At 56.7% G+C, this 49569-nt stretch carries 39 protein-coding genes; 24 read left to right on the top strand and 15 right to left on the bottom strand.

All coding sequences use genetic code 11. The annotated features are described in order from the left end of the window. Positions 1-813: 813 nt before the first annotated feature. The 3 genes from MPRO_RS08020 to MPRO_RS08010 all read right to left on the bottom strand — a co-directional run bounded on the left by MPRO_RS08020 (position 814) and on the right by MPRO_RS08010 (position 3338). Entirely contained in the window at positions 814-1350 is a 537-nt protein-coding gene (locus tag MPRO_RS08020; protein WP_067290079.1) for a universal stress protein, read from the bottom strand. Positions 1351-1425: 75 nt separating this feature from the next. Next, positions 1426-2769 (bottom strand): TRAP transporter large permease, encoded by a 1344-nt coding sequence (locus MPRO_RS08015; protein WP_067290065.1) that lies wholly within the window; start codon positions 2767-2769, stop codon positions 1426-1428. A gap of 14 nt (positions 2770-2783) precedes the next feature. Beyond that, entirely contained in the window at positions 2784-3338 is a 555-nt protein-coding gene (locus tag MPRO_RS08010) for a TRAP transporter small permease (protein WP_067290062.1), read from the bottom strand. 51 nt (positions 3339-3389) lie between these two features. Between MPRO_RS08010 and MPRO_RS26485 the strand changes: the two genes are divergently transcribed. Then, a complete protein-coding gene (locus tag MPRO_RS26485) occupies positions 3390-3524 on the top strand; it encodes a hypothetical protein (RefSeq protein WP_281177154.1) in 135 nt (44 codons plus the stop codon). A gap of 7 nt (positions 3525-3531) precedes the next feature. On the opposite strand, the gene MPRO_RS08005 is transcribed toward MPRO_RS26485, so the two are convergent. Continuing rightward, entirely contained in the window at positions 3532-4548 is a 1017-nt protein-coding gene (locus MPRO_RS08005; RefSeq protein WP_067290058.1) for a TRAP transporter substrate-binding protein, read from the bottom strand. Positions 4549-4925: 377 nt separating this feature from the next. Between MPRO_RS08005 and MPRO_RS25045 the strand changes: the two genes are divergently transcribed. Further along, entirely contained in the window at positions 4926-5075 is a 150-nt protein-coding gene (locus tag MPRO_RS25045; protein WP_158651774.1) for a LuxR C-terminal-related transcriptional regulator, read from the top strand. Between the two features lie 13 nt (positions 5076-5088). Here the strand turns inward: MPRO_RS25045 and MPRO_RS08000 are convergent, their stop codons facing one another. The 3 genes from MPRO_RS08000 to MPRO_RS07990 all read right to left on the bottom strand — a co-directional run bounded on the left by MPRO_RS08000 (position 5089) and on the right by MPRO_RS07990 (position 9804). Next, positions 5089-6903 carry a cobaltochelatase CobT-related protein gene (locus MPRO_RS08000; protein WP_082708561.1) on the bottom strand — a complete coding sequence of 605 codons (1815 nt, stop codon included), beginning with the start codon at positions 6901-6903 and terminating at the stop codon, positions 5089-5091. A 7-nt stretch (positions 6904-6910) separates the two neighbouring features. Beyond that, positions 6911-7891 carry an AAA family ATPase gene (locus MPRO_RS07995; protein ID WP_067290054.1) on the bottom strand — a complete coding sequence of 327 codons (981 nt, stop codon included), beginning with the start codon at positions 7889-7891 and terminating at the stop codon, positions 6911-6913. A gap of 146 nt (positions 7892-8037) precedes the next feature. Continuing rightward, on the bottom strand, positions 8038-9804 hold the full coding sequence (locus MPRO_RS07990; RefSeq protein ID WP_067290051.1) for a SulP family inorganic anion transporter: 1767 nt from the start codon (positions 9802-9804) through the stop codon (positions 8038-8040). Between the two features lie 598 nt (positions 9805-10402). Between MPRO_RS07990 and MPRO_RS07985 the strand changes: the two genes are divergently transcribed. The 5 genes from MPRO_RS07985 to MPRO_RS07965 all read left to right on the top strand — a co-directional run bounded on the left by MPRO_RS07985 (position 10403) and on the right by MPRO_RS07965 (position 17468). After that, positions 10403-13351: a molybdopterin oxidoreductase family protein gene (locus MPRO_RS07985; protein WP_082708559.1), complete on the top strand. Its 2949-nt coding sequence runs from the start codon at positions 10403-10405 to the stop codon at positions 13349-13351. Positions 13352-13486: 135 nt separating this feature from the next. Continuing rightward, positions 13487-14179 (top strand): 4Fe-4S dicluster domain-containing protein, encoded by a 693-nt coding sequence (locus tag MPRO_RS07980; RefSeq protein WP_067290048.1) that lies wholly within the window; start codon positions 13487-13489, stop codon positions 14177-14179. A gap of 56 nt (positions 14180-14235) precedes the next feature. Further along, positions 14236-15165: a dimethyl sulfoxide reductase anchor subunit family protein gene (locus tag MPRO_RS07975; protein ID WP_067290043.1), complete on the top strand. Its 930-nt coding sequence runs from the start codon at positions 14236-14238 to the stop codon at positions 15163-15165. Between the two features lie 118 nt (positions 15166-15283). Beyond that, positions 15284-16651, top strand: a complete 1368-nt coding sequence (locus MPRO_RS07970; RefSeq protein WP_067290040.1) for an NAD-dependent succinate-semialdehyde dehydrogenase — start codon at positions 15284-15286, stop codon at positions 16649-16651. A gap of 58 nt (positions 16652-16709) precedes the next feature. Continuing rightward, the gene (locus MPRO_RS07965) at positions 16710-17468 is read left to right on the top strand and encodes a TSUP family transporter (protein WP_067290037.1); all 759 of its coding nucleotides are present in this window, start codon (positions 16710-16712) and stop codon (positions 17466-17468) included. 27 nt (positions 17469-17495) lie between these two features. Here the strand turns inward: MPRO_RS07965 and MPRO_RS07960 are convergent, their stop codons facing one another. From MPRO_RS07960 to MPRO_RS07945, 4 genes are all read right to left on the bottom strand, one after another. Further along, a complete protein-coding gene (locus MPRO_RS07960) occupies positions 17496-19421 on the bottom strand; it encodes an ABC transporter substrate-binding protein (RefSeq protein WP_082708557.1) in 1926 nt (641 codons plus the stop codon). A 198-nt stretch (positions 19422-19619) separates the two neighbouring features. Beyond that, on the bottom strand, positions 19620-20450 hold the full coding sequence (locus MPRO_RS07955) for an amidohydrolase family protein (protein WP_067290033.1): 831 nt from the start codon (positions 20448-20450) through the stop codon (positions 19620-19622). Next, the gene (locus tag MPRO_RS07950) at positions 20447-20878 is read right to left on the bottom strand and encodes an RbsD/FucU family protein (protein WP_067290031.1); all 432 of its coding nucleotides are present in this window, start codon (positions 20876-20878) and stop codon (positions 20447-20449) included. Before MPRO_RS07950 ends, MPRO_RS07955 begins: the two co-directional genes overlap by 4 nt. Before the next feature lie 113 nt (positions 20879-20991). Next, positions 20992-21687, bottom strand: a complete 696-nt coding sequence (locus MPRO_RS07945; RefSeq protein ID WP_067290027.1) for a GntR family transcriptional regulator — start codon at positions 21685-21687, stop codon at positions 20992-20994. Between the two features lie 82 nt (positions 21688-21769). Between MPRO_RS07945 and MPRO_RS07940 the strand changes: the two genes are divergently transcribed. The 7 genes from MPRO_RS07940 (at position 21770) to MPRO_RS07910 (ending at position 29973) form a co-directional block, all read left to right on the top strand. After that, complete coding sequence (locus tag MPRO_RS07940) at positions 21770-23320, top strand: UxaA family hydrolase (RefSeq protein WP_245635051.1); 1551 nt, start codon at positions 21770-21772, stop codon at positions 23318-23320. 29 nt (positions 23321-23349) lie between these two features. Further along, positions 23350-24099 carry an SDR family oxidoreductase gene (locus tag MPRO_RS07935; protein ID WP_067290020.1) on the top strand — a complete coding sequence of 250 codons (750 nt, stop codon included), beginning with the start codon at positions 23350-23352 and terminating at the stop codon, positions 24097-24099. Positions 24100-24152: 53 nt separating this feature from the next. Continuing rightward, positions 24153-25676, top strand: coding sequence for a sugar ABC transporter ATP-binding protein (locus tag MPRO_RS07930; protein WP_067290016.1), 1524 nt, complete (start codon positions 24153-24155; stop codon positions 25674-25676). After that, complete coding sequence (locus MPRO_RS07925) at positions 25676-26701, top strand: ABC transporter permease (protein WP_067290013.1); 1026 nt, start codon at positions 25676-25678, stop codon at positions 26699-26701. Before MPRO_RS07930 ends, MPRO_RS07925 begins: the two co-directional genes overlap by 1 nt. A gap of 101 nt (positions 26702-26802) precedes the next feature. After that, positions 26803-27750 (top strand): ABC transporter substrate-binding protein, encoded by a 948-nt coding sequence (locus MPRO_RS07920; protein ID WP_067290011.1) that lies wholly within the window; start codon positions 26803-26805, stop codon positions 27748-27750. Between the two features lie 82 nt (positions 27751-27832). Beyond that, entirely contained in the window at positions 27833-28693 is an 861-nt protein-coding gene (locus MPRO_RS07915; RefSeq protein ID WP_067290007.1) for a fumarylacetoacetate hydrolase family protein, read from the top strand. Between the two features lie 275 nt (positions 28694-28968). Continuing rightward, positions 28969-29973 carry an aldo/keto reductase gene (locus MPRO_RS07910; protein WP_245635050.1) on the top strand — a complete coding sequence of 335 codons (1005 nt, stop codon included), beginning with the start codon at positions 28969-28971 and terminating at the stop codon, positions 29971-29973. Between the two features lie 38 nt (positions 29974-30011). Here the strand turns inward: MPRO_RS07910 and MPRO_RS07905 are convergent, their stop codons facing one another. Then, entirely contained in the window at positions 30012-30353 is a 342-nt protein-coding gene (locus MPRO_RS07905) for a DUF3461 family protein (RefSeq protein WP_067290000.1), read from the bottom strand. A 304-nt stretch (positions 30354-30657) separates the two neighbouring features. Between MPRO_RS07905 and MPRO_RS07900 the strand changes: the two genes are divergently transcribed. Further along, positions 30658-30921 (top strand): hypothetical protein, encoded by a 264-nt coding sequence (locus tag MPRO_RS07900; protein WP_067289997.1) that lies wholly within the window; start codon positions 30658-30660, stop codon positions 30919-30921. Between the two features lie 84 nt (positions 30922-31005). Here the strand turns inward: MPRO_RS07900 and MPRO_RS07895 are convergent, their stop codons facing one another. Both MPRO_RS07895 and MPRO_RS07890 read right to left on the bottom strand, forming a co-directional pair. Then, positions 31006-31401: a DUF3461 family protein gene (locus MPRO_RS07895; RefSeq protein WP_067289994.1), complete on the bottom strand. Its 396-nt coding sequence runs from the start codon at positions 31399-31401 to the stop codon at positions 31006-31008. Positions 31402-31602: 201 nt separating this feature from the next. After that, a complete protein-coding gene (locus MPRO_RS07890) occupies positions 31603-31968 on the bottom strand; it encodes a glutathione S-transferase N-terminal domain-containing protein (protein WP_067289982.1) in 366 nt (121 codons plus the stop codon). 223 nt (positions 31969-32191) lie between these two features. Between MPRO_RS07890 and MPRO_RS07885 the strand changes: the two genes are divergently transcribed. From MPRO_RS07885 to MPRO_RS07870, 4 genes are all read left to right on the top strand, one after another. Next, positions 32192-33526: a vWA domain-containing protein gene (locus tag MPRO_RS07885; RefSeq protein WP_067289979.1), complete on the top strand. Its 1335-nt coding sequence runs from the start codon at positions 32192-32194 to the stop codon at positions 33524-33526. A gap of 24 nt (positions 33527-33550) precedes the next feature. Next, positions 33551-35260: a sensor histidine kinase gene (locus MPRO_RS07880; RefSeq protein WP_067289976.1), complete on the top strand. Its 1710-nt coding sequence runs from the start codon at positions 33551-33553 to the stop codon at positions 35258-35260. Further along, positions 35257-35943 carry a response regulator transcription factor gene (locus tag MPRO_RS07875; RefSeq protein WP_067289973.1) on the top strand — a complete coding sequence of 229 codons (687 nt, stop codon included), beginning with the start codon at positions 35257-35259 and terminating at the stop codon, positions 35941-35943. Before MPRO_RS07880 ends, MPRO_RS07875 begins: the two co-directional genes overlap by 4 nt. 87 nt (positions 35944-36030) lie before the next feature. Beyond that, positions 36031-39447: an adenylate/guanylate cyclase domain-containing protein gene (locus MPRO_RS07870; RefSeq protein ID WP_067289970.1), complete on the top strand. Its 3417-nt coding sequence runs from the start codon at positions 36031-36033 to the stop codon at positions 39445-39447. 75 nt (positions 39448-39522) lie between these two features. Here the strand turns inward: MPRO_RS07870 and MPRO_RS07865 are convergent, their stop codons facing one another. Beyond that, complete coding sequence (locus MPRO_RS07865; RefSeq protein WP_067289967.1) at positions 39523-40404, bottom strand: helix-turn-helix transcriptional regulator; 882 nt, start codon at positions 40402-40404, stop codon at positions 39523-39525. A gap of 193 nt (positions 40405-40597) precedes the next feature. Here MPRO_RS07865 and MPRO_RS07860 point away from each other — a divergent pair, with 193 nt between their 5' ends. From MPRO_RS07860 to MPRO_RS07845, 5 genes are all read left to right on the top strand, one after another. Further along, positions 40598-42871, top strand: coding sequence for a copper amine oxidase (locus tag MPRO_RS07860; protein ID WP_067289964.1), 2274 nt, complete (start codon positions 40598-40600; stop codon positions 42869-42871). A 598-nt stretch (positions 42872-43469) separates the two neighbouring features. Then, positions 43470-44498: a LacI family DNA-binding transcriptional regulator gene (locus MPRO_RS25040; RefSeq protein WP_082708553.1), complete on the top strand. Its 1029-nt coding sequence runs from the start codon at positions 43470-43472 to the stop codon at positions 44496-44498. A gap of 620 nt (positions 44499-45118) precedes the next feature. Then, positions 45119-47542: a GcvT family protein gene (locus MPRO_RS07855; RefSeq protein ID WP_067289961.1), complete on the top strand. Its 2424-nt coding sequence runs from the start codon at positions 45119-45121 to the stop codon at positions 47540-47542. A 185-nt stretch (positions 47543-47727) separates the two neighbouring features. Continuing rightward, positions 47728-48480: an electron transfer flavoprotein subunit beta/FixA family protein gene (locus MPRO_RS07850; RefSeq protein ID WP_067289959.1), complete on the top strand. Its 753-nt coding sequence runs from the start codon at positions 47728-47730 to the stop codon at positions 48478-48480. Positions 48481-48491: 11 nt separating this feature from the next. Beyond that, a complete protein-coding gene (locus tag MPRO_RS07845; protein ID WP_067289957.1) occupies positions 48492-49421 on the top strand; it encodes an electron transfer flavoprotein subunit alpha/FixB family protein in 930 nt (309 codons plus the stop codon). Positions 49422-49569 lie beyond the last annotated feature (148 nt).

Raw genomic sequence — 49569 nt, 5'->3', positions numbered from 1 at the left:
ACGGTAGACAGCGCCGCTCGCGGCCGCCCTGCCATGTGATAGTAGGGTCAAAACGGGACTTGTCGAAGCGCAGCTTTGACCCGGTTTGACGACCGCAGCATACTTGCCTGCGGGACGGGCCATCGCCAAGCATACCATCCGTTTAGCGCGGTGCCGGCCGAACGCATTCACTGCGAGGGCGCAGTTCCTACGGAGAAGTCTCCATCGTAGCACCTGATCCCATCCGCTCTTTATCCGCCGCGGCGCCCAGGTTGAGTATTGTTCCGCTTTTCAGATCCTGCAACAGGATATTAAAGCGTAATAATTATGGTAGGTTGGAATGAGCTTGCGAATTCCGACAACCATCACGAAGCGATGGCGCTCGTCGCATGATATCCGCGTCACAGTGGTGGTGGCTTTGTCTTGATCCGGTATGACCGCAATGGTCTATGTGCCCGCAGCGCGGGTCCCGTGGGGGCGCCAAGCGGTTATTTAACTAATCCCATCCGCGTTTTATCCGCCGCGGCGCTCTGTCTAGGGGGTAGGTCGTCAGTAACCGCCAACCGTCGGTGAATTCATCTTGAGCCAGGTGCGGTGACCGCCCAATAGTGTCGACTTACTTTTTCGGCGGACACTATCTCTGACTCGCCCAGGTGTTACGGACGTTTCAAATAAGCGTCGTTGTTGCACCTCCGGGTTCAAAGCTGTGATTGTCGAAGGCGATTAAGGAGGGTTGTTACTGAGGGATATCGAGAATAGATATTGAGAAGGGAGTTGCGGGTAAAAGGGTACCCCCGGAGCTGTAAGCCCCGGGGAGAATTGAGCTTCTGACTATCAGGAACGCTTTCTGGCGGCGGCCTTTTCCTTGGCTGCTTCTTCCTTGTCCGGTAGTGGCACGACCAGGGTGGGAATTTTGGAATGACGCAGTACGCTTTTGGCTACACTGCCGAGGAAGGTATGCATGATGCGGCCTTTCTCATGGGCACCGATTACGATGAGGTCGCACTGCAGTTCCCGCGACTTCTTGAGAATGTTTTCCGCCGGAGTGTTTTCAACAATGTCGACGGAGACTATTTTTGAGCGAAATGCCTTCTCCTCTGGCGCCAGCACATCCCAGAAATAATCCTGGCGTTCATTCAGCCGCTCGCGGGCGTGCTGGATGCGGTGATGCAAAAAGTCATCCCGGCTCTTGTCATTGAGCACGTAGGTTTGAAGCGCGAAGTGGGCATCGTCCGACAGCTTTTCAATCACATGAAGCACGTGAATATCGGCGCCGGTGGATTTGGCGAGATAAACCGCGTACTTGAATGCAAAGGAGGCGTTCTTCGACAGGTCGGTACAATAAAGTATTTTTTTGAATTCTGGCAGCATGGTATTTACCTCAGATTCTTCAATATGCCGCATAAGGGGCCCGCGCCCGTTATGGCGCGAGCTTTGTCCTGATAACTAATATCCCAGCAGCCTTGGCAGGAAGAGCGTCAGATCCGGGAAGAAGGCGATGATGAATACGCCAACAATGGATGCAAACGCAAAGGGCAGAGCCCGCAGGGAAATCTCTTCGATCGAGGTGCCGGAGATGCCGGAGGCAATAAACAGGTTTTCACCCAGCGGCGGCGTCTGAAAGCCGATTCCCAGACTGCAGACCACGACAATACCGAAGTGAACCGGGTCTATTCCCAGGCTGTAGGCGATGGGCAGTAGTACCGGCGTCAGTATCATGATGGCGGCCAGGGTTTCCATGAACATGCCGACAAATAGCAGGAAGGCGATGATCATGGTCCAGATCAGATACAGATTATCGGTAACACTGAGCATGGACTCGGCCACGATGGCGGGAATCTGGTTTTCAACCAGCAGGCGGCCAAATACAGTGGCGGTGAACAGAATCAGCAGCACGCGTCCGCTCAGCCAGGTGGTGGTTTCCAGAGAATGGAAAATGCTTTCGAGCTTGAGCTCCTTGTGAATGAACACGCCCACGAACAGGGTATAGAAAATGGCGACAATGGCGGATTCAGTCGGGGTAAAGAAGCCGGTATAGATCCCCCCCAGAATAACCAGAGGCGCCAGTATCGACCAGAAACCCTCTTTGAATGCCTTGGTGATTTGGTTGAATGACCAGCCATCACTGGTACCATGGTAACCGCGTTTTTTGCAGCTCACGTAGTTCATGATCAGCAAGGTAGTAGCGATAATCAGCCCCGGTGCAAAGCCTGCAATAAAGAGCTTGGGAATTGATACTGTCTGAAACTCGCCAAACTTGGCGATGGCCTCAGGTGGCGCGACCATGCCGATCGCTGAAATACCGAAGATCACCATGGGAATCGACGGCGGAATAATAATCCCCAGGCTACCGGCCGATGCCGTAATCGCCGATGCATAGCCTTTGTCGTAACCGCGCTTGATCATGGCCGGAATCATCAGCATCCCTACCGCTGCGGTGGTTGCGGGGCCGGAACCGGAGATGGCACCAAAGAACATGCACGCCAGTACAGCAGCGGCTGAAATACCACCGGTCACGGGGCCAGCAAAGCTTTCCGCCAGATGCACCAGGCGGCGCGAAATACCGGCGGCTTCCATCAGGGCGCCAGCGAGAATAAAGGCAGGCAGTGCCATGAGCGGGAAAGAGCCTACGGAGGTAAAGGCAATCTGAACAAACTTGATTGGGTTCTCGTCCAGATAAAGAAATGACACCAGGGCCGATACGCCCAGGGCGACGGTAATAGGTGCGCCCATCAGCAGCAGGCCGATGAAGCTGCCAAACAGAATTAATACGATGGATGATTCAACCATTACAAACTCCTGACCTAGACGGACTTGCTATTCTGTTTGTCTGAGTCCATCAGCTTTTCGACTTCGAGTGACTCGGGATCTCGAATATCAATGCCTTTGATCAGCTTGTAATAATTAACCTGCAGAATGCGAATAGTCATAAGGGAAAATGCGATAGGCAGAATCAGGTAAATATATTTCATGGGTACGCCGAGCGTCTGAGATTTCCAGAACAGGTTCATCTTGTGGAAAACAAAGTCGTAGCTCAGGTACACGAAATAGCAGTTGAAGCAGACCCAGATAAGGTCGGAGATAGCTTCCATGACGACCCCGACCTTGGGAGGCAGGAGTTTGAACTGGAAAGTCACACGGTTGTGGGCCGACAGTTTGGCTGCATAACTGGCGCCAAAGAATACGAACCAGACAAACATGTAAGTCGAAAGCTCTTCAGTCCATGAAAGGGAATGCTGGAACAACTCCCGTGAAATGATCTGCAGGAAAAGCAGTATGACGAAGACGGAGAGGAGAGTTCGGCAGATGTAACTCTCGATATTACCGAGAATCCTGAATAGAACCGTGGCTTTTGCCATAGTGAGTTCTCCTGGAAATGCGGACTGACCTGCCCGACGGGCAGCAGCGCCATGCATTCTAACGTGCTGATAGAAAACCAGAAGGCTGCAGGAATAGGGGTGGTCAACGTGCTTGGACCCGCCTATCCAGACAGCCTTCTGGTGGAAACCGATGCATTGCGCGGCCACCGCAAGGGCGGCCGCTAACAAGGGATCAGATTTCGTCGCGGCCCAGCGATTTCAGCACGTTGTTCAGGACGTCCTTGCCGCCGATGCTGTCGATATACTTCGGCCAGACCTTGCTTGTGGCGAGGTCGATCCACTCTTTCTCGTTATCGGCCGGATCAGCAATGACCATGCCTTTCTCGGTCAGTTCTGCCTTGATTTTGCTTTCCTGATCACGCAGGAACTGAGCGCTGTGGGCCGTGGCAGCCTTGCCAGCTTCCAGAATGGCAGCCTGGTCTTCGGCGGACTGATCCTGGAACACTGATTCGCTGACGATCAGGGGTTCAATGGAGAACAGGTAGCGCAGATTGGTAACGTACTTCTGTACTTCATCAAACTTCATCGCATATACGGTGATGTACGGGTTGTCCTGGCCATCGACAACGCCCTGCTGCAGTGCAGTGAAGGTTTCGGACCAGGCCATAGGCGTGGCGTTGATACCCCAAGCCTTGTAAGTGTCGATCATGATTTCGTTTTTGGGCACGCGAACTACAACGTCTTTCAGTTCTGCCGGGGTGGTGACCGGATGCTTGGAGTTGGTCAGCACGCGAAAGCCGGAGTAGGCCCAGCCGATAATCCGTACGCCGGCATCTCGCAGGGTGTTCTCGACCAGCTGCTCACCTACAGGGCCCTGGGTCAGGGTGATGGCATCGTCCAGGCTCTGGATCATGTAGGGCAGGGTGAGGGCGCCAACGGTGGGGGAGAAGGGGGTCACGTTGTTAATAGCCAGGATGGAGAAATCCAGGGTGCCGATTGCAGCGTCGTTCACGGTGTCCTGTTCGCTGCCGAGCTGGCCATTCATGAACAGTTTGGCGTCATGCTTGCCGCCGGTTTTTTCCATCAGTACTTCATTGAATTTCTTGCCGAGCTCATGCTGGGTGCCGCCTGCGGCATCACCGACTGCAACTTTGAAGGTTTTGGCCTGGGCCATTGTGCTCACGACTGCGGAAACAGCGAGGCAGAGTGACAGGGATAGAACTTTCGTAGCCTTACTTGGAAATTTCATTTGTAGCTCCGATTCTGGGTCCATCAACGAGTTCTGGGTTGTTATTATTCTAGTTGGCTCTGCCGGATATGAGATCTGGCAACTCCGTTCAGGGCATCAGTCCGCGCCCCGAGCGCTCACCCTGCAAGGGTAGGCGGTCGTTTTATATTCAACTTTGCCAGTGTGAATGTTTAGGGCCACTTCATATGCATGGCTGGGGCCAAGAGAAAAGGCGGCTAATTGACCAGTGTTAAAGCAGAGGATCTATGGGGGGAACAGCCCTGTACAGGCTGTTTTTCAGATGGAGACGGAGGCAATTAAAACATGCCATAAAAGGGCAGGTGCCAGCCCTTTTATGAGGGGTTTGTAGCGCAAGCATCAGGCCGCCTGCGCTGCAGGTGGCGCGGGGGCTCAGTCACAAGGAAGTGGCCCGGGCGCTGGGGATAGCGCCTGCCACGGCACGTAATCATATCCAGGCCATCCATGAACGTCTGCGGGTACGCAACAGCGCCGAGCTGGTGGAGCAGCTGCAGCTGGCCGGTTACTGAATCAGCTCGCTGTTCAGCGACGCCTTCCCCGCGCAAGCAGCTGCAAGACTTCCTCGAACACGGCGTTGTCGAGCCGATGCTCCATGTCCAGCGCCAGGTTATGGCGATAGTAGGGACTCAGATCCAGCCCGACACCCAGGGCATAGAGTTCCATGTCGCCGCGGGCTTCAATCTGACTTACCACCTGGCGCAGATGCACATCCAGCAGGTCGTCGCTGTTGGAGTGCAGGGTGGCACTGTCCATCGGGCAGCCGTCGGAAATCACTATAATGATGCGCCTTTCCTCGCGCCTTGCCTGCATGCGGCTTAAAGTCCAGAGCAGAGCCTCGCCATCGACGCCTTCGCGAAACAGATCCGGCTTTAGCAGTGCCGCCATGGATGCCCGGGCGCGCCGCCAGGGCGTGTCCGCATCCTTGTAAACGATATGGTTCAACTCGTTCAGACGGCCGGGGTTGGGCGGTTTTCCACGGCCAAGCCACTGCTTCATGGGCCGGCCACCGTTCCAGTGTCCGGTGGTGAAGCCCAGTACCTCAGTACTGGCGCCGGCCTGCTCCAAAGCCCTTGAAAACACATCGACCAGCATGGCGATGGATTCGATATGGGCCTTCATGGAGCCGGAGTTGTCGATCAGGAAACTGACCAGACAGTTGCTGTGGGGCTGATGGCGCTCCTGGCGAAACAGCTGTCGGTAACCTGGAGACGTGACCAGGCGGGACAGGCGGCGGGCATCGAGGCGACCTTCCTCCAGGCCGAACTCCCAGCCGTCGCGCTCAGGCGCCGACAGAATGCGCGCCAGCTTGCGGGCCAGGCGCGGCACATTCAGCCCCTGGGCGCGGATACGAGTATCCAGCTTCTCGCGCAGGTCCGTTAGCTGTTCGGCCCGCACCAGCTTGGCCGCAGGCAGCACACGATCGTACTGGGTGGTGAAAACGCGATAGCTATCGGCCTCGTCGGCATGCTCGCGCTCGCTGGCGGCGGCAGACTGGCCACCCAGCTCACCGTCATCGCCTTCAAGTTCCAGCAGCAGGCTGAAGTTCTGGTGGCTGTTCTCGCTGATTTCGGAGGCATCGCGCTCTTCGTTCAGCGCCATTTCCTGATTCAGTTCATCTATCATGTCCTGAATCACCGCGGCGATGGCCAGGGCATGTTCGGCAAAGGCCTGCTGGTCCTGGCGGGTGCGGCGCAACAGGCCAAAGTGCGCACCTATCTGGCGGCCCAGGGAGACGCGGGGCATTTCGATCAGCATTTCGGACTCTTCGCTCACCGGGTTGCCGCTGAGCAGTGCCCAACTCATCTGGGTGAGGGTGTAGAGCATAAGGCCGATATGGTTTTCGGTCTGCCCGGAGGCGTGGAATTGCGCGCTCCAGGCACTGAACCTGTGGGTCAGATTGGCGTGCACACCGGGATGATGGTCCTCGACCAGGGATTCGACCCGCAGCTGCTCCAGCATTTCGAATATCAGCCGGGCAATGGGCGCGGTGGGCTTGAGTTTGTCATGCAGGCGGCGGTCGTTGTGCCGCAGGCGCAGGGCTATGCCATCGGCGGCGCCGCGAAAGGAGCGAAAGTCGTCCCGCTCCAGATCGGTGAGCAGATGGGGCACGCGCACCGGATAAGCGCGGCCGTCAATTTCCAGCCGCCGGCCGCGAAAACGCAGGTTGCGGATGCCTGTTTCCGCGCGCATGGCGGCGCCGCTCAGTTCTTCGATCTGCTGCTGCTTGCGCTCAAGCCTGGGGGCGTCGCTGCTCTTCTCCGCAGCCTGGGGCGCGAGCTGCGGTGCCTGCTCTGGATCCCAGGCGGTGAGCGGTTTGTTGAAGCCGCTTTGAGTCATGGCTACCTCAGCTGGATGCGTGCAGCAGATAGGATTCCGTCAGTTCCTGATTGAAGCAGCGCTGGAAGTACTCGGCGACAATCGGCCGCTCGGCTTCATCGCACTTGTTCAGGAACGACAGCCGGAACGAGCGGGCCAGGTCATGGAAAATATCGTTGTTTTCGGCCCAGGAAATAACGGTACGGGGCGACATCAGGGTCGATACATCGCCGCTGGCAAAGCCCTGGCGGGTCAGCTCGGCTACGGCCACCATGGCGGCAACCTGTTTGTGACCCTCTGCTGTGGCGAAGGAAGGCACCCGGGCCTGTACGATGGCGATTTCGTCTTCGCGGGGCAGGTAATTGAGGGTGGCGACAATGTTCCAGCGGTCGATCTGGGCCTGGTTGAGCACCTGGGTGCCATGGTACAGGCCATTGAGATTGCCAAGACCCACGGTATTGGCGGTGGCGAACAGGCGGAAATAGGGGTGCGGATGTATAACTTCGTTCTGATCCAGCAGGGTGAACTTGCCATCGCGCTCCAGGATGCGCTGGATTACGAACATCACATCCGGTCGGCCGGCGTCGAATTCGTCAAAAATCAGTGCCACGGGGCGGCGCAGTGCCCAGGGAACTATGCCTTCCTGAAACTCTGTTACCTGCTTGCCATCGCGCAGGCTGATGGTGTCTTTGCCTACCAGATCAAGGCGGCTGATGTGACCGTCCAGGTTGACCCTTATGCAGGGCCAGTTCAGGCGTGCCGCCACCTGCTCGATATGGGTGGATTTACCGGTGCCATGCAGCCCCTGAATCATGACGCGCCTGTCCTGGGTAAAGCCCGCAAGGATGGCAAGTGTCACGTCTTCGTTGAATTTGTAGGCTGGGTCGATTTCCGGCACATGGTCGTCACGCTCGGTGAAGGCGGGCACGCGCAGGTCTGAGTTGATACCAAAGCGTTCCCGCACGGAAATCATAGTGTCGGGTTGTTCAATGAGCATCGTCTCGGTCATCAGTTCTGCCTCAGGTTAAACACTGCAAAGCCCCGGCGCTGCGATGCCGCAGGCGGGCGCTGGATAAAAGCAGTGTAAAGGAGGCCGCGCAGGCACGGAGGAACCAGATAGTACCTGCCTATGTGGCCAATGCTGCAGGCGCAGGGCTATTGCGCCGGGGGACTGTCGCGGCGGCACTCACTGAAAATGCGTGTAGTGCAGTTGTCGCAGGTGGGGCGGTCGAGACGCTCGTAGATGCGTGCGATGGCGATGCCCTTGCTGATGAAAATATTTTCTGCCCCCAGTTCCTCAATATGGCCGTTCTTTTCGAGGTAATGGGACACCCGGTCTTTCAGGTTGCTCAGATAAAGCGTGCTTCCGGCGGCACGGCGGCGCCGGGCCTCGTGCACCAGTAGCTCGGCACCGGCGATATCGATAAAGTTCATGCCGTTGCCGACGATCAGCAGGTTATCCTGCGGCAGGTCCTGCAGGTATTCCTTGACGTAGTTCACCGCGCCGAAAAACAGCGAACCTTCGATGCGGATAATGCGCAGCTGCGGGCATTCGGGCAGATCGCGACCTTCGTTGCTGACGAAGAAGGGCGTGGGGGAGGTCGGGTCCGGCAGCACCTGGACGATTTTCGGCTTGGAGGTGGTCTTGAGGTAGAACACCAGTGACAACATGACGCCGATATAGATGGCGAACTCCATGGCCATGATCAGGGTGGCGAGGAAGGTGATGATCAGCACCGAGGCTTCCGAGCGCCCGGCTTTGAGAATGGCGCCTATATGGTGAAAGTCGATCAGGTTCCAGGACACCACCAGCAGAATGCCCGCCATGCTGGGGATGGGCACATAGGCGGTGAGATCCGACAGCAGCAACACTATGATGGCCAGGGAGATAGCCGCGAAGACGGCTGCCAGGGGGGTACGCGCTCCAGAGGCGTAGTTAACCCCGGTGCGGGTGAAGGAGCCGGAGGAGGCATAACAGGAGAAAAAGGAACCGACAATATTCGACAGCGCCTGGCCCATAAACTCCTGATTACCGCTGATAGTCTGATGCGAGCGACTGGCCACCGAACGGGCTATGGATACGGCTTCAACGAGGCCGAGCAGGCCGATGGCAAGCGCTCCCGAGCCCAGCTGGTGCAGCAGTGCCGGCGAAAAGTCCGGCAGACTCAGGGGTGGCAGTGTCGCAGGGATCGAGCCCACCAGGGCAATGTTGTGCTCGGCGGCGCCGAGCAGTGCCGCCAGGAGGCTGCCAATAATCATGGCCAGCAGCATGTTGGGCCATTTGGGTAACAGCTTCTTGATAATCAGGCAGCTGAACAGGGTGCTCAGGGCCACAGCCAGGGAATACAGATTGGTATCGGGCAGGCGCTCCAGTAGACCGATCCAGGTGGAAATAAAGGTGCCATCGCTCTGCACGCTGACCCCCAGCAGGTTTTTCATCTGGCTGGAGGCGATGACCACCGCCGCGCCTGCGGTAAAACCGATGACCACCGAATGAGAGACAAAATTCACCAGTACGCCCATGCGCGCCAGCGCCAGCCCAAGCTGGAAGAGTCCGGCCATGAGGGTCAGCGTCAGAGCCAGTTGAATGAAGGCGGCGGAACCGGGCTCGGCCAGCGGGCTTATGGTGGTAAAGACGACGATGGAGAGTGCCGCTGTGGGGCCCGAGATCAAGTGGAAGGACGAGCCAAAGAGCGCCGCAATAATGGCCGGTACTATGGCAGCATAAAGGCCGTACTGGGGCGGCATGCCGGCGATAAGGGCGTAGGCCACGCCCTGGGGCAGCACTATGACTGCATTGGTAAGGCCGGCAAAAAAATCACAGCGCAGGCTTTCGCGATTAAGCAGGCGGCCCCAGAGTAAAAACGGGAACAGCCGTGTCCAGAGTGTCTGTTTGGGTCGGGTTTTTAATGCACGTGCCATGAAAGCCCCTGTGTCGGTGCGGCGGCTGGGATCCTATCGCAGAGCAGCCAGCGGTTACGCTCAAGCTTAGTGACTTCCAAGGTTAGCCCATAGTGCCAGATAAACGGGGTCTGTCATGCCATGGATCCTGGGACCGCAGGGGTACAGTGCCGCTGCTTTTTGGGGCTGCAGCTTTCTGAGTGCTTGGCTGGCCCCATCAATCCATGCTGGTTGGCGTTTGTCGCCTGGTCGCGCAATCTTCTACACTGCTTATATAGCCAGTTAACTTCAGCATATTCTTTTAAGTTATATGTTGGCGTCATGGCTGTTATGCCTGCTAGTAGCCTGTCGGACTTGGCCGATCGTAGCGAGGGAAAGTCCGTTTTGAGGCAGTTTTTGAGCTCTTTTGAGGCAAATAGTGGTTCTATTTAACGAAAAAGAGGACGAAAAATGACCAAAATCGGCTTTTCCGCAGTAGATCAGTGGTAAGTCCGACAGGCTGCTAGCTGCAGTGCCCGATTTTTGATCAGCACTGTGAAGGATAATCATGGTGTGGTCGCCTGCTTTTCGATCGCGGAGACTCCAGGTTGCGGCACCGGTATCGGGTTGGTAAATAATAATGAATTCAGTAAAAGCTGATGTGCCCTGCAGCCTTGATCCGCAATTGCTGATCGATTCCGTTGAATTGCCTGAGTTCGAGGCGCACGAAAAGCAGCAGACCAAATACACCACCTGTTACATGTGTGCCTGCCGCTGCGGCATCAAGGTAACGGTGGAAGACAACCAGGTTCGCTTTATTCAGGGCAACCCCAACCACCCGATCAACAAGGGTGTGCTCTGTGCCAAGGGAAACTCTGGCATCATGAAGCAGAATTCCCCGGCCAAACTCAGCGCCCCCATGTTGCGCAAACCCGGTACCGAGCGTGGCGCTGGCGAGTTTGAAGTCATTTCCTGGACCCGGGCACTGGATATCCTTGAAAAGCGCCTCTCCCACATCCGCGCCACAGATCCAAAAAAACTCGCTTATTTTACCGGCCGTGATCAGATGCAGGCCCTTACCGGCATGTGGGCGAGCCAGTTTGGCACCCTCAACTGGGCGGCCCACGGCGGCTTCTGCTCGGTCAATATGGCGGCCGGCGGTCTCTACACCATGGGCCATGCCTTCTGGGAGTTCGGCGATCCGGACTGGGACAACACCAAGTACTTCATGATGTGGGGTGTGGCGGAAGATCACAGTTCCAACCCCATCAAGATTGGTCTGAAGAAGCTCAAGGAACGCGGCGCCAAGTTTGTCTCCATCAACCCGGTACGTACCGGCTACCAGGCCATCGCTGACGAGTGGATCTCCATTCGGCCAGGCACCGATGGTTTGCTGGCGCTATCGATGGTGCATGTGCTGCTCAAGCACCAGCTGGTGGATGAAGAGTTCCTTATTCGCTACACCAACTCGCCGCAACTGGTGGTGAATACCCCGGGCGTGAAAGGCGATGGACTGTTCTACCGCAGCGCCGGCGAAATCCAAATCTGGGATCAGACGACCGACAGCTTCGCTGACGCCAGGCGTACCGATGTGGCGCCGGCCCTGTTTGGCGAGTTCAAGGCGCCGGATGGCACGCCGCTGCGCACTGCCATGAGCATTCTGCTGCACAAGTATCTTGACGACCAATATGCCCCCGAAAATGCGGCCAAAGAGTGTGGCGTGGATGCCGAGACCATCGAGCGTCTGGCACTGGAGATGGCCCATGTGGCGTTCAGGGAAACCATCACTATCGATGTTGAGTGGACCGACTGGGCGGGCCGCAAGCAGGACAAGTTCATCGGCCGCCCTGTGTCGATGCATGCGATGCGCGGTATTTCCGCTCACTCCAATGGCTTCCAAACCTGCCGTGCCATCCATCTGCTGCAGATTCTGCTCGGCACCATCGACTGCCCCGGTGGTCATCTGGCCAAGCCGCCGTTTCCCAAGCATGTGCCACCGGGCATCAAGCCTGCGAAGGAGTGCGCGCCCAATACGCCGCTGAAATCACCACCGCTGGGTTTCCCGACCTGCCCGGAAGACCTGGTCATCGATGCCGACGGCAATCCGCTGCGCATCGACAAGGCCTACAGCTGGGACGCGCCCATCTCCTGCCACGGCCTGATGCATATGGTGATCAGCAACGCGGTCAAGGGCGATCCCTACAAGATCGATACCCTGATGCTGTTCATGGCCAACATGGCCTGGAATTCCAGCATGAATACCGCCCAGACGCTGGATATGCTCTGTGCCAAGGAAGACGACGGCGAGTACAAAATTCCCTTTATCGTCTGCTCCGATGCCTTCCATTCCGAGATGGTGGCCTACTCAGACCTGATACTGCCGGATACCACCTATCTGGAGCGCTACGATACTATTTCGATGCTTGACCGGCCTATCTCCGAGACCCATGCCGCCTGCGACTCGGTGCGCATTCCGGTGATTCAGCCCGACCGCGATGTGCTGTCGTGGCAGGAAGTGATGATCGAGATGGCGGGCCGACTGAAGTTCCCGGCCTTTACCACCCCCGAAGGTGAGCGTCGCTACGAAGGCTACAAGGATTTCATCGTCAACTTCCAGAAGGAACCCGGTATCGGTTTCCTGGCGGGCTACCGTGGCGTGGATGGCAGCAAGTCGCTGCGTGGAGAGCCGAATCCGCGCCAGTGGGAAGCCTATGAAGAAAATGAGGGTTTCTTTGAATTCGAGCTGGGGTTGAATCAGCGCTATATGCGCCACGCCAACCGCGATTACATGGAGCTGGCGAAGGAGGCCGGCTGGGTGGGTTCTACCGATCAGATCCTGATTGAGCTGTATTCGGAAAAACTTCAGACTTTCCGCCTGGCGGGCCAGGGCCTTTACGACGGTCCCATGCCCACTGAAGAGCACCACAGGGAGCGGCTGGTCAAATATTTCGACCCACTGCCGTTCTTCTATATGCCACTGGAAGAGCAGCGTATCGATCGTGATGAGTATCCGTTCCATGCGGTGAATCAGCGGCCCATGTTTATGTACCACAGCTGGGACAGTCAGAATGCCTGGCTGCGCCAGATCATGTCGCAGAACTATCTGTTTATGAACCGGGTAGCGGGCGAGAAAGCCGGCATCAAGGATCTGTCCTGGGTCTGGGTCGAGTCGCACAACGGCAAGATCCGGGCCCAGGTGAAACTGATGGAAGGCTGCAACGAGAACACCGTCTGGACCTGGAACGCCATTGCCAAAAAGGGCGGCGCCTGGGGCCTGTCGAAGGACTCAAACGAGGCGACCGATGCCTTCCTGATGAACCATTTGATTTCTGAACTGCTGCCCGCGAAGGGCGACAAGCAAGACGGAGTGACCAACTCGGATCCGGTTACGGGGCAGGCCGCCTGGTACGACTTGCGCGTCAAGATCACGCCGGCGGCAGAAGGTGAAACCGGAAGCTGGCCGCTGTTCTCGTCCCATGAGCCGCTGCCGGGGGCCAAGGAATCGCCGCAGATGCTCAGCTACAGCAGTCACAAGAACGTCAACCTCAAGCGTCCGATGCTCGATATTCTGACGCGTGGCGAGAAGTAGGAGAGGACAACATGAAATGTAGCCTCTTTATTGCCTGGTTCGGAATATCACCCGATCTGCAGGACCCTAAATCTCCAGCGTCCGATGCTCAGCATAGCGCTGACGCCTGGCGAGAAATAACGGGAGAATAAGAATATGAAACTCGGACTCGTCGTCGATCTCGATACCTGCGTTGGCTGCCATGGCTGCGCGACTGCATGCAAGCAATGGAATACCTCCGGCACCATAGGCCCACTGTCGGATAAGGACCCATACGGCCGTGATCCGTCGGGCACCTGGCTTAACCGGGTACGCACCTACGAAGTGGGGGATACGCCCAACAGCAAGACCGTCCACATGCCGATGTCCTGCATGCACTGCGAAGACGCTGCCTGCGTCACCGTCTGCCCGACGGGCGCCTCTTATAAGCGCAAGGAAGACGGCATAGTGCTGGTGGATCAGGACAAGTGCATGGGCTGCAACCTCTGCTCCTGGGCTTGCCCGTACGGCGCCCGCGAGCTGGATCCGCAGGAAGGCACTATGAAGAAATGTACTCTCTGTGTGGACCGCATCTACGATGAAAAACTGCCGGAAGCTGAACGCCAGCCCGCCTGCGTGCTGACCTGCCCGACCAGCTCGCGGGTGTTCGGTGATTTCGATGATCCGAACTCCGAAGTCAGCCGCCTGACGCGCGAGCGCAGCGGTCAGCAGCTGATGCCGGAACTGGGTTACAACCCGGTGAATACCTACCTGCCACCGCGCAACAAGAAGGTGGTTGAAAGCTACCAGTTCAAGCCGTCTCTGGGGGCGACCGTGAAGCAGTGGGTTAACAAGGTCATCACGCGCTAACGGTTAGCTATATATCGCAACTGGCCCGCTAGCGGGCCCGGACTGGAGTTGTTGCCATGCATCCGGCATTTTCTGTACTGATCTTTACCGTTACCTCCGGGGCCGGCTATGGCCTGTTCGCCCTGATGGTACTGGCACAGCTGGCGGGGCTGAATGCGCTGCAGGACAGCACCCTGCTGCTGTCCGGGGGTGTGCTGGCGCTGCTGATGATCACCATCGGCCTGCTGTCGTCCACGCTGCACCTGGCGAATCCGAAGAACGCCTGGCGCTCCTTTGCGCGCTTTCGCACCTCCTGGCTGTCCCGCGAGGCGGTGTTCGCCGTGCTCTTCTATCCGGTGGCGCTGCTGTATCTGTTTGGTATCTACGTTCAGGGCAGTGAATTGAGCGCCCTTTACAGCGCCTGCGGTGTGGTGGCGGCGATGCTGGCCATGGTCACGCTGTTCTGCACCAGCATGATCTATGCGAGCCTGAAAACCATTCGTCAGTGGTGCACGGCGCTGACGCCGCTGAACTATCTGTCCATGGGACTGATGTCTGGTGCGCTCTGCCTGGCCACGCTGCAGGCGTTGCTGCAGGATGGCCTGTCGCCGGCGCTGCGCAGCGCAGGTCTGGGTCTGATTGCCCTGGGTGCGGTGGCCAAACTGATCTACCTGTTCTGGATCGGCAAGCCCGCCGGTGCCACCATCAAGACCGCCACCGGCTTTACCCAGGCCAGCGTGCGGCTGCTGGATGCAGGCCACAGTGCCGGTACCTTCCTGACCAATGAGTTTGGCTATACAGTGGCGGCCAACAAGTTGCTGCGCCTGAGATTTGCCATGGTGGCACTGGCCTTTGTCGTGCCCTTTCTGCTGCTGCTGCAGGGTCATGCTGTGGCTACCTTGCTGGCGGCGCTGCTAGCGCTGGCGGGGTTGCTGGTGGAGCGCTGGCTGTTTTTCGCCGAAGCCCGGCATGTTGTGCGCCTGTATCACGGCGACCAGCGCACCTGAGACAGTAGGACTTTTTCGTTAATTCTGAGCCGCCGTGCCGGGTACCGGTGCTGCTGCTTTTGCGGGTAAAGGCTTTGCGAAGCGCCCGTCTCAACCTGATACACAAGGATGCTTTGAAATGATGTTTGAATCCCGCAATCCGGCCACCGCCGAACTGATTGAAGTCTTTGACCTGCTCAGCGGTGCCCAGCTCGAGGCGCGCCTGGAGAAGGCCCAGGCGGCGAGCCTGGAGTGGCGTGCCACTGACAACGACCAGAGGGGCGCACTGCTGCGCCGGATCGCGGCGGTACTGAGGGCCCAGCGCGAGTCTTTGGCGCGGACTATTTCGCTGGAAATGGGCAAGCTGCTACCCGAAGCCCTGGGGGAAGTAGACAAGTGTGCCCAGTGCTGTGAGCACTACGCCGAGCACGCCGCGGCCATGCTGCAGGATGAACTGATCCCGACCCATGCGCGCCGCTCCCTGGTGAGCTTCGAGCCGCTGGGCACCATTTTGGCCGTGATGCCGTGGAACTTCCCCTTGTGGCAAGTGTTCCGTTTCCTGGCGCCAACGCTGATGGCCGGCAATACCGCGCTGCTCAAACACGCGCCAAATGTGTCCCGCTGTGCGCTGCTGATCGAAGACATACTGCGTGAAGCCGAGGCGCCTGAAGGTCTGTTCAGCACTCTGCTGATTTCCGTCGAGCAGACCGCCGCGGTTATCGCCGATGGCCGTGTGCACGGCGTCGCCTTTACTGGCAGCGAAGCTACCGGGCGCAAGATCGCCGCCATGGCGGGGCAGAATCTGAAAAAAGTGGTACTGGAACTGGGGGGCTCCGATCCCTTTATCGTGCTGGAGGATGCCGATCTCGACAAGGCGGTGGAGTTCGCCATGAAACTGCGCTTTGGCAATGCCGGCCAGATCTGCATCGCCGCCAAGCGCTTTATCCTCACGCCCACCATAGCCGATGAGTTTGTCGAGCGCATGTTGGCCCGTGTGGCGCAGTTGCAGACCGGCGACCCGTTGCAGGCGAGTACGACGCTGGCGCCCATGGCGCGGGAAGATCTGCGCAGCGGATTGCAGCTGCAGGTGGATGCGGCCCTTGCCGGTGGCGCCCAGCTGCTCACCGGTGGCGCTGTGCAGGATGGCCCCGGCTGGTTCTATCAGCCCTCGGTGCTGGACAAGGTGAAGCCCGGCAACATGGCGTTCGATGAAGAGCTGTTTGGGCCTGTAGCATCCATTGTGCGGGCGGCGGATGCGGAAGATGCCATTCGTCTGGCCAACGCCACCCGCTTTGGCCTGGGGGCCAGCATCTGGACCGCCGATATCGAACGCGGTGAAGCCATTGCCCGGCGTCTCGAAGCCGGTGCCTGCTTCGTCAATGCGCCTGTGGCCAGCGATGTGCGCATGCCGTTCGGCGGCACCAAGGCGTCGGGTCTTGGGCGTGAGCTGGCGAGTTACGGCATTCGCGAGTTCTGCAATATCAAGTCGCTGTGGATCGCGGACTGAACGGTGCGGGCCGCCTGATGGCTTTATTCGCCCCCAGGAGTAACGACGAGGATGTTGCATGATCGTCATTGGTGGCTCTGAGCTGCTGTTGCTGCTTTGCCTGGCGCTGGCCAGTTATATTCAGGCCACAACCGGCTTTGCCTTTGGTCTGATAGTGATGGCCACAGTTACGGCGCTGGGGCTGGCCCCCATCGATGTGACGGCGCTACTGGTCGGTGCACTGACGCTGGTCAATGCAGCGGCGACGCTGCGAGGAGGCCTCTGGCGGGACACTAACTGGCGGGCGCTGGGGCTGATATTGGCAACCTGCCTGCCGGTCACCTTTGTTGGTTTGGAATTACTCTCTTACACCAGTGAGGGGCAACTGGGACTGCTCCAGGGTACCCTGGGGCTTTGTCTGGTCGGCAGCAGCTTGCTGATGATGTACCGGGTAAAACAGCTGGAGCAACCCTCCTCGATCCCGGCCTTTGCCTTCTGCGGCGTGCTGGCCGGTCTTATGGGTGGACTCTTTGCAGTCTTTGGTCCACCCGCCACCTTTATGATGTATCGGCAGCCAGATCGTATAGCCGCTATTCGTGCGACTCTGATTTGCCTGTTCAGCGTGATGTCAGCATTGCGTCTGGTTGTCGTACTCTGGACGGAGCCGGTGGGCGAGAGCTTTGTCGGCCTGGCGCTGCTGGGGGCACCAGTGGTGATGTTCGCGGCCGTGGCTGCGCGGCGCTTCCCGCCGCCTCTGTCCAATCAGGCCCTGCGGCGCTTTGCCTTCGGCCTGCTGCTGTTGTCCGGCGTCGGCCTGACAGTTAAAGGCTTCTTCTGAGGTGCTGATGTTTAGAGCTGGTGGACATCAGAGCCCGAGCCACTCGGGGCGGCGCGGAATATCCACAGAAAAGACGCGCTCCATGCGGATGATGCCCCGGGCGACCAGTTCGGCGACATCCGCCTCGGTCGGGCCCTTGATATGGCTGCGATAGATCAGCACCCGGGTTACGCCGCGATGATCTTCGGGGGTCCAGGTTGCCGGTGAACAGACTCCCTCGAGTCCCACGGGCACCCAGTCCCTGTGCTGGTAAATGCCCTGGCGGATATTTGCGCCGCTGATACCGCCGTTTCTGTCGGCCCACTCCATGGCTTCCTTGATAAAAAACATCGAACAGACCCCGCGGATGTAGTGCACCGGACGGTACGTCTGGCCGGTAGGGTCCGACATTTTGGAAACTTCCTGCACTGTGTACATGCCCGGGACATCGTCGCCCCACTTGGCGGCGCCCATGACCCAGACCACACCATCGGCCGCGTTACCTGCCGCCTTCATTACATTTTCATCAAAGCCCCAGATATTCACCATGAACTGCGTTTGAACCTGGAGCGCCTTGCAGGTGCTTAGCAGACCGGAAACTGAGGCAGTGGTATTGGCGAGATAGGCGTAATCAGCCCCCTGGGAATTGAGCCGTTCGCACTGGGTGCTGTTATCGCCCGGCGTCATGGGCATGGCAATAACCGGCAGTACCTCGAAGCCGAGTTCCGTGGCGTAGGCCTGACAGGCTTTTTTCGGCGCATTGGGGTAGGGATGGTTTTCACCCATATGGACGAATTTTGGGGTGCTGGTTTTGCCGCGGGCTTTCCAGTCTTCACGGGCCCATTGCACCAGGCCGCGACAGGCGTCCGAGTAGGATGGGCCATAGAAAAAATTATAGGGGGCGGCCCGGCCCTCGACACCACGGCCGGTAGGATCCGTCAGGGAGGCGGCGTAGGAGGCCGAGAAATAGGGTATTTCATCCTCGGCGACAGCGCTGACCAGAGCTTCGGTGGAGGGTGTGCTCCAGCCATGAATGGCCAGTACATTCTGGGTTTTCCACTTGCGGTAACCCTCCAGCGCCCTGGGAACCAGGTAGGAGGTATCGACGGTATCCAAGTCGATCATGCGGCCATTAATACCGCCATTGGCGTTAATCCAGTTGCTTGAATCAATCATAGCCTGGCCGTAGATGCGCCCGCTCCCCGACGCGATACCGCTTTGATCCACGAGCTGCCCCACCAGGAGGTAGGGGCCGGGTTGGGCCATGGAGTCAGCAGGTTTGCTGGCCGGCGCAGCAGATGGCGCGGCGACGTCCTGCTGTGGCGCCGAGGGGGCAGAAGATAGCCAGACCGCGAGACCGCCCAGCGTCAGACCCAGGGCCAGTGCGGCGGCCGCGAACTGCCATCCTGCGCCAGCTGGCGCTTTGTGCGCAGGCAGAGGCATGTCGCTGGCGCGCACCCGGTAGACATTGACCGGCTTGGCTATGTTCTTGACGCGCTGTTCGCCGAGAAAGTCGTAGCCGAAGTGCACCTTGCCTTCAACGGCATCGTAGACTGAACTGGATATACAGATACCGCCAGGCTCGGCCAGTGCTTCCATGCGGGCGGCAATATTGACACCATCGCCGAAGATGATGTCGCTCTCGTCTTCGATAACATCGCCGAGGTTGACGCCGATGCGAAACTCCATGCGTCTGTCGGTCGGCAGCTCCAGGTTACGCCCTTCCAGCACTTTCTGTATTTCGACGGCACCGTTAACGGCTTCCACGGCACTGGGAAATTCGGCCAGGATATTGTCGCCGGGCGCATCGACAATGCGCCCCTTATGACGTTCGATGACCCGGCCAATGGCCTGCTGATATTCCTTCAGGGTGTCGACGGTGGCCTGCTCGTTTTCGCCCATCAATCGCGAGTAACCGACGACATCGGCACTGAGAATGGCGGTAAGTTTGCGCTGACCCTGGGACTGGCTCATGGAACTGTCTCACTGCAAGGAGTGTATAGGCGCTGTGTACAGGCCGAGGTACCGCCGATTGCCGCATACCGCTGCAATGCGCGGGGTACCCTTAAGTGTAGACGGCTGCGGTGTTGAGGATGGTACGGAGCCTGAGTCTCGTGCCGGGCGCCTGTGGCAGATCTCAGAAGTTAAAGGCCAGCGGTCAGAGAGCAAAGATCAGTCAGGGATGCGGTAGGCATGGACAGCGTTGAGTCCGAAAATCGCTGCGCGGTCAGTCTCGCTGAGGCCCCCCAGCAGGGTCTCGGTTACCGACAGCCACTGCTGATAGCCCCCGCCAAGCTTGCAAACAGGCCAGTCGCTGCCCCAAATCAGGCGTCTGGGGCCAAAGGTTTGCAGCAGGTGATCGACGTAGGGTTTCAGGTCCTCCGCCGTCCAGTTTTCCGCCGCTTCGGTCACCAGACCTGATAGCTTGCAGAAGGCGCTGGTCCCTTTCGCCAGCGCCGCCATATCACAGGCCCACGCATCAAAAGCGCCCTGGCGTATCTGTGGCTTCGAGCCGTGGTTGATGACGACCCGCATATCAGGGTAGTGATCGAGCAGTTGCTGCAGATTGCTGAGGTGTAGCGGGAGGGTCAAGGCATCTAATGTCAGGTCATTGGCGATCAATGCGTCAAATGCGGGCTTCAGCTCCGGGCGCAGCATCCAGTGAGGGTCGGGGATATCCTGGATCATGGGCCTAAAGCCCACCAGAACCGGATGGGCTGCCAGTCGCTCTATCTCGCCGGTTACTGTCTTGCTTTCAAAATCCACCCAGCCGACGACGCCCTTGATAAAGGCATGTTGCTCGGCGAGTGACAGTAAAAACTCGGTTTCCTGGATTGTCGGGGCGGCCTGCACCAGCACAGTGCCGTCTATCCCGGTTGTCTCCAGCATGGGGCTCAGGTCATCAGGCAGAAAATCGTGATACAGCATGCTCAGCTCGGGTGTGAGCCAGCCGTAATCCGCTCTGTCGAGTTGCCAGAAATGCTGATGAGCATCGATTTTCATGGTTGGATAACACCTTTTTTCAGGATGATATTGCCATAAAGCCGTCGCTCGCCGGTCTGAACGATCGCGAAGGCGGATTTTGCGCGTTCGTAAAAAGCAAAGCGTTCCAGGCTGCCAATCTTCGCCGGGTGATCGGCCGTTGTATCGATGATGCATTGGAAATTTGCCACAATCTCCGGAATGGCGTCGGCGTCGTCTACAACCTGCATGGTTAATACCGGGACAGGCTCGAAGCTGTCGAGCGGCATGACTTCGAGGATCGCCCGCAGGACATCGGTCGCCAAAATTCCATCCAGCCTGATGCATTTGGGGCTGGAGCTTTCTGCCGGAAAATTTGCGTCCGCTATGACGATTTCGTCGCCATGGCCCATGGCACGCAGTGCGTGCAGAAGGTCCGGTGATAGCACCGGCGGAATATTACGCAGCATGGGGAGTCTCCATCGGTTGCAGCGCTGCGGTGCGCTTATTGCGAAAATTTGTATCAGCCACTTTCAGGACCAGTGCTTTCTGGCGCGGTACTCGTGTAGCTGGGTATGGCGTCTTAGCGTGTGCGAAAGAAGGTTGGATGCTGACCTTCCAGTGGTTCGAGCTGTGTGATGAGTCGCCCCAGGTGCAGCTTCATTGCAGATTGGGCGGCGACAGGATCACTCAAGCGAATGGCGTCCAGGACTGCTTTATGTTCCTTGACGGCTTCTGCCGGCCGGCCTTCTTCGGGCAGCAACAGCATGCGGGCACGTTTCAGTTGCAAGGACACAGTCGATGCAACCGAGGAGGCTCCAGGGAAGCCGGTGAACTCCATCAGCAATGCATGAAACTCTTCGTCCGTCTTGTAGAAGCCCGCAAAATCCCTGTCTTCCACCAATAGCTCCTGCAGTCGCAGGTTCCTGGTTAATTGCGTCAACTGCTCGTCGCTGCGCTGTTCGGCAACTCTTGCAACTGCCGCCAATTCCAGCGCCTCGCGCAGGAAACTCGCTTCGCGAATCTCATCCATCGAAAAGCAGGAAACCCGCGTTGCCGACTGGGGGATGACATCCACCAACCCCTCTGCAGACAGTCGAGCTATGGCTTCTGATACCGGTGAGCGCGAAACGCCGAGCTGTTCGCAAATGGCGCCTTTTCTCAGAATCGTACCCGGCGGGTAGGCCATCGAGAGGATGGCTTCGCGCAGGGACTGGTAGACCCGCTGGGCAAGGGAACCACTCAGGTCTTCTATGTCGGTGAGGGTGACTGCATTCATTTCCATTACCTGAATACTAACATGTTAGTTGACGACAGATGTGTCGAGTGCTAGTTTGAGGATACAACAAGGCACATGAAATGTGAATTTCGGAACAAGGGGGCTCAGCGTGAGTAAGGCTACAGAGACAATTCGCCTGCATCCAAACGACAACGTCGTGGTTGCTCTTTGCGATCTCACCGCTGGGCATGCACTGCAAGGTGCCAATGTTTGCCTGCAGCAAGCGGTAGCGCGTGGACACAAGGTTGCAGTTTGCCCAATCAAGGCGGGGCAAGATCTGATTCGATATGGCCAGATCATTGGTCAGGCCACGGCAGATATTGCAGCGGGTGCACATGTGCATACGCACAACCTGGGGATGGGAGAGCACTTGCAGGACTATGCTTTCGCGAGCCAAAGTGTCGCGCTGCCCGTTGCGAGCGATGAAAGAACCTTCATGGGGTATGCCAGAGCAGACGGCAAGACAGGCACTCGAAATTACATCGGAATTTTAACCTCGGTTAACTGTGCAGGCTCGGTCGCCCGCTTCATCGCCGAGGCTGCGGAAAAATCCGGGCTGCTCGATGAATTTCCCAATATCGACGGCATAGTGCCTATCGTTCACAGCTCGGGCTGCGGTATGTCTGGCAAGGACGAAGGTTACGACACCCTGTTTCGCACTCTTTCTGGATATGCGCGACACCCCAATTTCGGCGGAATTCTGCTGGTGGGTCTCGGCTGCGAGGTGATGCAGGTTGATGCTCTGGTCGGCGGGCGTTCGATTCGGGCAGATGGCGCCCTGCACTATATGACTATCCAGGCAGAGGGCGGGACGCGCAAAACCATTGAAAAAGGGCTTGAGGAGCTGCGCGCCATTGCTGCAATCGCCAATAGTGCCGAGCGCAGTCCCGCCCCGGTTTCGGCTATCACTGTGGGGATGCAGTGTGGTGGCTCGGACGGTTATTCCGGCATCACGGCCAACCCTGCACTGGGCTATGCCTCGGACCTGCTGGTACGCCACGGCGGCACCACGATTTTGTCTGAGACCTCGGAGATCTATGGCGCTGAACATTTGCTTACCCGCCGCGCTGTGTCTCAAGAGGTGGCAGAAAAGCTGATTGCACGGGTGCGCTGGTGGGAAAATTACTGCGCGCGTAATGGCGGGGAGATGGACAACAATCCCAGCCCTGGCAACAAGCGCGGCGGCTTGACCACTATCCTCGAAAAGTCACTCGGCGCGGTCGCCAAGAGTGGTACAGCTCCTCTGAGTGATGTTTACCTCTTCGCTGAACCGATCGACACCAAGGGCTTTGTCTTTATGGACAGTCCGGGTTACGACCCCTGCTCGGTAACCGGTCAGGTCGCCTCCGGGGCAAATCTGATTGTCTTTACGACAGGCCGTGGTTCTGTCTCCGGCTACAAGCCAACGCCCTGCATCAAACTTGCCACTAATACAGAGATGTATACACGCATGTCTGACGACATGGATTTGAATTGCGGAGACATTGTTTCCAGCGGCGTGAGTATTAAAGACAAGGGACATGAGCTGTTCGAACTCATTATTCGTGTCGCCTCCGGCGAGCAGACAAAAAGTGAAGAGCTGGGATTTGGCGGGGCAGAGTTTGTGCCTTGGCAGATCGGCGCAGTCATGTGATTTGAAAAACTAAAACAGGAGAATCAAGCATGCGGCTTGAAGGCAAAACAATTCTAATTACTGCTGCCGGACAAGGCATTGGTCGAGCCAGTGTACAGGCCTGCGTCGCTCAGGGTGCGCGGGTTATTGCTACCGATATCAATCTGGATGCGCTCGAAAGTTTGCAGCGCGAGTCAGACTTAATCGAGACCCGCTTTCTGGATGTGACCGATGCCGAGGCTGTCAACGCGCTCGCCGCAGAGTTGCCAGGGCTGGACGGACTCTTTAACTGCGCCGGTTTTGTGCATCACGGCACCATACTCGAGCTTTCAGATGAAGACTGGGACTTCAGTGTCAGTCTGAACGTAACCTCCATGATCCGCATGTGCCGCGCTTTTTTACCTGGCATGTTGCAGCGCGCGCAGCAAACCGGGAGTGTTTCGATCCTGAACATGGCGTCTATGGCATCCTCTATTAAGGGTTTTCCTGCCCGTACCGCCTATGGCACAACCAAGGCTGCGGTCATTGGGCTGACCAAGGCGATTGCCGCTGATTATGTAAAGCAGGGCCTGCGTTGCAATGCGCTTTGCCCTGGCACAGTTGATACGCCATCCCTGCGCGGACGCATTGCGGCTGCGGCTGATCCGGTTCAGGCCGAGAAAGATTTTATCGCCCGCCAGCCCATGGGGCGTTTGGCTCAAGCATCCGACATTGCGCATATGGTCGCTTATCTGCTTTCAGATGAAAGCCAGCTTGTGACAGGACAGGCGATGCTGGTTGACGGCGGAGTCACCATCTGACGAGAAACCTCACCATCTAATAATTATTAAAATAGGTTTTGGAGGGTTGCGGGATGACACTACTTGTCAAAATGCACGGGATCGAAAAGTGGTTTCCAGGGGTGCATTCGCTGAAGAGTGTGCAGTTTGATCTGGCTGAGGGAGAAGTCCACGCGCTGATGGGGGAAAACGGTGCCGGCAAGTCGACTCTGATGAAGGTCCTGTCGGGCATATACAAGCGCGATGGCGGTGACGTCTGGGTTCGGGGTGAGCTGGCTGAACCGGCTGGACCACGTGAGGCGCAGGAGTTGGGTATCGGAATAATCCATCAGGAACTCAGCCTGATGAACGATCTGACGGTTGCGCAGAATGTATTTATCGGACGTGAGCCCAGAGGTTTTTTGGGGCGTTTGGATGAGCGTGCCCTGAACCAGCAGACGGCGGAAATTTTCGCCACGATGAACCTGAAACTTGATCCCAAGGCCATTGTCGGGACTCTGACGATTGCCAAACAGCAGATGATCGAGATCGCCAAGGCGCTGTCATTCCGCTCTCGTGTGCTCATCATGGATGAACCTACGGCGGCACTGAATGATGCGGAAATCGCTGAACTCTTTGGCATCATTCGCCAGCTCAAGGCTGAGGGCGTGGGCATCATCTATATCAGCCACAAGATGGACGAGATAAAGCAGATTGCAGATCGGGTAACCGTTATGCGCGATGGCGAATACGTCGACACTGTGCAGGCGAGCGAGACGCCGCTGAGCCGAATTATCTCGATGATGGTCGGCCGTGAGGTGCAGGAAAACCCGCTGGTAGTGCCGGACACCTCTGGCAACGAAGTCGCGCTTGAAGTCAGGCAGCTCAATCGAGGCGCAGAAATACGCGACGTCAGCTTTTCTGTAAAAAAGGGCGAGATACTCGGATTTGCCGGTCTCATGGGCGCCGGCCGTACCGAAGTGGCCCGTGCAATCTTTGGCGCCGATCCGCTGGAGAGCGGCGAGATCAGGGTTCACGGCAAGGTTCGCAGCATCAAGTCTCCCAACGACGCTGTCTTTGCCGGAATTGGTTATCTGTCGGAGGATCGCAAGCACTTTGGCCTAGCCACGGGCATGGATGTGCGCGCAAATATATCCCTGGCAAGCCTGAATACCTTTACCAGCCGGGCGGGCGTGCTGGATGAAAAGGCGATGAAGGATGTCGCTGTCGGTTATATCAGCCAGTTGGGTATTCGTACGCCGTCTGACCGGCAGGAGGTTCGGTTTCTTTCCGGGGGTAATCAGCAAAAAGTGGTTATCGCCAAATGGCTGCTGCGGGACTGCGATATTCTGATTTTCGACGAACCCACCCGTGGTATCGATATAGGCGCCAAGTCTGAAATCTACAAGCTACTTGAGGAACTGGCGGGCCAGGGTCGCGCGATCATAGTGATTTCGTCCGAGCTGCCCGAGGTCATGCGCCTCAGTCACCGCATTGCCGTTATGTGTGAAGGGCGCCTGACCGGCATTCTGCCAGGTGGTGCGGGTACAACCCAGGAAGCAATCATGCAATTGGCCACGCAGCGTGAAGCTAGCGTATCGCTGGCAGGAGAAAAATAATGAGTGCCGTAAACCCGACTATAACCACAGTGCCCCCCGAAAAACCCAAAAGCCTGTTGTCCCGGCTGATTGAAATGGGGACCCATCAGCGGCTGCTGGCCTTTGCCAGCCTTATAGTGCTGCTGATCGCTTTCTCCCTGGTCTCACCCAATTTTATGCAGACCTCCAACATGATCGCCATCCTGCAGGCGACCTCGGTTAATGGCGTGCTGGCGATAGCCGCAACCCTGGTGATTATCACCGGCGGCATCGACCTGTCCGTCGGCACCCTGATGACGTTCACGGCGGTGATGGCCGGTGTCGTATTGACCTACGCGGGTATGCCGTTGCCCCTGGGCGTGGTGGCTGCCATTGCGACCGGTGCACTCTGTGGTCTTTGTTCCGGCACCTTTGTGGCCAAGATGAAGATCCCGCCCTTTATCGCCACACTGGGCATGATGCTGATTCTCAAGGGACTGTCGCTGGTAATTTCGGGCACCCGTCCGATTTATTTCAATGACACGCCCGGTTTTGACCTGATTTCCCGTGGATCCCTGATTGGTGAAATCATTCCGGCGCTGCCCATTCCCAACGGTGTGCTCATCCTCTTCCTGGTCGCCGCGGCTGCCAGTTATATCCTCGGCCGCACCGTGCTTGGGCGCTATGCCTTTGCACTGGGCTCCAACGAAGAGGCGGTGCGTCTGTCCGGCGTCAATACGGATGGCTGGAAGATGGCGATCTACGCCCTGGCCGGCGGTATTTGCGGCATCGGCGGGCTGCTGATCGCTTCGCGTCTTAATTCTGCGCAGCCGGCCCTGGGTTTGGGGTACGAACTTGAGGCCATTGCCGCTGTTGTTATAGGTGGAACCTCACTGTCCGGCGGGCGGGGCACTATCCTCGGTACCCTGATCGGGGCCCTGATCATGGCGGTGTTGACCAACGGTTTGCGGGTTCTCTCGGTCGCCCAGGAATGGCAAACCGTGGTGACCGGAGCAATTATCATTTTGGCCGTTTATGCCGACATGATGCGTCGCAAGAAAGCCTGATATCGAATTACCAACCGAAACAGTTTTTAACCCTGTGAGGGGGCGATCCAGAGTCCCCGCACAACCTCGACCCAAAAAAAACAGAAACTGAGGAAATCAACATGTTGACACGTCGCACGCTACTTGGCGTTATTGGTGCAATCACTCTGAGCGTTACCGCTCCTGCTGCTATGGCCCAGGAAGAAATTTATATCCCGCTGATTTCAAAAGGATTTCAGCATCAATTCTGGCAGGCTGTGAAATTAGGTGCTGATCAGGCGGCTGCAGAATTTGATGTGCGGGTCACTTTTGAAGGTCCTGACAGTGAAACTATGGTGGATCGTCAGATCGACATGCTTGCCGCGGCGCTGGCCAACAAGCCCAGCGCCATTGGCTTTGCCGCCCTCGATAGTCAGGCTGCCATCCCGCTGCTGCGCAAGGCTGCCGAGGCGGGTATCTCGGTCGTCGCCTTTGATAGCGGTGTGGAGAGCGATATCCCGGTAACCACCGCCACGACTGACAATGTCGCGGCGGCGGCGCTGGCCGCAGACAAGATGGCGGAATTCATTGGCGGGGCAGGGAAAGTGGCAGTGGTCGCCCATGACCAGACCAGCCGTACTGGCATCGACCGTCGCGACGGTTTCCTCAACCGCATTGCAGAGGCCTATCCGGATGTTGAAGTGGTCTCGGTGCAGTATGGCCAGGGTGACCAGCTGCAATCGACTGAAGTGGCCAAGGCCATTTTGATTGCGAACCCGGGCCTTTCTGGCATGTTTGGCACCAACGAAGGTTCTGCCATTGGTATTGTGAATGCCGTGCGCGAGATGAGCGCGACCGATCTTGTCATCATTGGCTACGACTCTGGCAAAGCCCAGACCAATGCGATTCGTGAAGGGGTGATGGCCGGTGCTATCACGCAGAACCCTGTCGGCATTGGCTATGAAACCGTCAAGGCCGCCCTGAGTGCCTATCGTGGCGAGAAGCTCCCCGAGATCATAGATACCGGCTTTTACTATTATGATGCGTCGAACATTGACGAGCCCAAGATTGCCGCTGTGCTCTACGATTAATCGTTTTCAGGGGCATGATCCGGCTTAAATTACCGGGTCATGCCTTTATCCCTCAACACGGATTCAACAACAGGAAATCTACATGAAGCTTCTACGCTACGGGTTGGCAGGCCAGGAAAAACCAGGTGTTCTGGATGAGAACGGCCAGGTCCGCGATCTCTCTGCGATAGTGCCAGATATCGCCGGAGCTGCGCTTGGCCGCGACAGTATCGCGCGCTTGCAAGGGCTGGATATCAGCACGCTGCCGATCGTTGCAGGCACGCCGCAGCAAGACCTGCGCCTGGGTGCCTGTGTTGGCGCTGTGGGCAAGTTTATCTGTATCGGCTTGAACTATGCCGATCACGCTGAGGAATCCGGTATGCCGGTGCCTCCTGAGCCTGTGATGTTCAGTAAATGGACTTCGGCTATTGTTGGGCCTAACGATGATATTCAAATCCCCCGCGGCTCCCAGAAAACGGATTGGGAAGTTGAACTGGGTGTGGTGATAGGTACAGGCGGCTCCTATATCGATGAAGCGGATGCCATGAAGCATGTGGCTGGTTTCTGCGTTATCAATGATATTTCGGAGCGAGAGTACCAGCTCGAGCGCTCGGGCACCTGGGACAAGGGCAAGGGGTGTGACACTTTCGGCCCTACAGGACCCTGGCTGGTTACGCCCGACGAGGTAGGTAACCCAGATGAACTGGGCCTTTGGCTCGAGGTTGACGGAAATCGCTACCAGAATGGCACTACGGCGACCATGGTGTACAAGGTGCCTTTCCTTATCGCCTATTGCAGTCAGTTCATGAGCCTGCAACCCGGTGACATTATTTCGACTGGAACCCCGCCGGGCGTGGGTCTGGGCATGAATCCACCGAAATATCTCAAAGGCGGTGAAGTGATGCGTTTGGGCATCGATAGACTGGGCGAGCAACGCCAGCTCGTGCGTGCCTTTGATCTGTAAGCAGCTTGTCGTTTGAAAATGTATACAGACAGCGCTGATCCCGTTTTTTATCTGACCGCTGCCTGCACAACTGAGCCCGGTGGAATTTTGCTCATCCTGCGACAGAGTATTAATCCGCAAGAATCAAAGCAGCAACTTGCCTGCCGAGTATTCAGCCGGACGTGACGGACAAATCGGGAGGGAATCTGTTTGTCCACCGGGTTAGAAGTATTTAAATAAAGTTTATGGACTGGCCTTCCCCTAAATACCCATAAAAATTGACGTGGACTTTAATCATGAAAACCAGGGTTATGGACAGGAGCGGTACGCCGATAACTGAGTTGGGCTTCGGTGCCGCAGGAATTGGTAATTTATTTCGCAGTATTACCAACACTGAAGCCCAAGCGGCGGTGAATGCGGCCTGGGGTCAGGGTGTACGCTATTACGATACCGCCCCCCACTATGGCGCTGGTCTTTCCGAGCGCCGCCTGGGGCTGGCGTTGCATGAAAAGCCACGGGATGAAATATTTCTCTCCACCAAGGTAGGGCGTTTGCTGCATCCGCTGCAGAAAAACGCACCCATGGAAGAAGCCGGTTTTGTCGGTGCGGCGCCCTTCAAACGTCATTATGACTACACCTATGATGGGGTCATGCGTGCCTTTGAGGATTCGCTGCAACGCCTGGGCGTGGCTGAAATTGATATGCTGCTGATGCATGATCTGGATGTGTTTACCCAGGGGGAAAAGCTGCCAGAGCTATTCCGTATTGCCATGGATAGTGGCTTCAGGGCGATGTCTGAGCTGCGCGATCAGGGGGCCGTCAAGGCCATCGGCCTGGGCGTTAATGAGTGGCAGGCATGTGATTCGGCGCTGGATCAGGCCGATTTTGACTGTTTTATGGTGGCTAACTGCTTCACGCTGCTTGAAAATGAAATTACTGAAAGCTTTACCGCCAGATGCAGCCAGAAAGAGGTTTCACTTATTGCGGCCGCGCCCTTTAACTCGGGCATCCTCGCCAAGGGATCAGCCGGCGCAGGGCACTATTTTTATGATGCAGCGCCGTCTGAGGTCATCGACAAGGTCATTGGGCTGGAAAAAGTATGCAGTGAATATGGGGTTCCCTTGCCCGCCGCCGCAATTCAGTTCCCCCTGCTATATCCCTGCGTCAAATCGGTTGTTATTGGCATGACCAGCGCTGCCAGAATACAGCAGAATCTTGACTGGTATGAACACTCGATTCCAGCTGAATTCTGGCAGGCACTTATGGACAGAAACTACATAGCTCCTGTCACCATCGGTTAACACTGGGGTCTCGGTGCTGTTATTTCAGTACTCTGATGTCAGTGCCACTGTTTCAGGTTGAAACGCATCTCCGCGATCTTGGCGCTGACGACCTTTTCGAGGTGGCTCAGCTCGCTCAGCAGCTGCTCCCGTGTGGCTGCGGGTTGGCCCTGGCGGGTCAGTTGCTGCAATTCGCCCAGAGCGCCGAGCAACTCGGCGGCGGAGGTATTTTTGGCCGCGTGGGGGAAATCGAATTTCATGCTGTGAGGCAGGCTACTGCCGTCAGTGCTGTGGAAGTAGATCTTGAGTTCGTCGCTGTGGCTGCCTTCCTTGAGCGCATAGCGCGCAATGGACTCAACCTCGGTAATTCCCATGGCAGAGAGTGTCGGGTACTTGTGCATGAGATCTCCAGCTTGTCGGCAAAGGGTGGCGGCAGTTGGGCTGAGCGGCAGTCCTGTCCTTGTATATAGGGGGAGAGCCATGATGGTCCGTCTGACAGGGTAGGGGCTTTGGCGGCATTGCTCTAGCGCCAGTCGCCACTGAACGATGATGCCAGTCAGGCAGACGGGAAAGGCGCGCTTGGTTCCACCCAGGCAGCAAGGCTGGATCTAGCCACAGCGGGCCTTGCTGGTCATGATGCAATCATGCGCCCTGAATGGCGCCTCTGTTTATAAAACACTGCTATAAAAAAACGAAGGTGACGATATGGCTGCAGCAAGCGTGGAAATCAAACTCAGCGAACAGGCGGCAAAGCTTTTTGCGGACTACGAGCGTTATACCAATGTAACGGCTGAGGTTTACATCAACGAGCTGGTGGACAAAACCCTGCCCACACTGCAGGCCATGGTGTCGGCATTTGAAGAGTGCCAGGACAACCCGGATGCGGTGATGGAAGTCTTCGGTCGCAAGATGGGTGAGATGATGCTGGAGCAAAAGCAGGCACAGCAGGCGGCCAGCGAGTCGCACTAAGTTGCATCAGGTTTCGCAGGTGCCTTGATATGTTTCAGTAAGAGCAGCAGGCAGTGGCTATAGAGCCACCGCCGGCAAAGCGCCTTACTTCATGCTTTCGATCTGACGACGCAGTTCGTCGATTTTAGAGTTCACCACGGTTTCGAGGTGATTCAGATCTTCCAGAAAACGGGCTTTCAGGTCTTCTGGCGGCAGGGCGGCAGGCTGGGTAGTCAGCTTGTTCAGCTCAATCACGGCGTTCTGCAGCGTTGGGCTGCTGTCGGTGAGGCTGTCCCATTTTTCACCGCTGCGGAACTGCATCGGGATGGACTTGCGCGGACGTGCAAAAGTGAATTTCTTGCTGCGTGACAGCAGCGACGCCTTGGGGCGCTTGTAGTAAATTTTCAGCACGTCCACATCGCTTTCGCGGCGCAGGCTGTACTTGGTGATGTCTTCGAAGGAGCTAATGCCCATCTCTTCGAGCGTAGGGTAATCTGACATGAGTTCGGTCTCGCCAATAACAATGGATAAAGGGTCGTCTGGCTATAGCAGGATAACCGCAAAAGCCAGTATCAGCACATTTGGATATATGTGCCGTCTGTAATCGAGATTGTTGTTATTGTCGAAGCGGGCAGATTATAGAGCCTGCAATCTGTCCGCATAGATCCAGCGCTAGCTCCCGTTGGTGCCAGCCGGGCTTACTTAAACCGCCGCGACCGAGTCCAGGTAGCGCACTATATCCGACGATTCATACATCCACTGTACATCGCCGTTTTCGCTTTCGATGCGCAGGCACGGCACTTTCAGCTGTCCACCCTGTTGCAGCAGTTCCTGGCGGTAGTTCGCCTGCTTTTTCGCATCCCTTGTTTCAATCTTCAGCGACTGACGACGCATGGCGCGACGTACTTTGACGCAAAACGGGCAGGCGGCGTACTGGTACAGTGACAGGCGCGAGGTCTGCGTATCTAGCACGGCCTGTTGCTCGGGTGTACGCTTGATGCCCCTTGGGCGGGTCAGAAAGTCGAGTAGCAGAATGATTCGTCCAAGAATCCAGCGGATGATCGCCATCGTGTAATACCTTTGAAAAGCTGATTCTGTAAGAGCGCCGCTTTATATCACAGATACCGGTGTGCGGTCGAATTTTGATCAGTGTCAGGGCTGCTTACAATCTTTTTACAATACCCATACGTTTGTCTGACCGCCCGAGCGCGCGGGCGCCCTAGAGTGCAACACAGACAGTGACCATTGCAGCGCGACCGGCACTGTATACACTCAACCGGGGAGAACGATCATGCATACTGGGATAAAACATCATTGCTGGCTGCGGCCACTACTGTTGCTCGTGCTTTGGCTGCCGCTGGCAGTACAGGCGCGGGAGGTGGGCCTTAATCTGAGTCTGGCCACGCCCGTGATGGACGCCGGCAGCACTCAGACGGCCTTTATCAAGATAGCTCTGCAGGGGTTCGAGCAGGAAAGCCAGGCGCAGCGCTCGCCGGTGAATGTCGCCATAGTGCTCGACAAGTCCGGCTCCATGAGCGGCGAGAAAATAGCCAATGCGCGCGAGGCGGCCATTATGGCGATTGCGAGCCTGGATGCACGGGATATCGTCTCGGTGATCAGTTATGACTCCCGCGTTCAGGTGGTGGTGCCGGCGACCCGGGTGGAGGATCGCCAGTCGATTTATCGCGCCATTCGTCGGTTGCAGGCCGGCGGCAATACGGCGCTCTTTGCCGGCGTTAGCAAGGGCGCGCGGGAAGTGCGCAAGTTCCTGGAGCGCCAGCAGGTGAGCCGGGTCATATTGCTGTCCGATGGCCTGGCCAATGTCGGGCCCCAGTCACCCCATGAACTGGGACGCCTGGGCCAGTCCCTGGCCAAGGAAGGTATCAGTGTCACCACTATTGGCCTGGGACTGGGGTACAACGAAGACCTGATGACCCAGCTGGCGGGCTTTAGCGATGGTAACCATGCCTTTGTCGAAAATGCCGCGGATCTTGAACGTGTCTTTCAATATGAATTCGGCGATGTTATGTCCGTTGTGGCGCAGGATTTGAACATCGAAATTCGCTGCCTCAATGGCGTACGGCCGCTGCGTCTGATCGGGCGTGAGGCTGAGGTGATCGGCGACCGGGTGCGCACCCGTCTGAGTTCGCTCTACAGTGAGCAGGAAAAGTTCGTCATTCTCGAGGTAGAAGTCCCGGCCCACGCCGCTGGCAGTACTCTGGATCTGGCCGAGGTGCAGCTGGATTACAACAATCTGGCACTGCGGGAAAAACGCCAGCTCAGTGGCCTGGTACAGGTCGCCTTCAGTGCCTCGGAGCAGGAAGTGCAGCAGGCGGTCGACAAACTGGCACTGGAGTCTGCGGTGGAACAGGTAGCCAATGAATACAGCCGTCAGGCGCTGGAGCGGCGTGACCAGGGTGATATCGAAGGTGCCAGGAGCATTCTGCAAAAAAGTGCCAAGCTGCTGGGGTCCAAGGCCGACAGTCTGAGTTCGCCTCGTCTGGAGGCGCAGAAAGCCGAAGCGCTCAAAGATGCCGATGAAATATCATCGGAAGATGACTGGAACCGCAAGCGCAAGGAATTGCGCGAACGCCAGTACAAACGCTCCACTCAGCAAACCTATTAACGGAAAAGGGAGGCCTTTGAGCCTGTGAGATATCGCGCCCCGCTGTTGCTGATTCTGTTGGTGCTCCTGCCCGTGCTGCTGTTGGGCTGGCTCGGCCTGCGCCTGCAGCACAACGAACAGCAGCTGGTGGGGTTGCAGCTGCAGACGCTGATCGAGCAGCAGTTGCAGTCAGTGGATCAGCAACTGCAGACCCATTTTCGTCAGCTTGAAGGTGTGCTGGCACAGCAGGCACAGCGCCTGCAGCGCCAGACGGACCACGACTACAGCAGTGAAAACTTGCGTGCCTTTATCAAGGACTCGGTCTACGTGGAGCAGCTGTTTGTACTGGGCGGCGACGGGAATAGCGAGCGGCTGTTTCCTCCGCGCTTCGCACCGCTGAGCCAGGCGGAGCAGCGTTTTGTCGAGCAGATGCAGCCACTGTGGCAGTCGCCGGACCTGTTTCGCCCGGCGGCTGCTGATCCCGTGGATCAGCGGCAGCAGGCACCGGTGCTGGCGGCGGGTGATTCCTCCAGTTATCTGGCCAGTGGCCAGCTGCGGGCGCCGTCGGCCCCGGCCGAGCTGGCGCTGGATCTGGCGGACGCCGACTCTGTAACCGCCAAGGCAGAAGCTGTTGCCACTGCGCCTTCTGGCTGGATTGCCTGGCACGCCAACACCGGTTTAATGCAGGTGTACTGGTGGCGCGATGATCAGGGGCGGACACTGGGCTTTGTGCTTAACAGCGCACGCCTGCTGTCGGATCTGATTAACCGCTTGCCGGAGGGCGAGCTGGGCGACCGGCAGTTGGGCAATGCCGAAATTCGCCTGCTGGACAGCCGTGGCAGCACTCTTTACAGCTGGGGTGGTTACCGGGCCCAGGGCAATGCACTGCGCGTGCTCTGGCTGAACCATCCGCTGGGCAGCTGGCGGCTTGAGTATCATGCCCCGGCCGGCACTCAGGCCGGAGCCCAGGGCGCGTTCACGCAGGTGGCGCCGCTGCTGCTACTGGCACTGGGGCTGGGTCTGCTGGGCTATCTGTTGTACCGCGAGCATGGTCGGGAGCTGCGACTGGCCCGTCAGCGGGTCAATTTTGTTAATCAGGTGTCCCACGAGCTGAAAACCCCGCTGACCAATGTGCGCCTCTATGCCGAAATGCTGCAGGAACGTCTGGCGGATGACGAACAGGACCCCGTGGTGTTGCGTTATCTGAATGTTATTACCGGCGAGAGTCAGCGCCTGTCGCGCCTGATCGACAACGTGCTGAGTTTCTCCAGGCTGCAGCGCCAGCGGCTGCAGTTACGTTTTGAGTCCGCCGATGTGGATGAGCAGATTGACCGCATACTGCAGACCTTTGTGCCCCTGCTGCTGCAACGCGGTATCGAGGCCGAATTTGCCGCCGGGATAGGCGCCAGGCTGCGCTACGATGCCGGCGCGCTGGAGCAAATTCTCAATAACCTGCTGAGCAACTGTGAGAAATATGCGCCTAACAGTGGCCGGCTAAAACTTGAGTCCTGGTTGCAGGGCTCAAGCATTTATATTCGGCTACAGGACCAGGGCCCGGGGATTGAACCCGGCGAGCAGCAGCGGATATTCGAGCCGTTTTATCGCAGCAGCAACAAACTCACCGATGGCGTGGCGGGCACGGGTATTGGTTTGGGGCTGGCGCGCGAACTTGCCCGCGCCCACGGTGGTGACCTGACCCTGGAGCCCGGCGGGCAGGGCGCCTGTTTTCTGATTCGGCTGGAGTTAAAACCATGAAAATACTGATTGCCGAAGATGATCTGAATATCCGCCTGGGGCTGACGGATCTGCTGGAGGCCGAGGGCTACAGCTGCCTGGAGGCCGCCAATGGCGACCAGGCCTGGGCGCTGTTCGAGCAGCACAGGCCCGACCTGGTGTTGCTGGATATCATGATGCCGGGGCAGGACGGCTACAGCCTGTGCCGGCGCATCCGTCAACAGGACCAGCAGCTGCCGGTGATCTTTATTAGCGCCAAGTCGGAGGAGATTGATCAGGTGCTGGGGCTGGAACTCGGAGCCGATGACTATATCAAGAAGCCCTTTGGCAGCCGCGAGGTGGTGGCGCGCATCCGTGCTGTCACCCGTCGCTGTCTGGCGCGGCGCATGCAGCCCGCCGAAGATGACAGCTTCCAGATGGCGGACCTGCGGGTGTTGCCGGCGCAGCTGCGGGCCGAGCGCAGCGGCAGTCGCATCGACCTGAGCCTCAGGGACATGCAGATTCTGCAGTTGCTGCACCGTAATCCTGGCCGGGTATTGAGCCGTGACGAGCTGTTTGATGAATGCTGGGGGCGCCACTATCTTCCCAGCAGCCGCACCCTGGATCAGCATATCTCCAAGCTGCGCAAGGCGGTGGAGCTGGATCCGCGCAACCCCGCGATTATCGTCACGGTGCACGGCGTCGGTTACCGCTATGATGGCTGATGGCACTGCGGCTATGCTTTGAGCTGAAATGCGCACAATGGCAACGGATGCTGTTCTGTAAACGCCAGACGGAGGATACATAATCCCATGCGTTGCACTGACTGTGGCCAGGACAATATAACCGGCGCCCGTTTTTGCGAGCACTGCGGTACCCGCATGGCGCGCTGCTGCCCGGGCTGTGGTCAGGTCGTGAGTCCGACTGCCCGTTTCTGTAATGCCTGCGGTATCGCGCTGGAAGATGCGGCCCCCGAGGCGTTGCCGGCCGCCACTACCGCAGCGCCCATTCACTATACCCCGCCGCATCTGGCCCAGCGGATACTGGCAGAGCAAAGTGCCCGCCAGGCGCGCGGTGGCAATGGCGGCGAGCGCAAGACCATTACAGTGCTGTTCGCGGACATGACCGGCTCCACAGCACTGATTCAGGATCTGGATCCGGAAGAGGCGCGCCGACTAATCGACCCGGTACTCGAGCTGATGATGGAAGCTGTGCATCACTACGAGGGCTATGTCGCCAAGTCTCTGGGTGATGGCATTCTGGCGCTGTTCGGGGCACCCATCGCCCACGAAGACCATCCAAGACGCGCACTCTATGCGGCGCTGCGCATGCAGGAAACGATACGCCATCACAGCGATCGCCTGCGGCTGGAGCAAGGCATTGCGCTGCAGGTGCGGGTGGGTATTCACAGCGGTGAAGTGGTGGTGCGGGAAATTCGTACCGATGACTTGCACACGGATTACGACCCAGTGGGCAATACCATCAACATAGCCGCGCGCATGGAGGGTATTGCTACCCCCGGCACCATCCTGGTGAGCGAAGCGAGCCATCGCCTCACAGAGGGGTACTTCAACTTCAAGCCATTGGGAGAAACTCGCATCAAGGGCCTGTCCGAGCCTTTGGCTGTGTATGAACTGCAGGGGCTCGGCGCCCTGCGAACCCGGCTGGAGGTAGCCGCGCACCGGGGGCTGGCACGCTTTGTCGGTCGCCGGGGCGAAATGGTGCAGCTACAGCAGGCGCTGGATAAGGCCTGCAGTGGTCAGGGGCAAATAGTCGGTGTGGTGGGGGAGCCGGGTGTCGGTAAGTCGCGGCTGTATTACGAGTTCAAGCATCGCGCGCAGCAGTCCTGTCGAGTACTGGAGACCTTTTCGGTTTCCCACGGCAAGGCCTTTGCGTGCCTCCCGCTGATCGAGTTGCTGAAGAATTACCTGCAGATTGGGCCCAAGGATGATGAACGGCAGCGGCGTGAAAAAATCACCGGCAAGGTGCTGACGCTGGATCGCAGCCTGGAAGGCAGTCTGCCCTACCTGTTCTACCTGCTGGGGGTGACCGAGGCCGATTCAGCGTTGCGGCAGATGGATGGGCAGGTGCGGAGACAGCGCACCTTCGAGGCGATCCGCCAGTTGCTGGTGCATGAGAGCCTCGATCAGCCGCTGGTACTGATTTTCGAGGATCTGCAATGGCTGGATCGCGAAACCGAAGCTTTCCTCAGAACCCTCAGTGACGGTGTGCCCGCTGCTCGCATGTTGCTACTGGTGAACTATAGACCCGAATACCAGCACGACTGGGGCCAGAAAAGCTGCTATACCCAGCTACGCCTCGACCCGCTGGGGCCGATAGAGGCGCAGGAGCTGCTCGCCGCCCTGCTGGGGGACGATGCATCCCTGGCGGCGCTCAAGCCACTGATCATGACCCAGACCGAAGGCAATCCCTTCTTTCTGGAGGAAGTGGTGCAGACCCTGGTGGAGGAAGGCGTGCTCAGTGGCAGCGCGGGTAATTTTCAGCTACAGCAGGCGCCGGCGGATCTGCATATACCGACTACGGTACAGGGGGTTCTGAGTGCACGTATTGACCGCCTGGCCATGGCCGAGAAGGCCCTGTTGCAGACTCTTGCAGTGATCGGCAAGGATTTCCCCTGGAGTCTGGTGCAGCAGGTGGTCGGGCCGCCGGATGACGATCTGAAACGGGGGCTGTCACGTCTGCAGGCGGGAGAGTTTCTGTATGAACGCCCGGCTTTTCCGGAAGTCGAGTACACCTTCAAGCATGGCCTGACCCAGGAAGTGGCCTACGGCTCTCTGTTGCAGGAGCGGCGCAGCCGGCTGCATGAACGCACGGCCCAGGCGATTGAAACCCTCTTCAGCGCCAGTCTGGATGATCGCTGCAGCGAGCTTGCGCACCATTACAGTTGCAGTGGTAACGCCGGCAAGGCGGTGGAATATCTGCTGCGGGCCGCAGATCAGGCGATGCACCGCTCCGCCAGCAAGGAGGCGCTGGCGCACCTGCGCCAGGCGCAGGGCCTGCTGCCGGCACTGCCCGATACGTCGAGGCGGGCAGAGCTGGAGCTGCAGCTGGAGATCAGCCTGGGGCATGTCTGGATGGCGGTGCGCGGCTTTGGCGCCACTGAGGTTGAAACGAGCTTTACCCGGGCCATGACCCTTGCGCGGGAGCTTGGTGACAGCAAGCCGCTGTTTTCCGCGCTGGTGGCATTGCGCCGGTTTTATACCCTGAGGGCCGATTTCGGTGCCGCCCAGGCCATGGCCGAACAACTGCTGGTTATGGCGCAGGCAGCAGCAGACCCGGCCCTGCTGGTGCAGGCCCATGCTGCCCTGGGGGCGACTTCGCTGTTTCGCGGCCAGCTGAATGCTGCGCAAAAACACTGTGACCAGGTGCTGGCGCTCTATGATGCGCACGAACATGCTAGCCATGCCTTTGTGTACGGCATCGAGCCCGGAATTCTGGGGCGGATTATCGGCGCCTCGACCCTGTGGTTCCGCGGTTTTCCCGATCAGGCGCTGAGGCGCTGTCTGGATGCGCTGGAACTGGCACAGGAGGTTCCCAACCCTTATACCCTGGCGGATCCGATGATCTTTAGGGCGGAGCTGCATCACCAGCGCGGTGAAGTTTCAGAGGCGCGGGAGTGGGCCGAGTCGGTTATTGAGCTTGCGACCGAGCAGGGTTTCCCCTATTGGCATGCCCGCGCCAGTATCCTGCGCGGCTGGGCCCTGGTTGAGCAGGGCGCGTCGGCTGAGGGCATTGGGATCATTCGCCAGGGGATGCAGGATTACCAGGCCACTGGAGGCGAGTTTCTCAAACCCTACTTTATGGCACTGCTGGCCGACGCCCTCGGCAAGGCTGGTCAGGAGCAGGAGGCGTTAACGGTGCTGGATGAGGCTCTGGACTGCGTCAAACGGACCGGCGAGCATTTATATACGCCGGAGCTTTATCGGCTGAAGGGGCTGTTGCAGCGGCAGCAGCCTGAAGTCGCGCTAAATTACCTGCAGCAGGCCATAGCGCTGGCCGCCAAACAGGGAAGCCGCTCGCTGGAGCTGCGCGCTGCGGTCGACCTTGCCCGGCTTTTGTCCGGGGGCGAGCAGGGGGCCAAGAGGCGGGAAGCCCTTGAGTTACTGGCCTCGCGTTACAGTTTGTTCGATGAAGGTTTTGATAGCACCGATCTGCTGGCGGCCAGGACGCTGCTCGAACAGCTGAGCCAAAAAACGGATGCAAACTGAGGCCTAACTCAGCGGTGTAAATGCCAGCCCCAGCGCGCACTCAGTGACCAAATCACGGATTAGCGGTAGTTATGATTAAGCCACGCTGGTGGCGCCATGGTGAGCGATTGCGCTGTAACTTCTCGGCCGATGGTGCGAGGACGATGTTGCTAACTGAAATTGTAATTGCTTCGGCGTGCAGTTGGTAAACTCTTGGAATTCCTTATAGAAATGCGACTGATCATAATAACCATAGTCATCATCCAGGCTGGCAAATGAGGGCGATTGACCTGGATCCATCCACTCGCTTTCTGTACCGCTGACCAAGTGCTCCAAGGTGGCTTGAAAACGCACAATACGGGCGTACTTTTTCGGCGACAGCCCCATCTCGGTATTGAATTTATGGCGCAAGGAGCGCGCGCTGCAATGCACCTCATTGGCAAGTTCTTCGATGCGAATCACGCCACAGGTTTGATGGATCCGCTCCAGACTGTGCCCAATCATGTCTGTTTGTCCTCCGTCCATCACCCCGTTCTGGATTAACCATTGCTCTGACCAGCTAACGCGATCGGAAAAATGCGGGCATTGGGTCAAGTGATCTATCCATTGCTCTGCATCAGAACAGATATCCACAAGGTCGACTTTGCATCCGGTCACTTGCTGGTAAGGCACAAAGGGCAGGCGTCGACTGACAGAAGGCGACAACCGAATCCCAAAATAGGTTTGCCCTGGCTGATTAAAAACAGGCGTCCAGCGCAGAGCACTGCCGCGTAACCACGCCTGAGGATTCATATCGGTGCAACAAAACAGAATGTCTGCACAGCCATCGGGCACCGCCTGGATAGGCAAGTCTGATAAGGGCGCGGTGAATTGATAGTAAAGCACGGACAGACCCGGGTAACGAATCAGGCGTTGTTGGTAATGCTCACCGCTTAATTTAAAGCCGTATTGCAGCGGAATATAGTGTCCCAGGGTCATTCCATGCTCCAGATGCTTCGCACCACCGTTGGTCAAATGGCTGGTTTTTTACGCCAAAGTCCACTTAATAAGCATGGAATGTGCCAATTTTTCGATGTGTCTATATCGTCCGTTTTTTACAATACCCGCCGATGGAGCCTTGTCATGATTATTTAAGCGAGTAGCAGAAACTAGATAAACAAGGAACATCGCAATGACGTTTAAACCAAAGGCGCTGGTCAAAGCGCTCATGCTATGTGGTGCATTAAGCAGCCCTGTGGTTCTTGGCCACGGTAGTCCGGTGGAGTACATCACGCTGGAGTCGTCGTTGGAGAGCACGGGAGCCTCCATGTTTTTTGACCAGGATGCGCAGCAGGTACATATCAACAAGGGTGAGGTGCATATCAGGGCTACCGTTGGAGAAAGACAGGCTGAAGTGAATGGCAAAATTATCGACTTGATGGCGCCTATCAAGGTCGAGAATGGCCAGGTTCTGGTAGACAGTCAGTTTGCCAACGAAGTTTTGCAAAACCAGCTGTTACAAACTTTTGCCGTGAGCGCAGGTGTGCATCCGATGGATCCATTGAGTGCCGATGAAATCGCTTTGGCAAGCCAGGTGGTCAGGCAATCGGCACATTACAAGGATAATTTGCGTTTTACGGAAATCCTGTTGGCCGAGCAGGACAAAGCCAGGGTCTGGGACTGGACCTTTGGCGGCAACCAGACCTTCCAGCGCCTGGCCAACTTTACGGTTCTGGATGGAAAACAGGTCATTGAAGGCACCGTAGACCTTGGCAGCAAAACGGTGACACGCTGGGAGCCTATCGAAGGTGCCCATGGCATGGTGATACTGGATGATATGGTCACGGTGCAAAAGGTCATCGAAAACAGCCCGGCATATGCACAAGCTCTGGCGAAACGCGATATTCATGATGTGAGTAAAGTCATCGCGACCCCGCTCACTGTCGGTTACTTTGAAGAAGCCGATGGTTTGAAGCAAGAGCAGCGCCTGCTTAAAGTAGTGTCTTACCTGAATGTTGGTGATGGCAACTTTTGGGCCCACCCCATTGAAGGTTTGGTGGCGGTGGTCGACCTGGAAACCGAGTCCGTCTTGAAGATCGAGGACGACGGTGTGATCCCGGTTCCCCTGACGCCACGTCCCTACGATGGCCGAGACTTAAAAGAGAAAGCGCTGGTAAAACCGCTGATCGTGAGTGAGCCGCAAGGCCCTAACTACAGCATGAATGGCAATATGGTGCATTGGCAAAACTGGGACTTCCACCTGAAGCTGGATTCGCGGGTGGGTCTTGTACTTTCCACCTTGACCTATAACGATGGTGGCACCAAACGCAAAGTGATGTATGAAGGCTCCCTCGGTGGCATGATCGTTCCCTATGGCGACCCGGATACAGGCTGGTATTTCAAGGCGTATCTGGACTCGGGTGATTATGGCATGGGCGTTTTAACCTCGCCGCTGGAACTCGGATCAGATGTGCCGACGAACGCCAGGCTTTTCCCTGCGACCGTCGCCGACAGCAATGGTGAGCCTTATACCATTCCCAACGCCATCGCCATTTTTGAGCGCTACGCAGGCCCTGAATACAAGCACTATAAAATGAAGGGCGACTCTCGCAATGAAAGCCGCGCCCGTCGTGAATTAGTGGTGCGCTGGATCAGCACTATTGGCAACTACGACTACATGTTTGATTGGGTGTTACTGGCCAATGGCACTATCAAGCTGGATGTGGGCGCGTCCGGAATCGAAGCAGTCAAAGGTGTTAACGCGCGTACCATGCACGATGCCACCGCAAAAGAGGACACGCGTTATGGCACCCTGATTGACCACAACATCGTCGGAACCACGCACCAGCATATCTATAATTTCCGATTGGATCTGGACGTTGATGGCGAGCAAAACTCGTTGATGGAGATCGACCCTGTAGTGGCGAAAAACACCGCAGGTGGCCCTCGCAAAAGTGTCATGACCACCAATGAACGGATCGTGCCAAACGAGCAGGAAGCGATTCAGAAATTTGATCCGTCGACCATTCGTCTGATGACCAACACCAATAAAGAAAACCGCATGGGGAACCCGGTGTCGTATCAGGTTATTCCGTTTGCTGGCGGCACTCATCCCATCGCCAAGGGGGCGTTATTCAGTCCGGATGAATGGCTGTACAAGCGGGTGAACTTTATGGACAAGCAAATCTGGGTAACGCAATACAACCCTGAAGAACGCTTCCCTGAAGGCAAATACCCCAATCAGGCAAAAACCGATACGGGGCTCAAAGCCTACACGGACGACAATCAGTCGATTCAAAATGAAGACAATGTACTCTGGATGACCACCGGCGCAACACACATTGCCCGTGCAGAAGAGTGGCCGATGATGCCGACTGAATATGTTCATGCCATGCTGAAGCCCTGGAACTTCTTTGACCAAACTCCCACATTAAACTTGCCCAAAGAAACGCCGCACCAACATTAATCAAAAATGGGCCTTGTCCGGTCGGCTCTGAATGAAATGAGGCGACGGCCAACTCTTCGCATAGGTGGGTTGGCCGTTTTTTGTGCGTCTTTCAATGGCTGTTGGTCTATTGCCTGGCACCGAACTCAGTGCAGGTGTTAGCGATGCCGGATCGGCAGGGCGCTTGCTCGCCTCTGATGACGGAATGTGCCTGAAGATAAGCCACACACGGCAGAAGGTTGTATCGTAGTGATCGCGACCGCGATGAGATATGGCTCACCACAGCGAGCAATCAGCACAGGAGGTGCAGGGTGCCTGATGGCAGGTGTCTTAGACGCGGACTGTCCCGTTTGCAGGCCGGGGAGTTTCCGGCCTGGCCCGGTTGCGGGGTAAGCAGAGCAAGCAGAAGGGCACCCATGAGTTAATGGCCGCACACTATAACGTTTTTGATGAAGGCTTCGATTCCGTTGCCCTGGAAGAAGGGGTTTTCATAGTGGATTTTTTGACTTATTGGGGTGGTTGGCATATCTAAAGACCGTAAATACCGCATTTGACTTTTAATGATAGTTGATGATATTGATCGACTTCGATTTTTGCCTGGCGGTTTGAGGTTAGCTGTATGAAAAAATTAACGACTTCATCTAATAATCCGACTTTGGATGATGTGGCCCGGCACGCAGACGTATCGCCCGCGACAGTATCGCGATTTCTAAATAATCCGAGCGTTGTTAGTGAGCGTAGTAAGAAGAAAATAGAGGAGGCAATAAAAATTCTAAACTACGTTCCCCATGCGGCTGCACGTACCCTCGCGTCCAACCGGTCGCGTATGATTGGTGTTATAGTTCCGTCATTGGATGACACCCTTTTTGGGCGTTTTCTTGAGTATTTTCAACATCGTATTTCGAATGAAGGCTACACGACGGTTGTGGCATCTTCTAACTATTCTACTGAAAAAGAACGTCTCCAGATTAACCAGATGGTTTCCCATGGCGTCGACGCAATATTACTTGTCGGCTTGTCACGCGATGAGTCTGTTTACACTTTGCTCAATAGCAAAAAAATTCCATACATTATCACTTGGGTTACGGATGGTTTGGGCGAACACCCTTGTGTGGGGTTTGATAATCATGCTGCAGCCGCAAGAATTACAGATTACCTAGTAGGAGTAGGGCATAGAAAATTTGCCATGATCTCGGGTATTTTGCAAGGGAATGATCGAGCATACAATCGCTTACAGGGCGTGCGTGCTGCCTTGGCTCGACATAATTTAAGCTTGCCTGATGAGCTTGTTATCGAAAGACCTTTTGGGGTTGAACATGGACAGGAGGCATTTCGTATCTTAATGTCTGGCTCTAGCCGGCCGACCGCAATAGTCTGTGGTTCGGATCCCCTGGCCTATGGTGCTGTTTTTGAGAGTAAAATACTGGGAGTTGATGTGCCTGGAGAGGTCTCTATTACCGGGTTTGATGATACCTGGCTGGCACCTCATTTGACGCCTCCATTAACGACACTAAGAACTCCCCAGCAGCAGATAAGTTTACTCTCCGCGGAATATCTGATCTCCAGGCTAAAAGGCGAAGATGTGGGCTTTCCTCCGACTTTGGATGTTGAATTGGTGGTACGGAAGTCATGCTCTAGCCCACCTTGATTTAACTGCTTCTTAGCGCTATTCCCCTAGGGTTATCCGAAAGTGAGACTTGGATCGCGCCACCTTCAGCTTGCCTGAAAGGGGAGCATTACCCTGCCGCTGGAGACACTCTGCTCGGCAGATCCTGGCAGGCTGATACCTGAAAGCGGGCCTGCTGCTTGGCTGTCAGCGACGGCTTTTTCATTCGGGTGGCCGAGTAGGTTCAGTCATGAAGGGGGGCGAGTATCTTTGACCCGATAGTTAGCTAAGGGTTGTTGTTTACAGAGTTATTTATATTTATTTTATATAAAAATCAATAAGTTATATTATCTCCTGTCGATGCTGTTTGTGCGTTCAAATGGTGCGATCACCTTAATAAGCATGAAAAAATGCCCCTTGAGAGTGCATTTGTCCTTAGGGTTCTGACGGCTCATATGCCCAAATGATCTCAAGCAACCTGTAAATATAATTAAAAAATTCAGTCAGTGTATTGCGTATGGAGATGTGTGGTGTTAAAAATGAAAGCGCTTTCATTGTTTGGGTGGTTTGGCCTAGATTATTAAATAAACCTGAAACCAAGCCCTGTAAGTAAGGCCAGCTATATGGGCGGGTGTTGCGAAAACACACACTAAGGAAAAGTCATGAAGAAGCATTGTAAGGTAGTGATTATTGGTGGTGGAATCGGTGGTTGTAGCACCCTCTACCACTTGACTCGTGAAGGCTGGACAGACGTTGTACTGGTCGAAAGGAACGAGCTGACATCCGGTACGACCTGGCATTCCGCCGCTCAGGTTACCAATTTTGGTGCGGTTCAGACGATGGTCGGATTAAAGAGCCATAGCATCAAGCTTTACAAAGAGTTGGCTGCCGACCCTGAAAACCCCATCAACTACCATCATGCTTCCGGCGGTATTCGATTAGCATCAACCCAAGATCATCTCGATGGCTATAAACACTTTATTTCGCTGGCAAAAGGAATGGGCGTCGATTTTGAATTAATTGATGCGGCTGAATGTGCCAAGCGTCACCCGCTGATTGAAACCCATGAGCTGTTGGGCGGTCTTTGGGATCCGCTGGATGGTGACATCGATCCCGCTCAGCTTACCCAGGCATTGGCGCGTGCGGCTCGTAAAGCAGGCGCCGAAATATATCGTCACTGTCCCGTTGAGAATGTCTATCAAAAGCCGAATGGTGAATGGGTCGTTCAAACTGTAAATGGCGATATCACCTGTGAAAAAGTTGTCAATGCCGGTGGTTATCGAGTGAATGAAATCGGTGACATGATAGGGGTTAAGTACCCTGTTATTTCGATGGAACACATGTACTTCCTGACCGAATCTATACCCGAAATACAGGCCTTTGGAAAACGCGTTCCTTTGCTGCGTGACCCACTCGACGATTTCTATAGCCGCCAGGAAAAAGACGGTTTGCTGGTGGGTATTTATGAGCAGCGTTGTAAAACCTGGGGCATGGACGGTATAGACCCTAACTTTGTTAACGCACTTTGCCCTGATGACCTGGATCGCTGCCTGGATAACATGGAGCGTGTCTTTAAGCGTATGCCATGCCTGGAAAGAACCGGTATCCGCAGCATCGTCAATGGCCCAATCACTTATTCTGCCGATGGTAACCCGCTCGTAGGCAAGACCCCTGGATTCGATAACCTCTATTCTATTATCGGTCTTCGTGCCGGTTTGGGTGAGGGTGGTGGTCACGGTAAGATCCTGGCCGAAATCATCGTTCACGGTGAGTCAGAGTGGGATACCTGGGCGATTGACCCAGCACGTTTCACACGCCATGCGAACACTGAATTTACTGCTCGTAAAGCGGTAGAAGATTACCAAAATGAATTCCGCTTCCATATGCCCCATGAGTTCCGCCCGGCAGGCCGTTTGGCGAAAACCACGCCAATCTACCCGGTGTTGAAAGCAAAAAATGCCGAGTTTGGAGTGGTGAATGGCTGGGAACGCGCCATGTTCTACAAGCCTGATGCTGATTTTGAATTCAAGCACAGCTTCCGTTTTACCGATACCGAGAAGGTTGTTGCCGCCGAAATCAAAGCGGTACATGAAGGTGTTGGCATGATGGAAGTCAGTGGCTTTAACCGTTACGAAATCAAAGGTCCTAAAGCGGCTGAATGGCTAGACAGCCTGATGTGTTCCAATGTGCCGAAAACAGTAGGTCGCGTTGGCTTGTGCTACTTCCTTACCGGTAAAGGTAATGTAGCGGGCGAAGCAACACTGGCTAAACTTTCAGATGATACCTTCTGGTATGGCTCTGCGGCGGCTTCTGAGTATCACGATATGGATTGGTTGCGCACCCGTCTTCCCAAAGATGGAGGTGTTGTGATTACGCCAATGACGAATAGTCACACCATTTTGGTGGTTTCGGGTCCCAAGTCTCGTGACTTGCTTGCGTCCTTGTCTCCTCGTACAGATTGGTCAAACAAAGCCTTCCCTTGGCTTACGGCGAAACCTGTGTTCATTGGTCATGCTGAAACCCTGGCGATGCGCGTTAGCTTTAACGGTGAACTAGGTTGGGAGTTGCATGTACCCAATGAGCAACTCTTCCTTGTTCACTCCCTGTTAGACGAAGCGGGCTCTGCATTCGGCCTGGTGCCGTTTGGTATGCTGGCAACCGAATCCATGCGCCTGGAGAAGAGCTACCGTCACTGGAAAGCGGATTTGATCACTGAATTCGACCCCTTCGAAAGTGATCTGAATCGCTTCATTAACATGGACAAGGAGAGTTTCCCTGGTAAAGAGGCTCTGATGGCGAAGGCGGGGCAACCTGCACGCAAGAAATTCGTCACCATGACAGTTGATTGTGAAATCGCCGCGGCACATCCGGGCGACTCTATCTGCGTCGGCGGTAAAGTGATTGGTACTGTTACCTCAGCGGGTTACGGTCACCGCGTTCAAAAGAATATCGCCATGGGCTTTATTGATCCCGCTTATGCCCATGAAGGCGCTGAGTTTGAAGTGGAGATCATTGGCGAGCCCTATAAGGCCCAGGTGGTGCAAAACTCTATGTTTGATCCTGAAAATGCTCGACTTAGAGCTTAAGGTTTCGAGTTTTTAATCTGAAAGTGAGTATATCAACAGGCAAGAAGCTGAGGCTGAATCGGCTTCTTGTCAATTAGATATCGGGAAACGTTATTTAAAATAATTTCATCGTAAAGCCGGTTTGGCTAATTATTTTAGATAATCATATTTCTGAGTGTTGTGTCGGAAAGTTTTCAGGAGGATTTATGAAAATTTTAGTGGGTGTAAAGCGTGTCATTGATTATAACGTGCAAATCAGAGCTAAAGCAGACGGGTCAGCTATAGAGCTCGAAAACGTCAAGATGGCCATCAACCCCTTTGACGAGGTTGCTGTCGAGGCGGCGGTTCGCTTGAAGGAAGAGGGCGTGGCCACTGAAGTCATCGCCGTGTCCATAGGCCCGGAAAAGGCCCAGGACACCCTGCGTCAGGCGCTCGCTATGGGCGCTGATCGCGCCATTCTGGTGCCGCACGCCGGCACCACCGAGCCGCTGTCCGTGGCCAAAACATTCAAGGCTCTGGCCGAGCAGGAAGGCGCGGGTCTGGTGATGCTGGGCAAACAGGCCATCGATGACGACTGCAACCAGACCGGCCAGATGCTGGCCGCCCTGCTGGGCTGGCCCCAGGGCACCTTTGCCTCGAGCCTGAAGGTGTCGGGCGAGCAGATTGAAGTCACCCGTGAAGTGGACGGTGGCCTGGAGACAGTGGCACTGAACCTGCCGGCGGTTATCACCGCCGACCTGCGCCTGCAGGAGCCGCGCTTTGCCTCCCTGCCGGCCATCATGAAGGCCAAGAAAAAACCGCTGGACAGCATCAGCGCCGAGTCCCTGGGTGTCGATCTGACCCCCCGGTTGGAACTGGTCAAGGTGGTTGAGCCCCCGGTACGCACGACCGGCAGTGTGCTGGTAGCCAACGCCGCCGAGCTGGTGGAAAAACTCAAACACGACGCAGCGATCGCTTAAGGAGACGCACCATGACCATTCTTGTCATCGCAGATCACGACAACTGTACCATCGCCTCGTCGACCTTTAACACTCTGGGCGCCGCCGCTCAGATCGGTGGCGATATTGATGTCCTGGTACTGGGCGGCGAGTGCAGCACGGTGACAGCTGCCGCTGCCGCCATCCCCTGTGTACGCCGGGTGCTGAGCGCCGACTGCGAACTCTTCGCTCAGCCCCTGGCTGAAGACATGGCGCCGCTGGTGCAGCGCTGTGCCGAAGGCTACAGCCATGTGCTGGGATCCACCACGACCTTCGCCAAAAACCTGTTGCCCCGCGTCGCTGCGCTGCTGGATGTACCGCAGATCTCCGATATCAGCGGCGTGATTGATGCCAACACCTTTGAGCGTCCGATCTATGCCGGTAACGCCCTGGCCACAGTGCGCAGCCATGACGCCATCAAGGTGATCACGGTACGCAGCACCAAGTTCGAAGCAGTAGCGGTTACCGGCGGCAGCGCCGAATGCCTGGCGATAGACGCGCCTGCCGCCCAGGCCCTGGCACGTCTTGTCAGCCGTACCGAAGCCAAGTCCGGAGGCCCGGAACTGACCACGGCACGTATCGTGATTTCCGGTGGTCGCGGCATGGGCAACGGCGAGAACTTTGTCCTGCTGGATACAGTCGCCGCCAAGCTGGGTGCTGCGGTGGGTGCATCCCGCGCTGCGGTCGATGCCGGCTTTGTACCCAATGATTACCAGGTGGGCCAGACCGGCAAGGTGGTGGCGCCTGATCTGTATATCGCCGTGGGCATCTCTGGTGCCATCCAGCACCTGGCTGGCATGAAGGACTCCAAGATGATCGTGGCGATCAACAAGGACCCGGATGCGCCCATCTTCCAGGTGGCAGACTACGGCATCGTCGGTGACCTGTTTGACGTGATGCCCGCGCTCGACGCCGCGCTCTGAGACTTCGATTACCTTTAAATACATAGGAACCGAGATGAAGAACAAACCTGCATACATTCTTAAAGTGTCCTGCCCGGGCAAGGTCGGCATCGTTGCCGCCGTAGGTAACTTCCTGGCCGACCGGGGCTGCTTTATCAAGGAGTTTCAA

Origin of the sequence: Marinobacterium profundum, from assembly GCF_001528745.1 — a bacterium.
GTDB lineage: Bacteria > Pseudomonadota > Gammaproteobacteria > Pseudomonadales > Balneatricaceae > Marinobacterium_A > Marinobacterium_A profundum.
Note: the sequence above shows the minus strand (reverse complement) of the source record. Positions and strands in the feature narration are given on the sequence as shown.

What these genes read in the sequence shown, in the direction of transcription:
- MPRO_RS07885 (WP_067289979.1), top strand. Translation starts at nt 32,192, where the DNA reads ATGCATACTGGGATAAAACATCATTGCTGGCTGCGGCCACTACTGTTG.
- MPRO_RS07985 (WP_082708559.1), top strand. Translation starts at nt 10,403, where the DNA reads ATGAATTCAGTAAAAGCTGATGTGCCCTGCAGCCTTGATCCGCAATTG.
- MPRO_RS08010 (WP_067290062.1), bottom strand. Translation starts at nt 3,338, where the DNA reads ATGGCAAAAGCCACGGTTCTATTCAGGATTCTCGGTAATATCGAGAGT.
- MPRO_RS07960 (WP_082708557.1), bottom strand. Translation starts at nt 19,421, where the DNA reads ATGAGCCAGTCCCAGGGTCAGCGCAAACTTACCGCCATTCTCAGTGCC.
- MPRO_RS07905 (WP_067290000.1), bottom strand. Translation starts at nt 30,353, where the DNA reads ATGCACAAGTACCCGACACTCTCTGCCATGGGAATTACCGAGGTTGAG.
- MPRO_RS07970 (WP_067290040.1), top strand. Translation starts at nt 15,284, where the DNA reads ATGATGTTTGAATCCCGCAATCCGGCCACCGCCGAACTGATTGAAGTC.
- MPRO_RS07920 (WP_067290011.1), top strand. Translation starts at nt 26,803, where the DNA reads ATGTTGACACGTCGCACGCTACTTGGCGTTATTGGTGCAATCACTCTG.
- MPRO_RS07935 (WP_067290020.1), top strand. Translation starts at nt 23,350, where the DNA reads ATGCGGCTTGAAGGCAAAACAATTCTAATTACTGCTGCCGGACAAGGC.
- MPRO_RS07895 (WP_067289994.1), bottom strand. Translation starts at nt 31,401, where the DNA reads ATGTCAGATTACCCTACGCTCGAAGAGATGGGCATTAGCTCCTTCGAA.
- MPRO_RS07860 (WP_067289964.1), top strand. Translation starts at nt 40,598, where the DNA reads ATGACGTTTAAACCAAAGGCGCTGGTCAAAGCGCTCATGCTATGTGGT.
- MPRO_RS07925 (WP_067290013.1), top strand. Translation starts at nt 25,676, where the DNA reads ATGAGTGCCGTAAACCCGACTATAACCACAGTGCCCCCCGAAAAACCC.
- MPRO_RS07990 (WP_067290051.1), bottom strand. Translation starts at nt 9,804, where the DNA reads ATGGCACGTGCATTAAAAACCCGACCCAAACAGACACTCTGGACACGG.
- MPRO_RS07950 (WP_067290031.1), bottom strand. Translation starts at nt 20,878, where the DNA reads ATGCTGCGTAATATTCCGCCGGTGCTATCACCGGACCTTCTGCACGCA.
- MPRO_RS07930 (WP_067290016.1), top strand. Translation starts at nt 24,153, where the DNA reads ATGACACTACTTGTCAAAATGCACGGGATCGAAAAGTGGTTTCCAGGG.
- MPRO_RS07955 (WP_067290033.1), bottom strand. Translation starts at nt 20,450, where the DNA reads ATGAAAATCGATGCTCATCAGCATTTCTGGCAACTCGACAGAGCGGAT.
- MPRO_RS07900 (WP_067289997.1), top strand. Translation starts at nt 30,658, where the DNA reads ATGGCTGCAGCAAGCGTGGAAATCAAACTCAGCGAACAGGCGGCAAAG.
- MPRO_RS07980 (WP_067290048.1), top strand. Translation starts at nt 13,487, where the DNA reads ATGAAACTCGGACTCGTCGTCGATCTCGATACCTGCGTTGGCTGCCAT.
- MPRO_RS07915 (WP_067290007.1), top strand. Translation starts at nt 27,833, where the DNA reads ATGAAGCTTCTACGCTACGGGTTGGCAGGCCAGGAAAAACCAGGTGTT.
- MPRO_RS07890 (WP_067289982.1), bottom strand. Translation starts at nt 31,968, where the DNA reads ATGGCGATCATCCGCTGGATTCTTGGACGAATCATTCTGCTACTCGAC.
- MPRO_RS08015 (WP_067290065.1), bottom strand. Translation starts at nt 2,769, where the DNA reads ATGGTTGAATCATCCATCGTATTAATTCTGTTTGGCAGCTTCATCGGC.
- MPRO_RS07875 (WP_067289973.1), top strand. Translation starts at nt 35,257, where the DNA reads ATGAAAATACTGATTGCCGAAGATGATCTGAATATCCGCCTGGGGCTG.
- MPRO_RS07995 (WP_067290054.1), bottom strand. Translation starts at nt 7,891, where the DNA reads ATGACCGAGACGATGCTCATTGAACAACCCGACACTATGATTTCCGTG.
- MPRO_RS07845 (WP_067289957.1), top strand. Translation starts at nt 48,492, where the DNA reads ATGACCATTCTTGTCATCGCAGATCACGACAACTGTACCATCGCCTCG.
- MPRO_RS08005 (WP_067290058.1), bottom strand. Translation starts at nt 4,548, where the DNA reads ATGAAATTTCCAAGTAAGGCTACGAAAGTTCTATCCCTGTCACTCTGC.
- MPRO_RS07945 (WP_067290027.1), bottom strand. Translation starts at nt 21,687, where the DNA reads ATGAATGCAGTCACCCTCACCGACATAGAAGACCTGAGTGGTTCCCTT.
- MPRO_RS07865 (WP_067289967.1), bottom strand. Translation starts at nt 40,404, where the DNA reads ATGACCCTGGGACACTATATTCCGCTGCAATACGGCTTTAAATTAAGC.
- MPRO_RS08020 (WP_067290079.1), bottom strand. Translation starts at nt 1,350, where the DNA reads ATGCTGCCAGAATTCAAAAAAATACTTTATTGTACCGACCTGTCGAAG.
- MPRO_RS07910 (WP_245635050.1), top strand. Translation starts at nt 28,969, where the DNA reads ATGAAAACCAGGGTTATGGACAGGAGCGGTACGCCGATAACTGAGTTG.
- MPRO_RS26485 (WP_281177154.1), top strand. Translation starts at nt 3,390, where the DNA reads ATGCATTCTAACGTGCTGATAGAAAACCAGAAGGCTGCAGGAATAGGG.
- MPRO_RS07975 (WP_067290043.1), top strand. Translation starts at nt 14,236, where the DNA reads ATGCATCCGGCATTTTCTGTACTGATCTTTACCGTTACCTCCGGGGCC.
- MPRO_RS25040 (WP_082708553.1), top strand. Translation starts at nt 43,470, where the DNA reads ATGAAAAAATTAACGACTTCATCTAATAATCCGACTTTGGATGATGTG.
- MPRO_RS07965 (WP_067290037.1), top strand. Translation starts at nt 16,710, where the DNA reads ATGATCGTCATTGGTGGCTCTGAGCTGCTGTTGCTGCTTTGCCTGGCG.
- MPRO_RS07870 (WP_067289970.1), top strand. Translation starts at nt 36,031, where the DNA reads ATGCGTTGCACTGACTGTGGCCAGGACAATATAACCGGCGCCCGTTTT.
- MPRO_RS07855 (WP_067289961.1), top strand. Translation starts at nt 45,119, where the DNA reads ATGAAGAAGCATTGTAAGGTAGTGATTATTGGTGGTGGAATCGGTGGT.
- MPRO_RS07850 (WP_067289959.1), top strand. Translation starts at nt 47,728, where the DNA reads ATGAAAATTTTAGTGGGTGTAAAGCGTGTCATTGATTATAACGTGCAA.
- MPRO_RS08000 (WP_082708561.1), bottom strand. Translation starts at nt 6,903, where the DNA reads ATGACTCAAAGCGGCTTCAACAAACCGCTCACCGCCTGGGATCCAGAG.